The following is a 45,483-nucleotide window of genomic DNA, read 5'->3' on the forward strand; positions in this document are numbered from 1 at the left end:
AGGGTTTTGAGCTATTTTAGCTGTTTTTCTTGCACCTAACCACCTTTTTTCGGCCAGACAAGCTCTAGAGTGTGATCTTTTCCGACTTATTCAGCAAGCCCTATGTATAAGCTTTGCGTAAGTCCTGCCTAAATCAAATCCCCCTGCCTCTTGGCGGGAAAGGGGCAGGGGGTGGGGTTCAGATGGGAAGCTTGTATAAAGTCTACAGCCGTACCTGCGGCAAATTGCTGCGGGGATTGAAGGTGCGGCTCTCCCGGATTTTCTCGTAATATTCTCGTTCGTTCGGACTAAGTTCTTTCGGCGTCACAATCAGAATCTTCACCAGCTGGTCAGAACGTCCGCCTTTGGGGTTGGGCCAGCCTTTGCCGCGCAGCCGCAGAGATTGTCCCGAACGGACACCAGGGGGAACGTTGACGGTGACAGAACCATCCGGCGTCGGCACTTCCACGGGTGCCCCCAACACGGCTTCATCTGGCGTTACCGGCACTTCGCAGACCAGATTATCGCCATCAAATTGGAAGAACGAGTGAGGCAGCAGTTCCACAGTTAAGTACAAGTCACCCCGCTGCTGAGTGTATGGACTGACTGAGCCTTTGCCTTTGATGCGAATGCGACTGCCTTGTTTAGCGCCAGGGGGAATCCGAACGTCAATGGCTTCATTGCCTAAATCTAAACGCTTCTGGACGCCGTGAAAAGCCTCTGAGAGGCTGAGTTTGATGACGGCTTCTCGATCGGCGGCTCCTGGAGGCTGCTGATCGAAGCCAGAATACCCGCCAAAGTCTGTATACCCAGTGGAGCCTGTGGAAGTGCGATAAGTGGTGCGGCGTCCAGCACGACTGCCAGGGCGGGCACTGGCACCCCCTAAGCCGCCCAGTAGATCGTTGACAAATTCGTCAAAACTGCCGTACTGGCTAAAGTCAAAGCCACCAAAATCAACGTTAACTCCGCCTGGATAGGGCGATCCTTCCCCGACTTGTTTCCAGTACTGTCCGAACTGATCGTACTTTTTACGTTTTTCTGGGTCGGATAGCACTTCGTAGGCTTCGCTGACTTCCTTGAAGCGAGCTTCAGCTTCTTTGTTGCCAGGGTTCATGTCAGGGTGGTACTTTCGTGCCAGTCGCCGGTAGACTTTTTTGATTTCATCGGCACTGGCGGTTTTACTGACTCCCAGGATGGCGTAATAGTCTTTAAAATCGGTCGCAGCCATTAACCTGCCTCCTCTCGTCTAAAAATTTAGTTTAAGTTTTATTTTTTACCTTCACAGAGCTAGGGTATCAAATCAGTCAATGAATATGAGTTCGGCTTGTCCGCACCGATGCGATCGCGATTTCCGTACTTGCTGCTGAATAACGGATTAAGCGATCTAATCCATCAGCAAGGGTCGGCGGTGCTTCTACCAGTTGTCGGTGCATCTGTAAAATGACTTCTTCAGGGACTTGGCGCGATCGCAATCGATTCCTTTCCAGACATTCCTGCACTGGCGTATCTAGCCACAAGCCGGTAATCTGGGTAAAACCGCGATCGCGAGAAGTGGCGATCGCTTCTCGTCGATGTTTACGAGCCGCATTCGTAGCGTCGTAAATCGCTTGTCTTTTCTCCTCAACGGCTTGGCTTAATTGGCGCTGTACCTCGCCCCACACCAACAGCCACGACCCTTGAATCGCTTCATCCCCAAAAAGTTGTTCCCGGATAGCGTCTGTGGCAATCAGCCGATGCAGAGGGCATTCTGCTACTAGCTGTTGCGCCAGAGAAGATTTGCCGCTACCGGGCAACCCAATTAGGAGAATTAATCGAGTCATGTTTCGGTGTTGGGAAGTAAAAATGTCCGACGACTCGCATTCGCGGCTAAACAAACAAAGCCTGCTCTCGTCAGGCTTCGTTCTTCTAGCCCCAGGCTTCTAGCCTGTGGGCGTATATTTGCTGCCATCGGGATGCTCCCGAATCGCGTCTCTATTTAAAACTCTTTCCCAATTAACAATTCCCCGTACTAATTCCCATCCTAAATGATGGTTCCATCCGGAATCAAGGCATTTTTCAGTACCACAACAATGCCGCTGCGGATGTAGAAACCTTCGCTTTCGCGCTCGGCTTCTTCTATCCTGTCTTTGTTGATGATTTGCACATTGCAACCAATGTGGGCGTTTTTGTCAATGATGGCGCGGCGAATCCGGGTGCCTGAACCAATCCCCAAGGGAACTTTACCGTCTTCACAGTGAGCTTGTCGTTCGGCGAAGGGTTGGTATAAGTCGGCACCCATAACCAGGGAGTCTTCAATTAAGCAACCAGATTCAATGCGCGATCGCACTCCCAAAACTGAATGCTCAATCCGACATTCTTTCAGGATGCAGCCTTCCCCAATAATCGACTCGGTGATCTGACAATCTAATAGCTTACTGGGCGGTAAGTAACGAGCGCGAGTGTAAATTGGAGCATCCTCATCGTAGAAACTAAAAGGCGGCTGCGGTTGCCTGGTGAGAGCCAGGTTCGCTTCATAGAACGACTCCATCGTTCCAATATCTTCCCAGTAGTCATTAAATAAATAAGCTTGGACATTAAAATCCTGCGCCGAAGCCGGAATAATCTCCTTACCAAAATCGGTTCTCTCTTGGTTACTTTGCAGCAGCTGCATCAGCACCTCTTTTTTGAAGACATAAATCCCCATTGAGGCGATGTAGGGATTTTTCTTCGCTTCTTCCGGACTCAATCCCAGCGTAGTCGTATCGACTTGCATACTCCTCAGAGCATCACCTTTGGGCTTTTCGCTGAAATCGATCACCCGTCCGGTGTCATCAATTTTCATTAAGCCAAAATCGGACGCCCGTCGCTCATCCATTGGCACAACGGAGAGGGTGATATCGGCATTGGTGTCGCGGTGGCGTTGCACGAACTGGCGATAGTCCATGCGGTACAGATGATCTCCTGACAAAATCAGGTACTCATCAACGTTCCACTCATCCAACAGCCAGAGATACTGGCGGACAGCATCGGCAGTGCCTTGGAACCAGTTGGGGTTTTCTGGCGTTTGCTGGGCGGCTAGCACCTCCACAAACCCTTCTGTGAAGCCAGCAAAACTGTAGGCACGGGCGATATGGCGATTGAGGGAAGCTGAATTAAATTGCGTCAGGACGTAGATTTTGTAAATCTCTGAGTTAATGCAATTGCTGACGGGAATATCGATTAGGCGATACTTTCCTGCCAGAGGCACGGCTGGTTTAGCTCGCAGCTTGGTCAGTGGGTAAAGGCGGGTGCCAGCGCCACCTCCGAGAATGATGCTTAGAACTTTTTTCACTTCAAACCTCTCGATTGCCAGTCAACTCCCAAAACCAGTGTCGGACGGTCTGGGGCAGTTGGCAAGGGGGGGAGCGGTAATCGGTGGTAGGGGTCGTGGATAATTAGGAAAAAGTAGGGGCAGGCACAAGGCACTGCCCCTACAACTTATCTATTGCAGTGCCATTTCCATCAAAATTTTCTGGGCACTTTGTTCTCTTTCCTTCTCACTGGGGTGACGTTGAATGTAACGACCATCTGGTTGTAAATCCCAGGCTTGACGGTTATCTGCGAGCATAATGCCTAAGATTTCTTGTAAATCTTTAGAAATTTCGGGATCTTCTACTGGCGCGATCGCTTCCACCCGTCGATCCAAGTTGCGGCGCATCCAATCAGCACTGCCAAGATAAACTTCCTCGCTGCCAGCATTTTGAAAGTAAAAAATCCGCGAGTGTTCTAGAAAGCGCCCGACAACGCTAATTACCCGGATATTTTCACTCACCCCTTCCAAACCGGGTCGCAAACAGCAAATTCCGCGTATAATCAAATCGATTTTTACCCCAGCGAGGCTGGCTTCGTAAAGCGTAGCGATGATTTGGGGGTCTGTCAGGGAATTCATTTTGGCGACAATTCGACCGCTTTTGCCATGATGGCAATGTTCTATCTCGCGGCGGATCAAACTCACAAAGCGATCGCGACAATTCACTGGGGCTACCAACAGCTTGCGGTAAGACCGTTGCCGCGAATAACCCGTCAAGTAATTAAATAAATCCGTCAAATCCGCCCCCAAGTCTTCGCGGCAGCTTAACAGCCCCAAATCTGTATAAATCCGAGCTGTTTTGGGATTATAGTTACCCGTGCCGATGTGGACATACCGGCGAATCTGGTTTTCTTCGCGGCGTACCACCAAAACCACTTTGGTGTGCGTCTTTAAACCCACCAAACCATAGACCACATGAACACCCGCTTGTTCTAACTTACGTGCCCAGTTGATATTATTCTCTTCATCAAAACGGGCTTTCAGTTCCACCAGAACCGCCACCTGCTTGCCATGCTCAGCCGCTGTAATTAGCGCATTGAGAATCGGCGAGTCCCCCGATGTTCGGTAGAGGGTCATTTTAATCGCCAGCACATTTGGATCGATCGCCGCCTGGGTAATGAAGCGCTGTACCGTTCCCCCAAAAGATTGATAAGGATGGTGAACCATCAAATCTGCGGTGCGAATTACCGAGAAAATATCTTCTCCCTCATCCAGATCCGGTTCGCTCAAGCGTCGCAGGCGTGGAGGTATCCCTGGCGTCCACACAGGATCTTTCAGTTCCGGGAGTGGCAATTGCATGAAGTACATCAAATCTGCCAGCCCCAATAGCCCGTCCACCTCGTAAACATCCCGCTCCAACAGCCCCAGTTCCCGCCTCAGCATCCCTTTCACCGATTCGGGCATGGAAGCTTGAATTTCCATCCGTACCGCCGAACCACCCACCCGACGTTTACGCAGTTCTTGCTCAATCGCCAGCATCAGATCGTCGGCTTCATCCTCTTCCACCTCCAAATCTGCATTGCGGGTGATTCGGAAGGGGTGATATTCCTGAATATTCATCCCCGGAAACAGCGACTCTAGATTATGGGCAATCACCTGTTCTAGGGGCACACCCATCCAAATCAGCCGTTCATTCCGGAATCGTTCCTCTTCGAGTGCAGACGACCGACTTCCCAGCCCGGATTCTAACCGTAAGGGCAAAAATCGAGGTAAAACTTTTGGTACTTTCACCCTGGCAAACAGTTCTTCACCCGTGTCCGGGTCTTTGACCACCACAGCCAGATTCAGGCTGAGGTTGGACATATAGGGAAAAGGATGGCTGGGATCAACAGCCAAGGGGGTCAGAACTGGGAAAATTTGCTCTTCAAAATAGTTTTGCAGGTAAGCCCGCTGTTCCTGGTTCAAATCCACGTAGTCTAGAAGATGAATGCCTTGCGCGGTCATCAAGGGTCGCAATGCCTTCTCAAAGTGTTGATTCTGTTGCGTTACTAGGGGTCGTGCGGACACGCTAATCTCTTCTAGCTGGTCGCTGGGCGTCCGACCATCGGGCGTCAGCTGGCTCACCTTTGCTTCCACCTGTTGCTTAAGAGCAGCGACGCGCACCATGAAGTATTCGTCGAAGTTGGCGCTGAAAATCCCCATGAATTTCAGACGTTCTAGTAGCGGCGTCCGAGGATCGATCGCTTCATGCAAAACTCGATTGTTAAACTCCAACCAGCTGAGTTCTCGGTTGAAATAGTACTGCGGATGGTTTGGGTCAATATTATCTTGTGTGGCTGAGGTCTTTTTCGCTTTTGACATATATTCTAATGGGAGGGAGGCAGGCAGGTATTCATTGTTACTTGCAACACCAACCAGTTAATTCCATCTGAATTGAGCGCAGATTCGCGCTGATTGCTTTACCATTCATTTTCAGGACTCGCCGCACATCACCACATAGTAATGGCAACCACAGGGGGATTGCCCCTACAAAACTCTATATGTATAAGCTTTGCGTAAGTCCTGATTTTTAAAATGCGCTCATCTTAACTCTGGCTGTGTTATTAATTCATCGTATCCTGACTTAGATGACCCAAACCCTATCCACAGAAAGGCGTTAAGTATAGTGACCTCATGCAAAAGCCATAGGTTTATTCTCTCAAGGCAGGCTTCAGTTAGCGATCGCTACGCCCTTCTTTAGCCTGAGACACCAGCACTGGTCGCCAAGCCTATGCCCATCGGACGATAGCAATTCGATGAGTTTTTTCAACCAAATACCTCATCTTCCCTTTCCCGCCACCACTCACCTAGATTCATCAAATCTCGGTGAATATCTGCTAATTCTTGGACATATTCCTCTGGAGAGATCGTCGGGCGGCGTTCTTGTAGTTTCTTTAGCCGCAATTGCACTAATAGCCAAGACTTAGAGATGCTATCTGTTGCTTCGATGTATTGCGCTAGCTCTTTACTATTCATAATTTATCTGGTGGAAATTTTACCTTCTTTAAAGATACAGGCAGCCCAAGTTTACAGAGCATAAAAAAACAGCCACTACTAAAAACGTGGCTGTTTTCAAGATGATTAAATTTGACGTAGCTTAAACATCAGCAGTTATTTAAGCAGCCGTCGCTAAATTTTGGGCAACAAAGTCCCAGTTGATCAAGTGGTCAACAAAGTTCTGCATGAAGTTTGGACGGCTATTCTGGTAATCTAGATAGTAGGCGTGTTCCCAAACATCCATCGTCAGTAAGGGAGTTTGTCCGTAGGCAATCGGGTTTTCCGCGTTCGGAGACTTGATTACTTTCAGGGTGTCACCATCCTCGATCAGCCAAGCCCAGCCGCTACCGAATTGGGTGCCTCCGGCGTTTTTGAACTCTTCTTTGAATTTGTCGAGGCTACCGAAGCTAGCGTTAATCTTTTCCGCTAATTCGCCACTAGGATTGCCGCCTCCATTCGGTTTGATGCCATTCCAATAGAAGGTATGATTCCACACCTGAGCAGCGTTGTTGAATACAGCAGCTTTGTCTGAAGCTTTGTAGGTTGCCTTGATGATTTCTTCGAGCGACTTGTCGGCTAGTTCCGTGTCCTTAACCAGGTTGTTGAGAGTGTTCACGTAAGCAGCGTGATGCTTGCCGTAATGGAACTCAAGTGTCCGCGCCGACATACCAGACGGCTCTAGAGCGTCTTGAGCGTAAGGTAAAGGGGGTAGTTCAAATGCCATTGTGTTCAATCCTCTGCTAACTGCTTTCTAGCTTAAAACTAATGAAGAAGTTTTTTTCTTCTTAATGATATAAGTCTCGCCAGATCGAGGTTGCGATCGCTGGCGATATAAAACTTAACCACTGGATTGTACCTTAAAAGTCGAGAAACAGCCAAAATCAACGCTTTGTGCGAATTTCTATGCCACTTTTCACTAACTTATCTCTATTGCATCTATCCAAAGAGATAATTAATAGCGAGTCAAAGCTTTTCTCACAATTTCGATTGCCGCTGCTGGAGTATTGGCAATCAAAATATGGTTTTCAGACAAGCTTTGGAAAAAAACTTTACTTTCTGAATGATTCGTTAATAAAATCACTTTTTTATAGTTCTTCAAAGCCAGGGCAATTTCCGAAGCCGTTCCCGCACCCATGCCACAGGCAATCACAACATCAGAAGAAAGGACATTAATATTGTTTCTCCCATTTCCCATATCGGTAACAATCGCAATATCTACGGCATCAGAAACAGCGCTGGTATCGTTAGTGGGAAGAATGCCAATTGTTAAACCATTGACAGCTTTTGCACCTTTACTCGCCGCATCCATCACACCAGCATTTCTGCCACCAGTCAGCAAAACCCATCCCTCTTGGGCGATTAATTGACCGAGTTCATAAGCGTTTTCTAAGTCGGTTTCTGTGGCGTTGACTCCTGGTCCCATGACGCCAATTATGGTTTTTCTCATAAAAAACTTACAAGCTAATTTTTTATTAAACGCAAAGGTACGCAGAGGTTCGCGCTTTCGGTACGCAAAGTTATATAGTTTCACCCAACAGCAGTTTTTAAGGGGGCAAAATAAGAATTGCAAGTGTAGCATCAACAAAGTGAATTGCTATTATAAAAAGACGATCAATCGATATTTCCTCTTTGCGTACCGAAAGCGTAAACCTCTGCGTACCTTTGCGTAAAAAAAGACTAACGATTAACGAAGAGAACCAGCAATCATTCCAGCCAGTAAAATAAAGCCGATCCAAACATTTTGGCGAAAAGTTTCACCATATACTGGCGTCGGGATATCTTTTTGGCTGAGTTGAGAATATTGCCAAATCCAGGCTAAGGTTGCAAAACTCAAAGCGAACCAAAAACTTAGCTTTAGATCCATAACAATTGCCAGCCATTCAAGTAAAATAACCGTGCCGGTGAAAAAAACGCCAACAGCTTCAGCAGCATAATTGCCAAAGAACAAAGCGCTGGAATTAATGCCAATCCGCTGGTCATCTTCCCGATCTGACATGGCATAAACGGTGTCAAATCCGAGTGTCCAGAGTACCGTCGCGCCCCATAAAATCCAGGTGGGTTCTTCTAGCTTGGCAGTTACAGCACTCCAGCTAATCAGCACGCCAAAACCCCAAGCAATCGACAGCACTAGCTGAGGCACTGGAAAGATGCGCTTGGCGGTGGGGTAGAAGATAATTACGGGAACTGCCGCCACACACAACCCGAAAGTGAGGGGATTGAGGTAGAGTGCGAGAACCCCAGCGCAACTCATTGCTATCAAGGCGACGACGATGCCGGTTTTGACAGACAAAGCGCGAGAGGCGAGGGGACGCGATCGCGTTCTTTCTACTTGCGGATCGATATCCCGATCCCACAAATCATTGACAACGCACCCGGCAGCACTGGTCGCTAAAGTACCTAGTACAATCACGCCTACCAGCGGCAACGGTGGCTTTCCTCCTGCCGCCAGAAAGACCGCCCATAGTGCCGGAATCATCAATATCAGGCGTCCCGCTGGCTTATCCCATCTCAAAAGCCGGACGATCGTCAGCCAAGTGGGTTCTGTTTCTTTGGGTTCTTGCTGGGTGAGCATGGTCTAGAAAAATGAGTATCCAGAAATATCATTAATCACATCTTTATCCCCTATAGAATATCCTTATTCATCAAATCTCGGCTGGGGAAAGCAACCCTGGATACATCGAAATGGTCAATTTAGTTGCCAACGCTAAAGATAATTCTGCGGGTGTTTCCACTCCTAGTGTGGATCGAGATCGGATTCTGGCTGCGATTGACTTGGGTACCAATTCCCTGCACATGGTGGTCGTGCAAATTCAACCAAAGCTGCCTGCTTTTTCGATTATTGATCGAGAAAAAGACACGGTGAGGCTGGGCGATCGCGATAAAAAGACGGGCAATCTGACACCGGAAGCAATGGAACGAGCGATCGCAGCCCTGCGCCGCTTCCAGGGAATTGCCAACAGTCTCAACGCCGAACAGATTATCGCCGTGGCAACTAGCGCGGTAAGAGAAGCCCCCAACGGGCGAGACTTTTTAAAACAAGTAGAAACAGACTTAGGCTTGTCTGTCAACCTCATTTCCGGTCAAGAAGAAGCCCGGAGAATTTACTTAGGCGTGCTGTCGGGGATGGAATTAAACAACCATCCCCACATCATTATTGACATTGGCGGCGGTTCGACGGAGTTAATTTTAGGGGATAGTCACGAACCGCGATCGCTCAGCAGCACCAAAGTCGGTGCAGTCCGACTAACCGCAGAATTGATCGCCACCGACCCCATCAGCATCGGCGAATTTCAGTACCTACAAGCTTATGTGCGCGGACAGCTAGAACGAGCCGTCGAGGAATTGCGGGCAGTTCTCCAACCGGGGGAACAGCCGCGTTTAGTGGGAACTTCCGGGACGATTGAGACGCTGGTGACGATGCACGCGCGAGAACATCTGGGTACTAACCCCTTTTCACTGAATGGCTACCAGATGAATCTCAAAGACCTCAGAGATTTAATTAATCGCTTGCGAAGGCTTAATTATTCAGAACGCGCTACAATTCCGGGAATGTCGGAGCGGCGGTCAGAAATTATTGTTGCCGGGGCGGTTATTTTACAAGAAGCGATGACGCTGCTGGGCATTGAATCGCTAACGGTCTGCGAACGGAGTCTCCGGGAAGGAGTCATCGTCGATTGGATGCTTTCTCACGGCTTAATAGAAGACAAGCTGCGCTACCAAAGTTCTGTGCGCGAGCGTAATGTAATCAAAACCGCCCGCAAATACGGCGTTAATTTAGAATACAGTCAGCGAGTTGCAGAATTTGCCCTTAGCTTATTTGACCAAACCCAAGGTATCCTCCACCACTGGGGTTCAGAAGAACGGGAACTACTCTGGGCAGCCGCAGTTTTACACAATTGCGGACACCATATCAGTCATTCTTCCCACCACAAACACTCTTTTTACTTAATTCGCAACGGTGAACTTTTAGGCTATACGGAAGCCGAAATAGATGTGATTGCGAATTTAGCCCGTTATCACCGCAAGAGTGCGCCGAAGAAAAAGCACGATAACTATCAAAATCTGCCGACAAAAAAGCATCGGCAGATCGTTGCTCAGTTGAGTGCTTTGCTCAGATTAGCAGTTGCTCTCGATCGGAGACAAATTGGAGCAGTTCAGCAAGTGCAGTGCGAATACAACGCGGAAACTAAAGAACTTCAGCTCCACCTAAAACCAACTCAACCCGATGATGATTGCGCTTTAGAACTCTGGAGTTTAGGTTATAAAAAAGACGTTTTTGAGGCAGAATACGGCGTTAAATTACTGCCAGTTTTGAACGCTTCTGCTGTTCCAATTAGCTATAGCAGTCCTAAATAATTCGTGAATGCGAGGTTCTCGACTTCTTTTCGTGAATGCGAGATTCCCGACTTCTTTAAGAAGTCGGGAATCTAAACTCTGGCTCACCATTCAAGTAAGATTCCTGGCGCTAGTTCTCCTGAGAGCGATCGCGCTGTTCCTTAGGATAGAAGTTGGAATCAGTCGTAAAAGTTATCTTTAGAGTAAGTACCGTCTAAAAAACTTCTCTAAGAACTTTTTCACGGTAAGAAAAATAGCAATATCCCTTACCGAGTTATTATATAGCAATCCTATTTGAGTTGTGCGCGAGTATTCGCCTAAGTGTAGAGACGCGATTAATCGCGTCTCTACAGGGTTTCGCAAATCAAATAGGATTGCTATAGATAGAAAAGTATCAAGGTAGGCAGAAAGTTTTAGATTAACCTGGTCACTCTTTAAGTAAATTCAACAAAGGGGATTCTCAAAAAAATATTGATAACCTTCCCAACCATAAAAATGCCTCATAAAAACAAATTTGTAAAACTAGCTTCAAGCATTTACATAAAATTTTAGTAAGATAACCGATCGTTCAATATTTTAGCAACGCTGAAGTCTTAATTTGCGATGAAAACACTATATACACTTTTTAGCAAAGAACGGAGCGAAGTTCAGACAGAGATCGATAAGGCAACTAGCCCGGAGCAGGTCGTTAAGCTGGTTCAAAAGCGACTCGATAATATTCAGAGCAGTTACGTGGGCGAGTTAAACGTCGCTCAGGTACGTCTAGCTTCCCTATTTCTGGAGACGCTGCGCCAGTCCTTGGGGACTCTTACCGCAGCCAATGAGACGAAAGTTTCGGAGCTAGAGCCTCAGCAAAGTGTTAACCAAGCCCCAAGCTTTTCTCCCAAAAGCTTAATCTTGAAAGTGCTACAGGGACTCATCTGTATAGGTATTTTAGATTCACTATTCTCCTTGACTTCAGATGAGCCAGGAGTTTGGATGGATATCTTACTGGTGTCTCTGCTGGTTGGACTAGAAGTGGTGTCCCAAATCGACAAACGCGATCGCGCCAATCGTGCAGTCTCTCTTCAACTTGTAGAAGCGCCCCAGCCGAGCATCCGGGTCGATAGCCAAGTCTTTCTGGACAACCTTACCGATGCTCTGAACACCATTGATTTGGCAGTCGCCCGGACTGAGGAAGTGAAAAAACCGCTCGACGCTAGTGGAATAGAAGAGCTACCAGAACTGTTGAATCTGCTTCAGAGACTAATGGGTGCGTCAATTCTAGAGAAACCCCAGATGTCGCTTGAACTCACCAAACTGCTGCCACAGATTTTAATGGAGCAGGGAATTCGGGTTCAGATTTACCAAGCGAACGATACTCATCGCGATCGCGAGTATTTTGACTTCGAGCCAAGTATCGATCCTACCGCTAAAGACTATGTAACGATAACTCCCGCTTTGTTTAAAGGCGATCGCTTGCTCCGACGCGGTCGAGTTATTCAGCCAGCCTACTCCCAGGCTAGAGAGTAAGATGTCTTGTCGTCGTGGCTGTATGTAGCCGCAAAGTCTTCATTTAGACAGTATTTCCCTTTTTTCTTAGCCCCCCTTTCCAAGGGGGGTTGGGGGGATCAAAACTCTCAGCTAACAAGGGAAAATCCCCCTAGCCCTGCTTAAAAATAGGGGAATTATTCGGAAAGTTGTACATGGTTGATTAGCGGAAAGTATAACAATGCAAGTTTTAGAAACAATCGGATTCGATCTAGGGCACGGTGAAACAGCGATCGCGAAAGCAAGAGTAGAGAGTATCGAGCCTCCAGAGATGCTTGAGGTTAATAATAAGAAAATTCAAATCACAGCACTGGGTTGGCATCCCGATATCGGTTATCTAATTGGAGAACAAGCATTAATTCAAGCGGGTGTTACTCAGCTTAAAATCGCTTTTAAGCAAAAACCTCATAACGATCCAAATTACAGAGAAACACTCCGCAATTTTATAGAAACCTACTACCGCCTTTTGAAAGAAAGCAAACAGATTGAAGGTGGAGAAACCAGCCAATTTTATGTCGGCTGTCCTTCAGGATGGTCTGTTGACGAACGAGAAGAATATCAAAAGTTACTGAAGGAATCAGGTATTCCCTTACTCAGTGTTGTCCCAGAGTCGCGGGCGGCTTTCATGCAAGCCAAGGAAGCCGGGAAGCTTTCTTATGACAAACTCAAATCGTCGGTGCTAATTGTTGATATTGGCTCTTCGACTACGGATTTTACTCTGGTTAAGAGTTTGCACGAAATCCCGATAGATTTCGGAAGTAACGCTCTGGGAGCTTCCCTAATTGATAAAGCAATTTTTGCCCGGACTCTCGCCAACCACGAAGAAAAGGCGTTACTCGAACGAGTATTGGAGGCATATCCCCATCACCAAGCACGTTGCGAACTTGCTTGTCGCAAAGCTAAGGAAGATTACTTTTCTAACGAACAGGTATACAGCCATCCACAATCATTTGCACGAGGCTTTGAGTCGATCAACGAACAGATTTACTTTGTGCCTCAAGTTAATAAAGCAATTATGGATGAAATCTTGAACCACCCCTTGCCTGAATTGGGCGGCAATTGGATTCAGTCCTTCCGGGAAGCAGTGAATGAGGCGAAAGAAAGGCTCGATAAACAAGGCTTTGTACCGCAATTTTTGCTGATGACTGGGGGTGCATCTCGGATGAAATTTACGCGCCAGATTTGCGAGGAAATCTTCCCGGAACCGGAAACTCAAGTTCGTCCCGATCCAGAACCCGAACGTTGCATTGCCTTGGGTTTAGCGCGGGTAGGAAGATGGGATCTGCGTGCTGCTGCCTTTAAAGAAGAGGTCAATAAACTATTTGACTCAAAGAAGTTAAAAGAGCTGATCAAACGACATATTCCAGATTTAATCGAACTGCTGACGAATCCACTTTCAAATGGTCTGATTGAAAATGTAATTAAACCAAGTCTGAAAGACTGGCAAAACAACAAAATACGAACTTTGTCTGACCTGGAAGACTCTATGAAAAGGCAGGCGGAGCAGTGGATCGAAAGTCCTGGCGCTCGGCAAATTGTTAATACTCAATGTGCCACTTGGTTTAACAGCAAGATCCAACCCGAATTAGCTGAAGAAACCGATCCTATTTGTCAAAAGTTTCAGATACCTAGAAGTAGTTTAAGATTTGAGGAAAGTATCGACCCTGACGTGGTTAGTCCAGACCTATCAATTGGAGACACTATTCTTGCCGAGACAGTGGGGTTTATCGTCAATGTAGTGATTGGTGGAGGGACTGTCGGTAGCATCATCGCTCTAATTTTAACCGGACATTTGACCTGGCCCATCGTGTTAGTCTATGGTGCCTCGGTTCTTGCTGCCGGAGTGGAGATCACCCGCAGCAAAACGCAAGAAGCAATTAAGACAAAGGTAGATGTTCCGAGTTGGAGCCGTTCTCTTCTTTTGAGCGATAGCAAGATCGACTCTACCTGCGAGCAAATGAAACCTGAATTAGAGAAGGTTTTTAGACAACAACTAACAGAAAATCAGGAAGCTTTTGACGAACTGATTGGGAAAGTTGGACAAGAGTTAAAAAAAGCTCTAAATACCAAGGCGGAAGAGGCAGTAATTCTCATTCAGTAGGGATGCGTTAGCGAAGCTTAACGAAGTTATCGCTCTTTCCTTGCTGCTTATGGCTGATTGGATGAGTGCGATCGCTACCATATTACTGACAATCCATTGGGAAACGTCTTGTGTCAGCTAGTTCGGTACTTTGAGAGGAAACGGTTATGACAAGAGAACTAGAAGCTAACCGGCAGAGTTTGTATGAGACAGACTACCTGAAATGGATTAAAACCACTGTAGAAAAGTTACGGGTTAGAGACTACTCTAATATCGACTGGGAAAATCTAATCGAAGAAATCGAGGACATGGGACGAAGTGAGCGCAGGAGCCTAAAGAGTAATCTTATTATTGTCCTGACTCACTTACTTAAGTGGCAATATCAGCCAGAGTTTAGAAGCGGTAGCTGGAAAGGTAGCATCGTTGAGCATCGTAGACGCATTCGCGAAGCTCTAAAAGATTCTCCCAGCCTCAAGCCTTATCTTGAAGAAGTCTTTGTTGAATGTTATTCAGATGCAGTTGATCGAGCAAGCGCTGAAACTGAACTACCATTAGAGAGATTTCCGCAATTATCTCCCTACACATCCGCAGAAGTTTTGGATTCTAACTTTTTGCCAGAATAAGCGATCGCCTTCCCTTGTGACTGAAGATAGCGATCGCGCTACTCCTTCAGGCTAATTGATCTTTCCTCATTTCTGATACTTCTAATAATTAGAAGGTATTTGATATTTAACAGTACAGCGATCGCCAGCCTAGTAAAGCTTCGCCATTATAATTGATTTAAATTATACAGTTCTAGCTTATGGCATACAGTGATTTCACAACCTTAACTAAAGTTAGAGAAGCTTTTGGTTTAACCATTGAAGAATCTATCGATCTATTTACTGATCTTCCAGAAGTCTTGCCAAGTTCTTATCTCCAGACTACCTTAAATGAGAATGTTTTTTTGGCAACTGCCATCAATACAGAAAAGGCTCGTTCAGAATTAATTATTGCTCCGGTTTTATTAGAAATCAGGCGAATATTTAATTTTAAAATCGGCTTTTTCTCCGGCTCGGAGTTTAATGTCGATTTCCAAGCAGGTTTAAGCGGATATTGTGATTATATTCTTACTGCCTCAAAAGAATCCTATGAAATTCGCACTCCGGTTGTTACTTTGGCAGAGGCTAAGAATGAAAGTATTAAATCTGGCTTAGGACAGTGTATTGCCCAAATGGTTGCAGCTCAATTATTTAATCAACGGAATGGAGATGCGATCGAAAGTATCTATGGAGCCGTAACTACGGGAACGGATTGGAAATTCCTCAAGTTAACTAATAAAACAATCTGGATTGATAAGCGAGATTATTTTATCAATGAAGTGAGTCATCTTTTAGGTATTTTAATAACACCGTTTAAAGACTCACAATCACAGTAAATCTTCCTCAGATAGCTGGGCTATTTTCATCAATGCTCTCAACGTTCCAACTTTCAAATCTTGATTGCGGTGAACAGGAATTGACAGGATTTGTTCAACTTCAGGGTTTTCATAGATATGATGACTGCTAGTAATTCTTCGCAAAACCCAACCTTTTTGCTCCACAATCTTGCACAGTCGCTTCCCAGAAATAGATTTCATACAGCAATTTCGACAATTTGATCTGTTGACTCAATTGCATCACGACTGTTTGCAACATCGAGCCAACCTTCAATAGCGTCCTTTAAATTAGCTACCACCTCCTCCATCGTGTCTCCTTCAGTAATGCAACCGGGAAACGCAGGAACCTCTGCCCAATAGCCACCTTCTTCTGCTGGATGAATAATTGCTCTGATTTTCATACACATATTGAGCTAGTTGTTGAGAATATGGTAACAGGCTTCAATGTGGTAGATGAAGAGGCTCGGTAGATAAAATAAGCTTGCAAACCAAGCTACAAAGCTGAAATGGTTGCAGCCCAAATTATTTAATCAACGGAATGGAAAGGCGATCAAAAGTAGCTATGGAGCCGTAACTACGGGAACGGATTGGAAATTCCTCAAGTTGACTGATAAAACAATCTGGATTGATAAGCGAGACTATTTTATCAATGAAGTAAGTCATATTTTGGATATTTTAACAATGCCGTTTAAGATGAAACTTTCTTGTGAATAAAGATCAAGAGTTCCCTGACGGTGCAAGCTACTGCAACTAGATTATCAGAAGAACTACTGAAATATGATAGAGGCTGTTTAATACCCTCCCCCAACAGGTCTTCTGGTATTTCAATGTCGAATTCCTCTTCTAGCGCCATCACCAGCTCAATAGTATCAAGCCCATCAGCGTTCAAATCATTTGAGATATGACTATCCAAAGTCACTTCACTCTCATCTACCTCTAATTGCTCACTGACTATTTTCCGAACTTTAACAAAGATATTAGCTTGGCTCTCCTCGATTCCAAGTTCTCTCATTATTCTAGTTATTTCGTCACGCAAAGGGGCTTCTTCAGCAGCTTTTTCTTCAGCAACACGCCGAGCTTCTTCAGCCATACGCTCCTTTTCAGCAGCTAGCTGATATTTCACATCTCCAATTCGAGAATTAACTACATCTCGTAGTGTGGATAATTCAACTTTATGTCCACTCTGGCTATAAATTCTCGTGGCTAACTCCCACACAACTTGGTCACGATTAGCCTCAAGTGCTTTAAGACTTTCCTCCGTAGCTAATATGGTTTTGTCTAGGTATTTATTGGCTACCATCTTCAGCACTTTTAACTCATAACCTTTATCTACTTCACTCAATGTTTGATCTCCTGCAAATCTCTGCATCGCTTATGAAAGCGATCGCCTAACTCGAACAGACCCCAACGCGATCGCTATGGCTCGAACAAACCAAAACGCGATCGCTAGATACGCAAAAACTTGAAAGCGATCGCTAAGCAACCGCATATCCTGTATACTGCCTTACATCCGGTGGATGAAACCCCAAAACGATTTTGTCTTTAGGAATTCCCGCAGCAACCAGTTCCTTAGTTACGCCATCTTCTATATCATCTCGCTGCACCCAAATCTTATCTTCAATAATATCAAGATGAACAAGGCATCCATGAACGCGCCTTGCCGCATCCCAACCCAGAGTAACTAATAAATAGCTATCAGCTAATTCATCAAAAACTGCCTTACAAGTAAGTTCTCCATGAGCGTATGGAATTTTAGTGTACGGTTCAAGAACGCTCTTGATAATCTTTCGATATTTCTCTAGGGTATCCATCGCACAATTACCTCGGTTTGAGCTTCAAATACGATTAGGTTCAGATTTTCATCAGCAATTAAAAGTTGACCAATTGGTTCCTCAAATAGAGAATTAAACGTTGTGTCGCGAACTGCCAGATATAAAGTCCGATTTGGATTGGTTTGACGCATTACAGCTCGGTAAAGAACAAACTGACCGACTGCATTTTTCAGGTCTTCCATTTCGGAAGCACCAACAAAGCTCTTGATCTCTACTGCAATTTTGCGCTCCTCCCGTTCTGCTGCCAAGAGTTGCCGTGCGCCAAGATCGACATACATATCTTTTTTTGCCCCATCGCAGATGAAACGGATCGTGAGAAATTGTCCACCCATCTTTGACGAGTGCATTCTTCATAGCATCGTGATAGATGTCTAGAGCAGGCATAGGCAACCAATGGATAAAGCTTACAGTCCCCTATCCTAAAATTACCTTGGGTTATTGGATATTGATAGGGCTTAAATCTTGTAGATGTAGGAGAGCGATCGCCTCTCTGTACCTTAGTCCTAAAATAAGGATAAAGTTTGGTGCTTCAGATGCCAGCTCAAGGATATTTATCACAACGTTGTCAAATCGGCTCTTATCATTGTTCTCGATGGACAAACTAAATCACTATCGCAACTTAATCAAGAAAATCTTAATGGAATACTATGAGTGGGCATCTAACACTCCTAGAGATGGTGTAGAGGAATGCTTATCATTTGATGAGGTTCGAGATCATTACTTTTGGTTTCACGTTGGCTGGGATGGCAAGCTCAGAGTGCAGGGAGTAATGGTTTACCTGCGAATTCGAGATGGAAAGATTTGGGTTGAGGAGGATTGGACGAAGCAGGGAATTGTGAATGACTTGCTAGAAGCAGGGGTTCCCCATGAAGATATTGTTTTGGGATTTCAGCATCCAAGTAAGCGATCGCTGACGGAGTTTGCAACCGCTTAGCCCCCAATAGAATAGGTTCACCTTGCGATCGCCTAACTCAAACAAGACCAAGACGCGATCGCTAATTAATTTAGGTTACTCCAACAGCCAACAAAACAACTCTCCCACTGTAAGTCGCAGCTCATTAGCAAAAGATGGCACAGGAAGTTGCTGTTCTGATTCATCAAATACTTCCAAAAGCTGATTTGGAAGATAAACAAACACCGTTTGCTCCTTTGGATCGATCAGCCAACCCATTTGAGTGGCATATTTTAGACAATGCAGAATCTTTTTGGTGACTTTCGTTTGGCTTTGGTCGGGCGATAAGATTTCAATTACCCAATCAGGAGCTGCTTGAAAAACGTTAGCAATTTCGCCATTCTCATCGCGGGGAATTCTAGCCCAGGTAAATACGGACACATCTGGCACAATTGATCGTCCGCCAAAAGTACACCGCAGTTCTGAAAAAGCTCTTGCAACGCGCTGAGGCTTGACAACTGCATTGATAGCACCGGGTAGTTCTGTCTGAATTGTGCTGTGTTTCCCTTGCGGCATAGGTTTTTGGATAATTTGACCATCAATGTATTCGTTAGCGGGTTTCGTTTCTGGTAGCTTCAGAAACTCTTCCAAGATTAAGGGTTTGGATGGTGTCTGTACCATTTGCGAAAAGCCTCCTCATAACTCAGACGAACTTTGCTCTCTATTCTACGGGTCGCATCCAGCGAAGGAAGCTGGAATCAAACAACGATGTCCGGCTTGTTTATACCGAATGGTGGGGTCGCTATTGCTTAGGTATATATATACTTTTGTGAAATTAAGAAAATAGATTTCTATCTCAAGAGGAGTAAAAATGTACATCGTACAAATTGCCTCTGAATGCGCTCCTGTCATCAAAGCTGGTGGTTTGGGAGATGTAGTTTACGGGCTGAGTCGGGAGTTAGAAAAACAGGGAAATTGCGTCGAGCTTATTCTGCCTAAGTACGATTGTATGCGGTACGACCACATCTGGGGACTCCACGATGCTTACCGTGACTTGTGGGTACCTTGGTATGGCGGTAAAGTTCACTGTTCAGTTTATTGCGGCTGGGTACACGGGCGGGTGTGTTTCTTTATCGAACCCCACTCTGAAGATAATTTCTTCAATCGAGGCTGTTATTACGGGTGCAACGACGACAATATGCGGTTTGCGTTCTTCAGCAAAGCCGCTTTAGAATTTCTCCTCCAAAGCAACAAGCGACCTGATATCATTCATTGCCATGACTGGCAGACCGGCTTAGTTCCAGTCATGCTCTTCGAGAATTACAAGTATGAGATGGGTCATCAACGGGTTTGCTACACCATTCACAATTTCAAACATCAAGGGATGGGCGGTACAGAGATCCTGTGGGCAACCGGACTGAATAACGAATCTTACTACTTCACTTACGATCGCCTGCAAGATAGCTTCAACCCTTTTGCCTTGAACTTTATGAAAGGGGGGATTGTTTACGCCAACGCCGTGACTACCGTTTCGCCCCACCATGCCTGGGAAGCCCGCTGCACGGAGATCGGCTGTGGTTTAGGTCATACTTTGCATCTGCACCAGGATAAATTCACTGGGGTACTCAACGGCATTGATAATGATTTTTGGAATCCCGAAAGCGATCGCTATATACCCATTCGCTACAGCAAAGAAAACTTTGAAGAAAAAGCCAAGACTAAAAAAGCCCTCCGGGAGAGACTTCTGCTTGGCGACGTTGATAAACCTATCGTTGCCTACATCGGTCGCTTAGACGCTCAAAAAGGCGTTCATCTTGTCCATCATGCCATTTACTACGCGCTCAACAATGGGGCGCAATTTGTGTTGTTGGGTTCGGCAACAGAACCGGGAATCAATGCCCATTTCCAGTACGAAAAAGGCTTTTTGAACGATAATCCTGACGTTCATCTAGAACTTGCCTTTAATGAAGAGTTATCCCACCTGATCTATGCAGGGGCGGATATGATTATTGTCCCTAGCTACTACGAACCTTGCGGACTGACTCAGATGATTGGCTTAAAGTACGGCACGGTGCCAGTTGTGCGGGCAGTGGGTGGACTGGTGAATACTGTGTTTGACCGAGACTACGACCAAACTAAGCCTCCGGAAGAACGGAATGGCTATGTGTTCTATCACAGTGATGAGCTTGCGTTTGAGTCAGCAATGGAGCGTGCTTTTAAGCTGTGGTACAACCATCCGGAAGAGTTTCGCCAGCTTGCGCTTCAGGGTATGGAGTATGACTACTCGTGGAACGATCCCGGAGCGGAATATTTGAAGATTTACGACCAGATTCGACACAAATGAAGCTAAATTGTGGTCGCTGGAATCTGTGAAGTAAGCCTTTTGTGGTTGTGCCTCACTTTTGGGGGGCACAATCTTGCCTGACTTGGGTAAAGACAGCATTTTCTAACGAATTCTGTCAGAATTGCGATCGCGCGACAGAACTCTTGGTGAGGGTTGGAGATTTGGCAACGACGAAAGCGATCGCCGAAGATTAATTTCCACGTAAATTTTGGTAACGATAAAAGGCGTAGGTGTCAAACATGGCTCCAGCAATGCTACAGGTAAAACCGATTACCAGAAGACCTTCGATGGAACACCCGCTGCCGAAGACGGTGAGAAACTCCAAAATCAGCGCTCTGCCGCACTGACTGACTGCTTCGAGGAGGGGAATGTAACCCAGTATGGACAGACTTGCCAACACACTAGCGAACAGGAGAATCGGGGCGGTGAAGCTGAGAAAACTCGTCAGGATGAGGGAACGGAAATAGTTAGGCAAAATGTTCATGAAACCGTGGGTGTGAATGAACTGCCGAGCGTGGAATCGGGAACGATACTTTCAACCTTTATATACAATAGGAGCGATCGCGGACGCTATGCCGATCTGTCAGAAATCTTAAATAAACCTTAAAAATCTTGTTTAAAGTCCGTAAACATATCTCAGAAATTCATTCATTCTTTCTAGAGGAGTGCCGTAGGGGCAGAGTCTCCCCGCCCCTCGAATGCTGAGTTACAACACAAACAGCACAAAAGAGATTCTTGTAGCTCGCCGCTCATCAGCTATGCTTTACAAAGTTGTTGAGTCAGCAGGGCATCCTTGAGCGAGACTACTTCCGGTTCCAGCTTAGAGTTATGGGGTCAGCGATTGCTGGCGGCGATTTTGCTGGGTGGGCAGGTGGTGGTTCACCTCCTGACCAAAAAAATCCATCGGCGCAACACCCTCGACCAAATGGCAATGGTTGGTCCAGAATCGCTCTTAATTGCTCTAGTCACTGCCGGTTTTGTCGGCATGGTATTTACTATTCAGGTGGCGCGAGAATTTGTCAACTTGGGTGCGGGTAGTGCTGTGGGCGGAGTGCTGGCGCTTTCCTTATGCCGGGAACTTGGCCCCGTCCTGACTGCCGTGATTTTGGCGGGACGAGTCGGTTCGGCGTTTGCCGCTGAAATTGGCACGATGCGCGTCACCGAGCAAATTGACGCCCTCTATATGCTGAAAACCGACCCGATTGATTACCTAGTGATTCCCCGCGCGATCGCCTGCTGCTTAATGCTGCCAGTTTTAACCATTTTGTCTATCCTCACCGGCATGGCGGGGGGATTGCTAATTGCTAGAAATCTCTACGGAATTTCCCCAACTATATTTTTAGAGTCTGCCCGGAATTTCCTGCAAGTCTGGGATTTGTGTAGTGCATTAATTAAGGCATTTTGCTTTGGGGCGCTGATTGCCGTAATTGGTTGCAGTTGGGGCTTAACAACCACTGGGGGAGCAAAAGGCGTTGGACAATCGACCACCACGGCAGTCGTCACAGCTTTGCTGGCTATCTTTATTTCTAACTTTTTCTTATCGTGGTTGATGTTTCAGGGAACTGGTAGTGCCGTACTTAAAGGGGTCTGAGGCTGAAAACCTTTAAAATAAATAAAGTTGCAATCCCGATTTTAATCTCGAATCGGGATTTAGACTGCCGCCCCCTGAAAGACTATCCAAATCTCGGATGTGTAGGCTGGGCCCTTAGAACGAAACCCAGCACTGGTGCAGTTTGTTGGGTAACGCTATCGCTCTACCATTCCCTACGATTTTTCAAGAGTTTCAGGAGTTTTGGATAGTCTTTCAGCTGCCGTCCCACTTCAGCTTGTACGCCAAGAAAGTGGGTAGGTCTAGTACGATAGTTTACAATACCGGGTTTATGCCTGTGACTACTACTGCGTCTTCTTTACCATCACAAACTGTTGAACTGGCACCCAGCTACGCACTCCCTTTGGTGTTGGTGGCAGCTTCGATTGGGCTGTTATTAGTTCAACCTTGGGTGAGTTTAGCGATCGCTGCATTTGGGTTGTTCCTGCTGTTTCAGGCGGCAACAATTCGCCTGCAATTCACCGAAACAGCATTAGATGTTTATCGTTCCCAAACCTTAATTCGACGTTTTCCTTACCAAGAATGGCAAAATTGGCAGATATTCTGGACTCCAGTGCCGATTCTGTTTTACTTCAAAGAAGTCAAAAGCATTCACTTTTTGCCGGTTCTCTTCGATCCCAAAATGCTAAAAACTTGCCTGGAACAACGCTGTCCAAAAGTAAGTGCGTAGGGGCACACAGATGCGCGTCCCTACAACTGAGTCCTGAGTAGTTAGTTGTTAGTTGTTAATTGTTAGTTGTTAGATGAATTCAGACGAACCTCAAACCCAAGAACAAGAGCAAGAACAAAAGCAAGAGCAAGCGCCAGTTGTTGAAACATCGGACAATTTAGAAGAGCAAGAAGAGGAAACTGTAACTCCCGATCCAGCCTCAGACAATCTTGTAGCAACGCAAATTGTCGCCGTTGTGGAGGTATTTGATGATTCAGAAGCGGAAATTGTCGCCGTTGTTGAGGCATCAGATAATTCTGAGGAGCCAAGTGTAACTGTAGCGGTGGACAATCCCGCTGACAATGAGACAGTAAAAACGCCAGATCCCGTCTCTGTTCTAGAGCAACGAGTGGCTGATTTACAACGGCAAGAGGAGGCATTAATTCAGGAAATTGCCGCACTGCAAGCTTCTCATAACAAAATGCTGCAAGACCAGATGGCTCAAACTCAAGCGGCTTTAAGTCGCCTGGTGCAGGAGTCTTTGAACGAGCTGGAACAACGCAGACAGACACTACAAATTTCCGTAGAACAACTGGAACGACGACGGGAACGCATCCGAGAGGAAATGCGAAGAAGCTTTGCTGGCACCTCCCAAGAACTGGCAATTCGGGTGCAAGGCTTTAAAGATTATCTCGTCGGTAGCTTACAAGATTTGGTGGTAGCGGCAGAAGAATTGCAACTCCAGAAGGAACCGGAACCCGCAAAGCCAGTTCCAGCGGTGGAATCGAAGGCGGCATCGCCTGTAAACCCCAAATTTACAGAACAGAGCTTTCAATCAACTGCAAAACAAATTCGCAGTATTTTAGACCAGTACCGGACGCGACCTGACTATTATGGCCCGCCCTGGCAATTGCGTCGTACCTTTGAGCCGGTTCATGCGGAGCGAGTTGCGAACTGGTTTTTCGCGCAAGGGGGAAGAGGCGCTTTGCGGACGATGGGCAGTCGCTTGCAAAATATCCTGATTGCTTCGTCGGTCATCTCGGTATTAAGCACGCTGTATGGCGATCGCGTTCGCGCCCTGCTCCTCGCTAACTCCCCAGAACGATTAGGAGAATGGCGGCGGGGTTTACAAGACTGTCTGGGCATTTCCCGCGCTGATTTTGGTCCAGAACAAGGAATTGTTTTGTTTGAATCCCCAGAAGCGGTCGTGCAAAAGGCAGAGCGTCTCGTCAAGGAACGGCAGATGCCGCTGATTATCATTGATGAGACAGAAGAGCAGATTAATCTGTCGCTGCTGCAATTTCCCCTCTGGTTAGCTTTTGCACCCGATCCTCAGCAGATGTCCGCTGATATGAGATATTAGCGACAGACTAATTGAGCTACAAGCAAGAGGCGTTAGATGGGTCTACAGCTGGCTTTAAGTGGGGCATTGTTAATCGCAGCCTATCTCTTAGGCTCGATTCCTACGGGTTATATGGCAGGACGCTGGCTCAAAGGGATTGATATTCGAGAGCAAGGATCTGGCTCGACGGGTGCCACCAATGTTCTCAGAACCCTAGGAAAAGGGCCAGCCATCGTGGTGGTAGCGATCGATCTGTTGAAAGGAGTCGGCGCGATCGCGTTGGTTTACGCCTTGTATACCTTTGCACCAATGCCTGTCCTGCCTGCCACCTGGCAATCTTGGCTAGTCGCTGGCACCGGATTCGCTGCCACCGTCGGTCATAGTAAATCTGTCTGGCTGAACTTCACGGGTGGTAAATCAGTTGCAACTAGCCTCGGCGTTTTATTAGCCATGTCCCTACCAGTGGCGTTGGGAACGGCGGCGGTGTTTGGCGTGGTTATCGCCGTTTCTCGAATTGTCTCCCTCGGTTCCATTGCGGGCGCGATCGCGGTTTCCATTTTGATGCTAATTTTCAAGCAGCCGTTACCTTATCTAATATTTGCGAGCGCTGGCGGTATCTACGTCGTCTGGCGACACCGCAGCAACATTGAGCGTTTACTTGCCGGTACCGAACCCCAAGTAGGTCAAAAATTAGCAACAGAACCCGAACAAAGTTCCTAACGAGTAGAGATGCGTAAGCGTTCCGGTACTCAATGCCATTTCGCGTCTCTGCTCTTTTTTATGCTGCTATCTCGCCGCGTAACCAAGATTCAGCCCACCGTTTCACGATTAGCATGGTGCTAACAGCAAGTGCCATGCTAAAGAGTAGATTCTCCAGCCTAATTGCTCTCTGAGTTCCAGTTGCTAACATGACTTCCAATATTAAAGCGGGGGCTAAAATTCCTCCACAAAGCAATAAGGCATAAAAAATAACTTTTCCCCTGGTTTTAGCACGAATGAGTGCTAAAAATAAACCGAGAGGGATAAAGATTAATCCATAATACAAAATCTTGTAGATTTCTAGCTTGATACTATTAGCATCAAAAGGTAATAGCTGAAAAGTCATCACTTCGGGAATCAGTTTCAGGGCGTAGGGTTGTTTTACTCCATCTATGTAAATTTGAAGAATTGACCCTTTATAGGTGAGAAGCAGCTGATGATTGTTGGTGTCCCCAAAAACATCTGGAACATTTAGTTGATAACTTGTGGCATTTTTTCCGGTGATTGGAGTTCGCACTCGAAACACTAAATCCGATCCCTTTTGTCCAAGGGTAAAATTGCGGTTTTCATCATCTGCTGAAAGTGAAATAATTCGGGCAGGGCCATGCTGCATTATGTCCGCAGTAGCGACAACGGCACCTAGCGTAAATTGAGAAGTTGCGGCAATCTTTTGTGTCATCAAAGCTACAGAGCTTTTTGTCTCTAGCCAATGATTGGAATCGAGAGAAACACCTCTTTGATCCTGAGTGGTTGGAGAATTTTGTCGCCAAGATAAATCTGGAAGGTGCCCAGTTAAATCGGGGTAACTGCCTGTACCTGCCAACTGATATACAGCTACTAGGTATTTTTTGATTGCAGAAAATGGAATTTCCGAGGAAAATGCGGATTCTGCTTCTTGGTCTGAAACTGCTTTATTCGCGACATATAGCTCGGAAATATATCCTTTCCAAGGTCTATTTCCCGTTGGCTCATTGCCAATACTCAGCGGGAAAGTTTGATTCCAATTGCTGAGACTTCCAGAATTTTGCCAAACGAGCGTTGTTATAAAAATCAATATAATATATCCAATAAAAACAGCCGTTAACTTTTTGATTGAAAGGAAACTCTTATTGCTTCTAACAAGATTTAAGGTGGCTCCCTGGATTTTATCTTTCCCCACACGAAAGCATAAAAAGCCGATAAAAGCACCTAAAATACTGGAACCAATATCAAATAAAGAGGAACTTCGAGAAGGGATAAATAATTGCAAAACCTCAATTATAAAACTCAAACAAAAAGAAGTTAATAAGGTGAAACCAAGTATCTTTATTCCTGGAAATCTTTTTCGCTGTGTCAAACAGGAAAAGGTAAAACCAAAAGGAAAAAATAATAAAACGTTAGTGATTAAGTCGTAAAAATTTCTTAATTTAAAAAATTCTGAAGTGAGAAAGCGATAGTTTATTTTAATAGCATTCTCTTTAAAGGCGAAATCATAAGGAAAGAGTGTAACAGCTAGTATCAGCAAAAGGCTAAAAATAAAGATTCTACTCGCCCATTTTTGCCACATAAAGTATTGTTAACAAATCATTTTACTTCTGGCAGCATGAAGAGTATCTTAACGACCAAGCTCCTGAGAGCGCCGAGAAGCCGCCACCACTGCTTCAATCAAAGCCGAACGGAAACCAGCCCTTTCTAACTGGGCAATCCCAGCGATAGTTGTACCTCCAGGGCTAGTCACTCGGTCTTTGAGTTGAGCGGGATGCATTCCCGATTCGTGCAAGAGCTGGGCAGTCCCCAGAACGGTTTGTAGGGCTAACGAAGACGCGATCGCTCTTGGCAATCCAGCCGCCACCCCACCATCTGCGAGCGCTTCCACCATCAGTGCCACATAAGCCGGACCCGAACCCGAAAGTCCTGTCACCGCATCCATTAAGGATTCTGGCACCTCAACCACCTCTCCCACCGCCTGGAAGATCGCCTTTGCCTGTTCTAGGTGGCGCTTGGTGGCGTGCTGACCAAGCGCGATCGCACTCATTCCCGCCCCTACCGTCGCCGGAGTATTCGGCATCGCCCGAATCACTGGAGCCTGGGGAAAAGCCACTTCCAGTTGACTCAAAGAAACACCCGCCATAATCGAAATAACCACCGGCGGCGACTCTTGGGCAGAAATTTCCTTCGCCAAGTCTGCCGCCACCGCTGCAAACACTTGAGGTTTAATCGCCAGTAACAGCACATCCCTTGCCGCCGCCACCGCCCGATTCTCTGCCGTCACCTGGATGCCGTACTGCTGCGCCAAAAAGTCTCGCCGCTCTCTTTGCGGCTCGCTCACCAAGACTTCCTCTGGGGCATAAAGCTGCTTTTGCATCAGGCGGGATAACAGAGCTTCTCCCATTACCCCGCCACCAATCATGCCGAATTTAGTAGCCAACCTCATCTCCCGATCCCTATCAGCATGAAAAGTCCGCTGTCGGCGGTCAGTTGTTTTGAGTCTTTACGACTAACCATTGACCGCTAACAAGCGTATCGACTCAGAACTTTTACTGCGCCATCCGAGTCGGTTCGTTTGACCAAGCTGGGGAGGGAGCAGAGGGACGGGGAATCCGTACTTGCGGTTGAGGCACTTCGTGAACCACGCCAGTCTGGGTACTGACTTGAACGCAGCTTGGTGTAAACAGAAAGATACTTTCGCCGATTCGCTCTTGGTGCCCATCGATTGCATAAGTGCCACCGGCAACAAAGTCTACAGCCCGTTGCGCCTGATCTGGGTCCATAATCGTCAGGTTTAACACCACTGACTTCCGTTCGCGCAAAGCTTGAATTGCTTGGGGCATTTCTTCAAAAGAACGCGGCTCCATCACGACCACTTCCGAAATACCATTCACCGATCCGGGCATACCAATTACATTATTCATTGTTGTCCCCATTTCTACTTCTCGTGCAACAGGTGTGCTTGTCCGCGTCCGACGGCTCTGGCGACGTTCTTCTTCTGCTGTCGTCGGTTGAGGATGCTGTTCTTGATAGAGATTTTGGTACTCTTCTGCATCCGCTTCTTCGTACTCGTCATACTCGTAGTTGGCTGGCTCATTGAGACCCACGAAATCTCGTAGCTTAGAAAAAATATTATTCACAGTTCACGCTCCATCACAATTTAAGGTTAGACTCTGGGGCTGGGATCGCAGGGCACCCTTGAGGCAGCAGTCCTAGTTTAAGGAAACGACAATAACAATCATATAGTCGTGCTGGCAATATAATATCCGATGCCTGTTAATTACCCTACTCATCTATTCGGAGTAGATGTTGACTTTTGTTGGCGTAGTGGGACTTTTCAGGGTGTCCGTTCCCCAAAAAGAATTCGCCCCAAACGTACCATCGTTGCCCCAGCTTGCACGGCTAGAGGGTAATCATCCGACATTCCCATTGATAGCTGCTGCATTTGAATATTCGACCAGTTTTGCTGTCTGATTTCATCGGCTAATTTGCGGGTGCTATCAAATACTGACAGAATTTCAGAAGCATTGAGATCGAAAGGGGGAATTGTCATCAAACCTTGAATTTGCAGATTGTAGCACTCATTCAGGGCTGGTAAATCGGCAAGCAGTTCGGGAACTGTCCAACCGTACTTGTTAGGATCTGGCAGCAGTTTGACTTGGAGGCAGATGAAGGGCGGACGCGACAGCTCAAGCGCCAGTTGGTTCAATCGTTGGGCTAATTTTAAACTATCTATAGAGTGAATCCACTGAAATTGTTCTAGGGCTTTTCGAGCTTTATTACTCTGGAGGTGTCCAATCAGGTGCCAGGTGATGTCTGGTAAATCTTGCAGTTGCGCTTGTTTGAGTTCAGCTTCAGATATGCGACTTTCGCCGAAATCCCGTACTCCCGCTGCATAAGCTTCGCGCATGGCTTCAGGGGAAACCTGTTTAGTAACGGCGATGAGGCGGACAGATTCCGGCAGTTGTTGGCGAATTTGAAAAAGGCGTTGGGCGATCGCTCCAGTCATTAGACTTCACTTGAAAATAGGCACAGAAGCAAGAATTAAAAATGCTTGCATTAAACATCCTTTTTTAACTTTATAATCGCTTGCCCCTATTGAAATGTTCGCTTATGAATAGCCTGAAGCCCTTCGTAATCCTCCATTTGACCACTGCGACGGAGCATCCGCAAACGGTTTTCCACCATGAGGCGACCATCGCTACGGGTAATCGGTTCAAACTTGATGCCGCTAGGACTGGTATTCACCAAAAAGAAGAGACGCTGGGCATAAAGGGTCGTAAATAATTCCTGGCTGTCCTCAAGCAGACACACTCTGTAAAGTAAGCCAAATGTAGGGTGATTTAAATAGGTTTCGCTGCTCATTAACATCCACGCGAAGAATGTCCATCCTTAAGTGAGAGATTGGGAAAAGTCAAAGAGTGTAAGCGGCAGTGCGATCGCGCCCGCCGCTCTCTGTTGAAACCCAAGAGTTTCACTCTAGTTCAAACTATGCAGATGATAGCTTGATTCGGGCACCTCAGAGATAATGTTTGAGAATTGGCGGCGCTTTTTAGCGTAAGCAAACGAGGATGGCTGTGGCTACAGAATAATCCCCATCATGGCTGATGCTTAGCTGCCACTGACAATCTCCCCAGCCTGCTGTCTGGGCGGCAGCTGAATGGTGGAGAAACACTTGCGGCGCACCCGTGGGTAGGCGTCGAATCTCAATATCGGTGTAGCTGACTCCCCGCCACCCAGTTCCCAGTGCTTTAGCAACGGCTTCTTTTGCCGCCCAGCGCCCTGCTAGCTGGTTGATAGAAAGGCGGCTGCTATCGTCTTGAGTGTACCCGCAATCTTGTTGTTCATCTAGGGTATAGACGCGCTGCAAGAAGCGATCGCCAAAGCGTTCAACAGCTGCTTTAATCCGAGGCATATACACAATATCCGTTCCCAGCCGAATCATTCTGTTGCTAGTTGCTAATGGCGAATGGCTAATTGTTCAAAACCGTGTCTGACCACGAGCCACTCGTCAATGACACTTGACGAATGACCAAGAACTAATCACTAATAACATTAAAACTTCCCAGGGCTGCTAGCAGAGCTTGAGCTTTGTGTAGAGACTCATGCCATTCTCGCTCTGGATCGCTATCGGCAACAATTCCCGCCCCGACTTGCCCGTAAACCATCGCTACATCGGCACGATTGGGATAGAGGAGGGTGCGGATCAATATATTTAAGTCCAAGTCTCCACGCCAATCGAGAAAGCCACAGGAACCGTAGAACAAATTGCGACGCACGGGTTCGAGTTCTTCAATGATTTCCATGCAGCGGACTTTCGGGCAGCCAGTGATGGTGCCGCCGGGGAAGAAGGCGCGAATCAGGTCAACAGCGTCGTAGTTTGGGCGAATTTTGCCGATGACGTTGCTCACGAGGTGCATGACATGGCTGTAGCGCTCAATCGTGAAAAGTTCGTTGACTTCTACAGAACCCCACTCGCACACTCGCCCCAAGTCGTTCCGCTCTAAATCCACCAGCATAATGTGTTCGGCTCTTTCTTTGGCATTGGCAATCAAGTCTTGCGCCAGATGCTCGTCGAGGGCGGGCGTGGTGCCGCGCGATCGCGTTCCCGCAATCGGTCGCGTTTGCGCTTGTCGATCTTGCATCTGAACCAATCGTTCTGGAGAACAGCTGATGAGTGCCCCCCACGGCGTCTGCCAATAGCTGGCAAAGGGAGAAGGATTGATTTGGTGTAACGCCTGATAAATCGCCCAAGGATGGGCAGTGATGTGGCTTTCAAAGCGTATGGAAAGATTTGCCTGAAAGATATCTCCAGCTTGAATATACTTTTTCGCTTGCCGCACCGCATCTTCGTAATCAGTTTGGGGCGTCCAAAAATGGAAGTGAGGGGATTTGGGATTTTGGATTGAAGAATCTGCTATCCCGCACTGGGTTCGGCTCTTTTGCTCCAGCAGGCTTTGCAAGGAATCGAGTTCGGCTTCATCGCTAGCGGCTAGCCATAGCGTTTGTTTCCAGTGGTCGAGGACGGCAAATGACGCCGGTTCATACCAATAAGCAACAGGGAATGGCAGCGGGTCAGAGTTTAAATTGGGTAGCTGCTCAATCTCCCAAGCCAGGTCATAACCCAGCCATCCCAGCCAGCCGCCGGTGAAAGGCAGTTCTGAGTGCGCCCCTATCGACTCATCCTTGAAGGCAGAACGTTGCAGCAAGCGGCGCAGGAAGGGGAGGATCTCTCCGACGGGTGGAGTCCACATTGCCTGCGCTCCATCTACAAGGCGCGGGGCACCGGCACAAATGGAATATCGAGCGATCGCTCTGTTCGCTTCAGTTGAGTGTTGGAGTGGATTGTAGGGACTTTCAAGTAGCGTGGCAATTTTACCTGCGTCTAGAAACAGGGCGGCGAATACTTCTGAGCCAGTTCGATGTTGTAGAGGAAGCGATCGCCAGAACCAAGGTTTCATGAAAATTAAAAATTAAAAATTTAAAGAAAAAAATTAAGAATTTAAAGAAGGAATTAAGAATTTTCTTCATTTTTAATTTTGCATTTTTAAGGTTTTCTTGCTGCTCTAAGACTCTTCATCTTCTTCGGCAATGCTGCGTTTTGTGGCAAAGCCGTTTAGAATTATTTCGCGAATCAAGGATACCTCTTTATCTAAGCTTTCCGCATGATCTTCATATTTTGTTGCCGCTTTCTGTAAATTGTAATTTTTCATTCGCTCTGCCATTTGACGCGAAAACGTTACCTTTTCCTCCATAGCTCGAACAGCCGACCACAAAGCGTTTTCTACATTCTGAGTTTGCTCTGATAGAAAAACATTAGCAGTAAAGGAATGCCCTATATGACAGCGAAATCGGCTCGGTTCTTCTTTGCCAATTTGCCAAATGCTACCATTGCACTCAGGACAGGTGTAAGTTGTCCGCGTCCCAATCTGTTCTACGTTTTTCAAAAAATCCTTAGTGTTCATTGCCTGTTCAGCAATATTTGATTCAATTTCTATATCTTTAGTCACTGGGTATGCCTCCTCCTCTACTGCGGGAACACTTGCTAAACGCACCAAGAGGTCTGGGATTTCTGCAAGCGGAATGCAGTAATCTACCTTGACATACCGCAGTGCGCTCTTTGCCATACTTGGGTATTCTGCTTCTTTCGGGTCTTGAACGATCGCAAGTCCGCCCCGTTTCTTGACCGCCTGTAGCCCCACTGTGCCATCATCCAAGTAGCCAGTGAGAACCACACCCACAACCCTTGAACCATAAGTGCGAGCGGCTGAACGGAATAACGCATCGATTGCGGGTCTAAATCGGTTTTCTTGCGGTCCACGCACTACACGCATCACTCCGCTGTTGACTAACAGATGATGATCGGGTGGGGCGATGTAAATTCGCCCGGTTTTGATTTTCTCTCCGTCTGTCGGGTGAGACGCGGGGAGAGAGCCGACATCTTCAAGAATCTGGGGCAGAATACTCGGCTTATCTGCTGCAAGATGTTGAACAATAAAGAAGACAGTATTGATGTCAGTGGGCAGACCGCTAACGATAGTACTCAGCGCTTTGAGTCCGCCTGCCGAAGTCCCAATGACGATGATGTCGTGTCCCGGCATAGATTCTTTTTGTGACCGCTAGTTGCACTTAGTCAATTCTATCTCTGCCAGTACAAGTTACACTTCACATATAGCCAGAGCATTGCGCTTCCCGTTTCTTCTTTGCTCTATCCGCGATTTGAGAGGTTAGTTTATCCTTAAGAGCCTTATTTTGACAGACACCCTGAAGCGTGGAGCTACACATCCAAAGCCTGACGAGAGCAGGCTCGAAAATCATTGATTTTTCGCGAGTCCAAAGCAGGCGATAGCGAAGCGCTGACTTGTCAGTTCGCGCGTTTGTATAGCCCCTGGGTAAAGCCTAGGGGCAGTTGGTGCAAGATGTAAATAAACCGACCTAGAATATAAACCTGAGCTGCTAAATAATTGCAGTACCAGACTTCTTCTTATGACCTCCGCTCAACCCTTGCAAACTACATCCGAATCCACTGCTGCTGAAGCGATCGACGCGACGCAGCAAGAGATCGACGCGACGCAGCAAGAGATCGACGCGACGCAGCAAGATAATATGGATGCTCCCTTTCCCATCGTTGGAGTTGCCGCTTCTGCCGGAGGGTTGGAAGCATTTACCGAGTTACTCAGGCACTTACCCACAGATACCGGGATGGCGTTTGTGCTGATTCAGCATCTATCCCCCAATCACGAGAGTCTGTTGTGCGAGATTCTCGCCAGAACGACGCAAATGCCTGTGCAGGAGGTGCAGTCTGGGATGACTGTGGAGCCGAATCAGGTTTACGTGATTCCGCCCAACACCAAGATGGTGCTGTCTCAAGGGATGCTGCAACTGACGCCGCGAGAGAAAGTTCAAGGGAAATATATGCCGGGTGATGCCTTCTTTGTATCCTTGGCATCCGATCGCGGACACAAAGCGATCGCCGTGGTTTTATCAGGATCGGATGGAGACGGTTCGCTGGGGCTGAAGGCAATCAAGGCAGCCGGAGGCGTGACGTTTGCTCAGTGTGAAGACACAGCAAAATTCGACAGTATGCCCATTACCGCTGTCGCCACAGGGAATGTCGATTTTATTCTGCCGCCGGAAAAGATTGCCGAAGAACTGGCCAACTTCAGTCGCAATCCGCTACTGGTTTACCCACTGCCGCCGATCGCGGTTGCGGAATTGCTTGAGCCGGGAGATGCCCTGGTAACGATTTTTGCGTTATTGCGAACGGCCACTGGTGTTGATTTCAGCCACTACAAGCCCACCACGCTCGCTCGCCGAATCCAGCGACGGATGCTGTTGTACAAGCTGGAAAACTTGGAGGATTATGCTCGCTATTTGCAAGACAATCCGGCTGAAGTCAAGGCGCTCTATGAAGAAATTCTGATCCACGTCACCAGCTTTTTCCGCGACCCGGAAGCGTTTCAACTGTTGAAAAAGCAAGTCTTTCCCACGATTACGCAAAATAAGTCGGGATTTCCGATTCGGATATGGATCGCGGGATGTTCGACAGGTGAAGAGGTTTACTCAATCGCCATCTGCCTGCTGGAGTTTTTGGAGAATCAAGCAACCCAGCCGCAGATCCAGATTTTTGCAACAGATATTAGCGAAACGGCGATCGACAAAGCCAGGTCAGGCATTTATCAAGAGAATCAGATGATAGATGTCTCATCAGAACGCCGCCGCAGATACTTTAATGCCATTGAGGAGGGCGGCTACCAAATCAGTAAGGCTGTGCGCGAACTGTGTGTGTTTGCCCGCCAAGACTTGGGCAGCGATCCGCCTTTTTCCAACCTGGATCTGATTAGCTGTCGGAATGTGCTGATTTATTTGGGAGAGACGCTGCAAAAACGGATCGTGCCCATCTTCCATTACAGTCTCAACCCGACTGGCTTTCTGCTGCTTGGCACCTCAGACAGTACAGGTAAATACTCGGAATTGTTTACTTCAATTGACAAAAAGTACAAAATCTATGCCAAGAAGCTAACCACCACTCATCCAACTTTTTCTTTTGTTACCAGCAATCATGCGATCGCCAAAGGGGACCGTCAGCCGATGAAGCAGAATCCGACTGATGGCTTTGACTTACAGAAGAAGACTGACCAACTGATCTTGAATTACTATGCCCCAGTGGGTGTGGCGATCAACAACAAGATGGAGGTGCTGCAACTTCGGGGAGAAATCGATCTTTACCTAAAACTTGTATCTGGAACAGCCAATCTCAACTTATTCAATATGGTGCGAGAGGGCTTGCTGATGGAGCTACGCGCCGCCATTTATCAAGCGCAACGGCAAGAGATTCCAGTCAGAAAGAACGGGGTACGGATTGAAGAGGGCGATCGCTCCAGAATTGTCAATCTTCAGGTGATTCCGTTTAAAGCTCCGACTGCTGAAGAACGCTACTTTTTAGTTCTGTTTGAAGAAGCTCCACCTACGGTGAACAGCCTCAGCCCGATCGATCCTGAAAGCCCAGAGCCGGGAGACTTAGAGCTTGAGAATGCTGGGCTGAGGCAGGAACTCGCGGCTGTAAACCTAGAACAGGCAGCGACTCAGGAGTATCTGCAAGCGGTGATTCAAGAGCAGGAGAACATCAATCAAGACCTCAAAGTTGCCAATGAAGAAATCCTGTCGAGTAACGAGGAGTTGCAAAGCACCAATGAGGAGTTAGAAACTGCCAAAGAAGAAATTCAGGCAACCAATGAAGAACTCAACACGACAAACGAAGAACTTCGTTTTCGTAATCTTGAATTAAACCAAGTTAACAACGATTTGACGAATTTGCTTGCCAGCATCAATATTCCGATTTTGATATTGACAAACGACTTACGGATTCGGCGTTTTACGCCAATGGCGCAGAGACTGTTCAATTTCATTCCCGCCGATACCGGACGACTTCTCAGCGACATCAGAGCCAATCTCAACATTCCTGACTTAGAACCGCTGATTTTGGAGGTACTTGAATCGCTTAGCGTCAAGGAGCTAGAAGTCCAAACTAAAGAGGGGCATTGGTACAACCTCCGCATCCGTCCTTATCGCACTACAGAAAACCAGATTGACGGCGTGGTGTTAGTGTTGGTCGATATTGATGCCCTTAAACGCAGTGCAGCCACGCTAGAATCCGCCCGGAATTACGCGGAAGCAATTGTGGAGACGGTACAAGTGCCATTAATCGTGCTTGATTCTGACTTCCGGGTGAACAAAGCCAATCGATCGTTCTATGAAACGTTTCAGGTTTCGCCACCAGAAACCGCGCAATCGCCGATCTTTGAACTGGGGAATGGTCATTGGAACTTGCCCGGACTGCGATCGCTTCTAGAAAACCTTCTTGCCAACGATACCAATATTCAAAACTTTGAGGTTGAGCATTGGTTTGAGGGAATTGGACAGAAAACCATGCTGCTAAATGGTTGGAAAGTTATTCAAGAGGGCGATGCTCAAATGATTTTGCTGGCGATTGAAGACATCACCGAACGGAAGCAGTTTGAGACAGAGCGATCGCATCTCTTGACGCAGGAACAGTCAGCTCGTCAACAGGCGGAGACGGCAAATCTAGCCAAAGATGACTTCCTCTCAAACCTCTCCCATGAACTTCGTAACCCGCTCAATAGTATGCTGGGCTGGGCGCAACTTCTCCTCAAACGCCAGCGCCAGCTAGATGAAGTAACAGTCACTCGCGCCTTGGAAGCGATCGAACGGAGTGCTAAGGCGCAAGCTCAATTAATTGAGGATCTGTTGGATGTTTCACGGATTACGAGCGGGAAACTTCATCTAAACACTCGTCCAATTGATTTGGTCTCAGTAGTGAGTGCAGCCATTGAGTCTGTGCAATTGTCCGCCGAGACGAAAAATATTCAAATTGTTTCGCAGTTGAACTCGGTGACAGTTGTGGGAGATAGCGATCGCTTACAACAAGTTCTGTGGAATTTACTTACTAACGCTATTAAGTTCACGCCATCCGGTGAGCGCGTGGAAATCACGCTGGAACCTGTGCAGACTCACGCCCAGATTCGAGTCAGCGACACGGGACAAGGCATCCGAGCCGACTTGCTCCCGTATGTGTTCGATCGCTTCCGCCAAGGAGATTCCAGCAGTAGCAAAGCGAGTCAGGGACTCGGATTGGGCTTGTCGATCGTCCGTCATCTTGTGGAACTTCACGGCGGCACAGTTCAAGCAGAGAGTCCAGGCGAGGGGCAAGGAACCACAATGACCGTGAGACTGCCTCTGCAATCGATGCCACCGGAGTTTACACCGCTGAGTTATTTAGAGCCGAGCGATTTGGAAGAGCCGCTGGATGCCTTGAGTGGTGAAATTCCATCCCTTGAAGGCTTATGCGTCTTGGCTGTAGATGATGAGGCAGCTAGCCGCGACCTCATGAAGTGGATGTTGGAAGATTTGGGAGTTGAAGTGGTGGTTGTTTCCTCGACCAGGGAAGCGATCGCGGCTCTGACTGAAAACCCTACTAGATACGATGTGCTGCTAGCAGATATTGGGATGCCAGAGGAAGATGGTTACTGCTTGATTCGTCAGGTGAGAGAGCTTGACGTTGAAGCCGGAGGACAAATTCCGGCAGCGGCAACCACTGCCTACGTTAGCGAACAAGAGCGTCAAAGGGCAATCTCTGCTGGGTTCCAAATGCATCTGGCTAAACCGATTAACCCTACTCAATTGCGATTTATGATTGCGAACTTGGTTGGACGAGCTGGTAAGAGTTGAAAGCAGAGTTGAAAGCTTTGTTATATCTTGCTACCGTCGTGAGTTGCTCATAGCAATTGGCTTTTTTGGAGCTAAATTTACCAAGATTACTACATAGTTTTTCTGCACCTTCTTCCCAGCAATTTCATCTATTCCTAATCTTGATAACTGACTTAAATCGAATGGCACTGACTTAAGCTGTAGGGAATGGTTGTAGCTTGCTTCCGCGTAGCGGTACGATAGTGAAACCCAACAAATGTTTATGTGTGTTGGGTTTCGTTCCTCAACCCAACCTACTAGCGCGGCTTATACATATAGCGTTTTGTAGGGGCAATCCCTTGTGGTTGCCCTGACTATGCGGTGATGTTGCGTTCCTGTTTATGTCTGCCACAAATACGTCTATTGCCCCCCTTTTTACTAGCGAAGCGGCGCGTTAGCGCGGGGATTTGGGGGGAGCGCAAATGTGGCATCAAAATAGTGAATTGGTATTAACCCTCCCATCCCCAGATCAGCCGTGCCCCCCAGAGTACGACTAAACTCACTAGCCCCGCCCAGTCACTCTTTTTGAGACGCAACTGGTGCCACTGGACGCGATGGCGATCGGGACTGGTAAAGCCGCGAACCTTCATCGCGCTGGCAATTTGATCGGCTCGTAAGAGGAGATTTTCTAGCAACCGTTCCGCAACCATCAACCAAAGTTGCAGGCTTTTTCGGATGCCCAGTTTTTTCCAGTTAATTGCCCGTGTCCGCACGGAACGAACTAAATTCTGCACTTCTTCTAAAACCAGGGGAATAAAGCGCAGCGATAAAGTCAAGGTCAGAGCAATTTCTGTCACGGGAATTTTGAATGCCCGTAGCGGTTCCATCAAACTCTCGATCCCAGCAGTAATTTCCTCTGGAGCTGTCGTCAGCAAAAAGAGGTTAGTGCTGTAAATTAAGGTAAACAGTAAGGTACTGACGTTAATCGCTAGATCCAAGGACTTGCGAGTAATTTTGACTGGCCCTTGGTGGAACAGGACGTAGCGGTAGTTTGAAGAGTTTTGAGTAGAGACAAGGGCGATCGCGTCTGGGTTTTGAGTTGAAGCTGATTTGACAACTCCTGGCTTCAAAGTAGCGGGTTGCCCAAAAGATACATCATCGGCTGGGAGACGGCGCTGAGAGTCTGATGCAAGTCCATCGGGCGCAATTATGCTCAGGATGAAGACAAAAAAGCACAGCATCAATAGCCAACCCATTTGTTGCTTCCACACGCGCAATGGAATCGCCGCCGTCAAAGTAATGGCAATTAGCAGCACCGCCAGCGCGATGCGCCAGAGGGGATTTGCCAAAACTGGAGCGATGAGAAAGCTCATCAACCAAGCTATTTTCACCCTGGGGTCGAGGTGATGCAGCCAAGTGATTGGTTGTTCGAGGTACAGCCCTAGTGGGAGCGATCGCAGTAAATCCATAGAAAATTAAAAATTAAACATTAAAAATGCAAAAATTTTTCATTTTGCATTTTTAATTGATTAAACGCGAGTGGCTCGGTTACTACGACTGCCCGCTTCCATGTCGCGGACTTTTTTCCCTCTCCAGAATAAGCGCACTGGGGTTCCAGTAAAGCCTAACTGTTTTCGGAATTGACGTTCGATGTAGCGGCGATAGTTGTCATTGAAGCGTTTGGGTTCGTTGACAAATAGCGCGATCGCTGGGGGTTGGCTGCTCACTTGGGTGCCGTAATAAATCTTGCCCTGACGCCCTTGGCGGGTAGTTGGCGGGGAATGCCAAGAGATAGCTTCTTGTAGCACTTCATTAATTACAGCAGTCGTGACGCGGCGTTTGTGTTGTTCGGCGGCTGTATTGACCAAATCTAGAATTTTTTCCACCCGCTGACCCGTTTGAGCGCTGACAAAAATCGTTTCTGCCCAATCGATAAAGTTCAACCGTTCTTTAAAGGTGCTTTCAAACTCGTAAATGGTGTAGGAATCCTTTTCAACAGCATCCCACTTATTGATGACGATGACACAAGATCGACCTTCTTCATCAATCCGCCCAGCCAGTTTTTGGTCTTGTTCGGTGATGCCATCGACTGCATCAATGACTAATAAAACTACATCGGCGCGACGAATCGCTTTAAACGCGCGATTAATTCCAAAGAACTCCGGGCCGTATTCAACGTTTTTCTTTTTGCGAATCCCGGCGGTATCGATCAATCGGTAGGTTTTGCCGTTGCGTTCTACTACCATATCGATGGCATCGCGGGTTGTGCCAGAGATGGGGCTGACGATAGAGCGGTTTTCGCCGACAAAGGCGTTCAACAAGCTGGATTTGCCGACATTGGGGCGTCCCACAATGGCGACTTTAATTTCTTCAGTTTGGGGAATTTCTCCAGCTGGCACGATATAGGTAATCAGGGCATCGAGTAATTCGCCGGTGCCACTACCATGAATGCCAGAGACGGGGAAGGGTTCGCCCAATCCCAGTTCCCAAAACTCCATTGCTTGGGTGAGACCTTGTTCGGAGGATTCGCATTTATTGACAGCTAGCAGGACGGGCACGGGCTGTTGACGCAACCATTCAGCGATCGCTTCATCCGCTGTTGTTAACCCGCTCTGACCATCGACGACAAAGATTGCCGCACTCGCTTCCGAGAGTGCCAACATTGCCTGTTCCCGAATCAGGGGTAAAAACTCGGTGTCATCATTAAACACCAATCCGCCGGTATCGACGACGACGAACTCCCGGTCTTCCCAGAAGGCGGAACGATAGGTGCGATCGCGCGTGACTCCAGGTTCATCATGCACAATGGCGTCTTGTACACCTGCCAAGCGATTGACAAGAGTAGATTTGCCCACATTAGGGCGACCGATAATAGCGACAACAGGCAGGGACATAACCAGATATGCTCATCCGACTGGATGATGACAGCTCCAAATTTATATTGTATCCATCCTGGATAGACGTGATGTTTTCTGCGGTGACTATCCATGACACATCAGCCAAAGTTCGGAAAAGTTTCAAGAGCGATCGCTTTGGGTGCAGTGACTACTTTGACGCTTGTGCAGTTCGCTTGAATCCTCTGCCAAACCTGTAAAAGTGGAAGATTTATCCTTAGCGTCTACACCAACCACGGCATCCGAGTCAGCCCAGCCGATCGGCACGCTTACAGGGCATTCTAACTATGTGCAGGCGATCGCTATCAGTACCGATGGGCAGATTCTTGCCAGTGGCGGTGATGACAGTACCATCAAGTTATGGAATTTACCCAAAGGCATCCGCATCCGCACCCTAGAAGGGCATATAAAACCCATTCATGCCCTTGCCATTAGTCCGGATAAAAAACTCGTCGCCAGTGGCAGTTATGACGGCACCATCAAGCTTTGGCAGCTCAGTAGCGGGGCGCTCATCCACACCCTCAGCGGGGATTCAAGTTCAGTTTTATCCATTGCCATCAGTCCGGATGGCAAAACTTTAGCCAGCAGTGGTTTAGACAAGACGATCAAGCTTTGGAAGCTAAGCAGTGGGGAACTCATCCGCACCCTGACGGGGGATTTAGATGCAGTGAATTGCGTTACCTTTAGCCCGGATGGGCAAATGTTAGCCAGTGGTAGTGCCGATCGCTCCATCAAGCTATGGAATCCGCGCACGGGCATCCGCATCCGCACCCTAGAAGGACATTCTGACTGGGTGAATTCCGTCGCCTTCAGTCCCGATGGAAAACTCCTTGCCAGTGGCAGTAATGACGGCACCATCAAGTTGTGGAATCATCGCAACGGAGAACCAATCGCCACTCTGAAGGGGAATACCACCTTAATTAATTCTGTCGCTTTCAGCCCCAAGGGACAGACAATCGCCAGCGGCAGTTTGGACAATACTATTAAGTTGTGGAATCCCCGCACTGGCGAACTCAAAAGCACCCTCGCCGGAGATGACAGCCAAGTGAAATCCTTCGCCTTCAGTCCCGATGGACAAACTTTAGCGAGTGGCAGTAATGACGGCAGCATTAAGATTTGGCAGGTGCCTGCTCAAGAGTAAGGACTTTAGACGCCCGTAGAGTGGCTGTTTGTTCGCCGGAGGCCGTTTTGAAGCTAGTCAGACTCAGGAACGATTAACAACCGTTAATAAGGTGTTAGCCCTGAATCAAAAAGTCTAATCGATTTCCAGGGTTGATGAAGGAAGAGGCTCTGCCTAAGCTGGGATACGAACGCTAACAACAAAGCTGATTGTAGCAATCAACTGGAGACAATTGTACTAAGAACCCTGCTCGATTAATCGTTTAGTCACATACTTTATGACTAGCGATTTTTGAGTAAAATTGGTTGAATTCTTCTTAATCAGCGATCGCTTCAACAGAGATTCCAGAGTTTCTAGTAACTCCGACTGAGATATGGGAGGCAAATTTCCTCGCCACTCAGTCAGCGAAACCGATCCCTGCTTAATTGCTAGCCAGTACATGACTTTCTTTTCTAAGTCTGACAAGCGATTAAACTGCTGGTCTAAAAGAGCGTAAATGTCGCCAAAAACTAGATTACCTTGTTTTAAAAATTGGGAAACATTACCCTGAAACAACACTTGAATCGTCGCTGCGACTATCTTCAATAGCTGGGGATTGCCTGCATAAAACTCAATTAATGCTATCCATTCGTCTTCAGAACCAAAGAAGTCTCCTTTTGCCTTGAAGATTTCCCGTCCTTGTTGCGGTTTCAAACCACCCATCTGTAGCGATCGCACGGGTAGCTTATTGCCTTCCAAAGCTACAATTTCTCTTGGTTTTTCCCGACTTGTCAGTACCAGACAGCTTTGATGCAGTGTTTCTCCCACCCGTCTCAAAAGTTCTCCGTAACCTTCATATCCTTGGCGGTAGCAACCAGCGCGATCGCCACTTTGCAAAATTGCTTCGGCATTATCTAGAACTATCAGACAGCGAGAGGAGCGTAACCAGTTAATCAACTGCGATATTCTAGCATTTACGGTGTCTGGTAAATTTGTTTCGGAATCGTCGGATAGGAACTTCAGCAGGGTTGCCAAGATATCTTGGATGGGTGGCGCATGGTGTAGCGATCGCCAGATTACGTAATCAAATTTATCCTTAATCAATTCTGCACTGCGTATAGATAAAGCCGTTTTACCAATTCCTCCCATGCCTAATATTGCCACAATGCGACAGTGGTCTTTCACAATCCATTGCTTGAGTGTAGCTAGTTCTTCCTCTCCTCCGTAGAAAACGGAAGTATCAATTGCCTCTCCCCAATCTTGATATTTATCGTTTGATAACACTAAATTAGTCACCTTTTTATCGGGTTGTGCTAGACAATTCTTTGGTTTAAGTTCCTCAAGTATACCTGTTTTATATCCGGATTTTTCCAGTAAGTAAATCACCCGATTCCAGCTTTTGACTTTTATCAATCCTCCTGTTTTATCGCCTAGCATTTTTTCTATATATTTATAAATTCCATTAGATAAGTAAACTCTAACTGCACTGCTGCTCCGACTTTGATAGACTTGAACGGCAATTTCTGCTGGACTATAACCGCAGAGTAATCCTCGCAAAAACTTCTTTTCCACTTGGGTGAGGCTTTTGCCTTTTGCCTCTGCCAAATCTACGTATAACTTTTCCAGGTTCCAGTTATTTGCCGCTTCTGTAAATTCTACTTCTAACTTACTTAATGTAGATGCCATTTTGTTTAATTACTATAACTACCCCTAGCCAAAATTTTAGCGAATTAATGATTAAGCGTTAATAAAGTATGTATATTTTTTTAGCGAATTTACTAACGTGCGTTAAGAGACGAATAGCGGTCACTTCTGCTATTCTGAGGTTCAGTAATTTCATCTAGGAAATTTCCTCTAGACTTCATCTCAATTTCATAAATCTCGTTTGCTGAAGACAAAATTTAAACTCGCTCGTCAGGGTAATCTAGGAAATTCTTACAGTTATTTAGGCTGTTTTTCCAAACCGGATCGGCAATTCTACTGAAGTGCGATCGCGCTTTAGTTGCTTTTGCCTAACACAAGTGCGATCGCGCTTTAGTTGCTTTTAGCTTATTTGTAAAGCTTTGTAACAAAAATGGCGTTTTGCACAAAACTCGCGGCTTGAGGCTGAGAGAGAAGTGAAAGCGATCGCGCTTGAGGATGGAAGGAAGGGAGGATGCGATCGCGCTTCACTTGCCTTCCACTGAGCCGTGCATCTCTAAGTTCACTTTGTTAAGAATATTCACCAAATCTTTTATCTACAACAAGAGGACAAAGAATCATGACTACCCTTAACTTCGATGGATATAAGGTTCTCGATCAAATTATTAAAGATAGAGGACAGACTCACGTATTCTTTATTAACGGAGTTTTGGTTCCAGATTTTATATCGCAAAAAAATGCTGTTGGTGATGCTCTCAATATCAATAATTTACCAAGCTCAATGAAGCTTGACGGAGCGCAAAATCCATCTGCACTTCCGAGTATGACAGAAGTTTTAACCATTTTCGCTTCTCATATCGCCGCTGGTCTGATTGCTGGAGGAATAGGGGTAGTACCGCTAACCCTACAAGCGGTAGGTAGCGTAATAAAAAAAGCTGTTATTGGAGTTGCTATTGATACAGGTGAGGCTCTTTGGCAAATCTATACTGATGATCTTACTGTTAGTAATTGGGTAAATCAGAGTTGGACAGGCGCAGACAAAGTAGGAGATTGGCTTTCGCCGACGTCTAATGATTCTGTAATTTTTATCCCGCACTCTCAAGGAAACCTGTTTGTTGAAGATGGTTTGAGAGTTATAAATCCTGATACTAGCCGCGTTAGGATTATAAGTCTTGGCTCACCAACAGATTATTCTTCATCTGGAGGAATGGCTGATATTATACAAGGTCATATAGGTTCAGGAGCGGGGTGGTATCAGGGAGCAAATATTAAAAACATTGACGATCCAATCACTTATTTTCAAGGTCATTCAGATGGAATAGAAGCTCAAATAAAAGACAATTCTGTCACAGATATTTTGTCTGATATATTATCGTTAGCTCTTGGAGGACTTACAGGAGTTACTTTAGAAAAACTGTTTGATTTTTTACTAGAAGAGAGTTTATTAGAGGATTTGGTCAGTCCTCTTGTTCCCTACATCAAAAGTAATTTCCCAAGAGAGTATCAGCTTTTAGCTGGAATAGGAGGGACTTTAAATCAACCTTTGGAACTAGTTGATGGTCACAATCTTGAAACTCGCTACTTAAAAGACGATAACGGTTTTAAGAGTAGTTTCAAGACTTTTGCCTATCAATTACAACCCCAAGGGTACTATTTTCCCAACCCTAAGATTCAGGGTATAGGAAATATATCTGGAACAGAAGATGATGATTGGATAGAAGGTACTTCTGGCAACGACTTAATCTCTGGAAGAGGCAGAAATGATTTCTTGCGAGGTGAGCAGGGAAATGACTATTTAAGCGGGGGATCTGGCTATGATCTTCTGGATGGCGGAGATGGCAATGAGGATACCGCTGATTACTATAGTAGTCCTGGCAGGATCAAGGTTGATGCAGTCAACTATGCAGGGTTTGATGTTTACAAGATTGAGGACGGATTTGGCACTGTAGATACTGTTGGCAACGTCGAAATCATAATCGCCACCATTCATGATGACATCATGAATGGTGGCGATTATGGAGACATTTTCATAGGTGAAGGTGGTAGTGACATCCTGCACGGCAATGGTGGAAATGATCGGCTAGAAGGCGGCGATGGTGTTGACTTCCTGTACGGCGGGGCGGATACCGACGTCCTACGTGGTGATGCTGATAATGATTTCCTATTTGGCGGCGATGGCATTGACTTCTTAAACGGTGGAACTGGTGATGATTACCTTGACGGCGGCTCAGAAGGTGATTTCTTAGAGGGTGATGAAGACAATGACATCCTACATGGTAGGACGGGTGACGATACTTTAGAGGGCGGCTCGGGTAACGATCAACTATATGCTGAGGAAGACAATGATTTCCTATTTGGTGGAACAGGTGATGATTACCTTGATGGCGGTTCTGGCAATGACCATCTGTACGGTGAAGCTGATAGTGACACCCTCAAGGGTGGCACAGGCAATGACCTGTTAGATGGCGGTTCGGAAAATGACCATCTGTACGGTGAAGCTGATAGTGACACCCTCAAGGGTGGCACAGGCAATGACCTGTTAGATGGCGGTTCGGAAAATGACCATCTGTACGGTGAAGCTGATAGTGACACCCTCAAGGGTG

At 46.8% G+C, this 45,483-nt stretch carries 42 protein-coding genes and 2 pseudogenes; 17 read left to right on the forward strand and 27 right to left on the reverse strand.

The annotated features are described in order from the left end of the window. Window positions 1-202 precede the first annotated feature (202 nt). The 9 genes from ACFW2W_RS14315 to ACFW2W_RS14355 form a co-directional block, all read right to left on the reverse strand. On the reverse strand, window positions 203-1,207 hold the full coding sequence (locus ACFW2W_RS14315) for a DnaJ C-terminal domain-containing protein (RefSeq protein WP_378179099.1): 1,005 nt from the start codon (window positions 1,205-1,207) through the stop codon (window positions 203-205). Between the two features lie 76 nt (window positions 1,208-1,283). Then, window positions 1,284-1,799: an AAA family ATPase gene (locus tag ACFW2W_RS14320; protein WP_378179102.1), complete on the reverse strand. Its 516-nt coding sequence runs from the start codon at window positions 1,797-1,799 to the stop codon at window positions 1,284-1,286. Continuing rightward, window positions 1,796-1,927, reverse strand: coding sequence for a hypothetical protein (locus tag ACFW2W_RS14325; RefSeq protein WP_378179105.1), 132 nt, complete (start codon window positions 1,925-1,927; stop codon window positions 1,796-1,798). The genes ACFW2W_RS14320 and ACFW2W_RS14325 overlap by 4 nt, the downstream gene beginning before the upstream one ends. A 72-nt stretch (window positions 1,928-1,999) precedes the next feature. Continuing rightward, window positions 2,000-3,289: a glucose-1-phosphate adenylyltransferase gene (locus ACFW2W_RS14330; RefSeq protein WP_378179108.1), complete on the reverse strand. Its 1,290-nt coding sequence runs from the start codon at window positions 3,287-3,289 to the stop codon at window positions 2,000-2,002. A gap of 150 nt (window positions 3,290-3,439) precedes the next feature. Then, complete coding sequence (ppk1, locus tag ACFW2W_RS14335; protein ID WP_378179111.1) at window positions 3,440-5,608, reverse strand: polyphosphate kinase 1; 2,169 nt, start codon at window positions 5,606-5,608, stop codon at window positions 3,440-3,442. Between the two features lie 444 nt (window positions 5,609-6,052). After that, a complete protein-coding gene (locus tag ACFW2W_RS14340; protein WP_378179115.1) occupies window positions 6,053-6,262 on the reverse strand; it encodes a hypothetical protein in 210 nt (69 codons plus the stop codon). Between the two features lie 139 nt (window positions 6,263-6,401). Continuing rightward, window positions 6,402-7,007, reverse strand: coding sequence for a superoxide dismutase (locus ACFW2W_RS14345; protein WP_378179118.1), 606 nt, complete (start codon window positions 7,005-7,007; stop codon window positions 6,402-6,404). Window positions 7,008-7,235: 228 nt separating this feature from the next. Continuing rightward, on the reverse strand, window positions 7,236-7,730 hold the full coding sequence (locus ACFW2W_RS14350; protein WP_378179121.1) for a TIGR00725 family protein: 495 nt from the start codon (window positions 7,728-7,730) through the stop codon (window positions 7,236-7,238). Window positions 7,731-7,967: 237 nt separating this feature from the next. After that, complete coding sequence (locus tag ACFW2W_RS14355) at window positions 7,968-8,855, reverse strand: 4-hydroxybenzoate solanesyltransferase (RefSeq protein ID WP_378179124.1); 888 nt, start codon at window positions 8,853-8,855, stop codon at window positions 7,968-7,970. 110 nt (window positions 8,856-8,965) lie between these two features. Here ACFW2W_RS14355 and ACFW2W_RS14360 point away from each other — a divergent pair, with 110 nt between their 5' ends. The 5 genes from ACFW2W_RS14360 to ACFW2W_RS14380 all read left to right on the forward strand — a co-directional run bounded on the left by ACFW2W_RS14360 (window position 8,966) and on the right by ACFW2W_RS14380 (window position 15,645). Continuing rightward, the gene (locus tag ACFW2W_RS14360; protein ID WP_378179127.1) at window positions 8,966-10,639 is read left to right on the forward strand and encodes a Ppx/GppA phosphatase family protein; all 1,674 of its coding nucleotides are present in this window, start codon (window positions 8,966-8,968) and stop codon (window positions 10,637-10,639) included. 582 nt (window positions 10,640-11,221) lie between these two features. Then, window positions 11,222-12,130: a hypothetical protein gene (locus tag ACFW2W_RS14365; RefSeq protein WP_378179130.1), complete on the forward strand. Its 909-nt coding sequence runs from the start codon at window positions 11,222-11,224 to the stop codon at window positions 12,128-12,130. 199 nt (window positions 12,131-12,329) lie between these two features. After that, entirely contained in the window at window positions 12,330-14,249 is a 1,920-nt protein-coding gene (locus tag ACFW2W_RS14370) for an Hsp70 family protein (RefSeq protein ID WP_378179133.1), read from the forward strand. 146 nt (window positions 14,250-14,395) lie between these two features. After that, window positions 14,396-14,851 (forward strand): DUF29 domain-containing protein, encoded by a 456-nt coding sequence (locus ACFW2W_RS14375; RefSeq protein WP_378179136.1) that lies wholly within the window; start codon window positions 14,396-14,398, stop codon window positions 14,849-14,851. A gap of 179 nt (window positions 14,852-15,030) precedes the next feature. After that, the gene (locus tag ACFW2W_RS14380; protein WP_378179139.1) at window positions 15,031-15,645 is read left to right on the forward strand and encodes a hypothetical protein; all 615 of its coding nucleotides are present in this window, start codon (window positions 15,031-15,033) and stop codon (window positions 15,643-15,645) included. On the opposite strand, the gene ACFW2W_RS14385 is transcribed toward ACFW2W_RS14380, so the two are convergent. The 5 genes and pseudogenes from ACFW2W_RS14385 to ACFW2W_RS14405 all read right to left on the reverse strand — a co-directional run bounded on the left by ACFW2W_RS14385 (window position 15,637) and on the right by ACFW2W_RS14405 (window position 17,861). Next, window positions 15,637-15,846, reverse strand: coding sequence for a type II toxin-antitoxin system HicA family toxin (locus ACFW2W_RS14385; RefSeq protein WP_378179142.1), 210 nt, complete (start codon window positions 15,844-15,846; stop codon window positions 15,637-15,639). The genes ACFW2W_RS14380 and ACFW2W_RS14385 overlap by 9 nt on opposite strands. Beyond that, window positions 15,843-16,046 (reverse strand): type II toxin-antitoxin system HicB family antitoxin, encoded by a 204-nt coding sequence (locus tag ACFW2W_RS14390; RefSeq protein ID WP_378179145.1) that lies wholly within the window; start codon window positions 16,044-16,046, stop codon window positions 15,843-15,845. The genes ACFW2W_RS14385 and ACFW2W_RS14390 overlap by 4 nt, the downstream gene beginning before the upstream one ends. A gap of 287 nt (window positions 16,047-16,333) precedes the next feature. Further along, window positions 16,334-16,987, reverse strand: coding sequence for an acyl carrier protein (gene acpP / locus ACFW2W_RS14395; protein ID WP_378179148.1), 654 nt, complete (start codon window positions 16,985-16,987; stop codon window positions 16,334-16,336). 133 nt (window positions 16,988-17,120) lie between these two features. Continuing rightward, complete coding sequence (locus tag ACFW2W_RS14400; RefSeq protein WP_378179151.1) at window positions 17,121-17,456, reverse strand: XisI protein; 336 nt, start codon at window positions 17,454-17,456, stop codon at window positions 17,121-17,123. Then, window positions 17,444-17,861, reverse strand: a pseudogene (locus ACFW2W_RS14405) (element excision factor XisH family protein). The gene ACFW2W_RS14400 and the pseudogene ACFW2W_RS14405 overlap by 13 nt, the downstream one beginning before the upstream one ends. Window positions 17,862-18,069: 208 nt before the next feature. Here ACFW2W_RS14405 and ACFW2W_RS14410 point away from each other — a divergent pair. Further along, window positions 18,070-18,411, forward strand: coding sequence for a XisI protein (locus tag ACFW2W_RS14410; RefSeq protein WP_378179154.1), 342 nt, complete (start codon window positions 18,070-18,072; stop codon window positions 18,409-18,411). A gap of 75 nt (window positions 18,412-18,486) precedes the next feature. Here ACFW2W_RS14410 and ACFW2W_RS14415 read toward each other — a convergent pair whose 3' ends face one another. Further along, window positions 18,487-19,050, reverse strand: a complete 564-nt coding sequence (locus ACFW2W_RS14415; RefSeq protein WP_378179157.1) for a Uma2 family endonuclease — start codon at window positions 19,048-19,050, stop codon at window positions 18,487-18,489. Between the two features lie 190 nt (window positions 19,051-19,240). Here ACFW2W_RS14415 and glgA point away from each other — a divergent pair, with 190 nt between their 5' ends. The 7 genes from glgA (at window position 19,241) to plsY (ending at window position 25,033) form a co-directional block, all read left to right on the forward strand. Beyond that, window positions 19,241-20,713, forward strand: a complete 1,473-nt coding sequence (glgA, locus tag ACFW2W_RS14420) for a glycogen synthase GlgA (RefSeq protein ID WP_378179160.1) — start codon at window positions 19,241-19,243, stop codon at window positions 20,711-20,713. 47 nt (window positions 20,714-20,760) lie between these two features. Then, a complete protein-coding gene (locus ACFW2W_RS14425; RefSeq protein ID WP_378179163.1) occupies window positions 20,761-20,907 on the forward strand; it encodes a hypothetical protein in 147 nt (48 codons plus the stop codon). 14 nt (window positions 20,908-20,921) lie between these two features. Continuing rightward, complete coding sequence (locus tag ACFW2W_RS14430; RefSeq protein ID WP_378179166.1) at window positions 20,922-21,320, forward strand: hypothetical protein; 399 nt, start codon at window positions 20,922-20,924, stop codon at window positions 21,318-21,320. Window positions 21,321-21,506: 186 nt separating this feature from the next. Beyond that, window positions 21,507-22,304 carry an MlaE family lipid ABC transporter permease subunit gene (locus tag ACFW2W_RS14435; RefSeq protein WP_378179169.1) on the forward strand — a complete coding sequence of 266 codons (798 nt, stop codon included), beginning with the start codon at window positions 21,507-21,509 and terminating at the stop codon, window positions 22,302-22,304. A gap of 289 nt (window positions 22,305-22,593) precedes the next feature. After that, complete coding sequence (locus ACFW2W_RS14440; RefSeq protein WP_378179172.1) at window positions 22,594-22,992, forward strand: DUF3119 family protein; 399 nt, start codon at window positions 22,594-22,596, stop codon at window positions 22,990-22,992. 73 nt (window positions 22,993-23,065) lie between these two features. Beyond that, window positions 23,066-24,334 carry a DUF3086 domain-containing protein gene (locus ACFW2W_RS14445; RefSeq protein WP_378179175.1) on the forward strand — a complete coding sequence of 423 codons (1,269 nt, stop codon included), beginning with the start codon at window positions 23,066-23,068 and terminating at the stop codon, window positions 24,332-24,334. Between the two features lie 36 nt (window positions 24,335-24,370). Beyond that, window positions 24,371-25,033, forward strand: coding sequence for a glycerol-3-phosphate 1-O-acyltransferase PlsY (gene plsY / locus ACFW2W_RS14450; RefSeq protein WP_378179178.1), 663 nt, complete (start codon window positions 24,371-24,373; stop codon window positions 25,031-25,033). A gap of 58 nt (window positions 25,034-25,091) precedes the next feature. On the opposite strand, the gene ACFW2W_RS14455 is transcribed toward plsY, so the two are convergent. The 8 genes from ACFW2W_RS14455 to ACFW2W_RS14490 all read right to left on the reverse strand — a co-directional run bounded on the left by ACFW2W_RS14455 (window position 25,092) and on the right by ACFW2W_RS14490 (window position 32,640). Then, on the reverse strand, window positions 25,092-26,618 hold the full coding sequence (locus ACFW2W_RS14455; protein WP_378179180.1) for a VanZ family protein: 1,527 nt from the start codon (window positions 26,616-26,618) through the stop codon (window positions 25,092-25,094). 48 nt (window positions 26,619-26,666) lie between these two features. After that, window positions 26,667-27,479, reverse strand: a complete 813-nt coding sequence (gene proC / locus ACFW2W_RS14460; RefSeq protein ID WP_378179183.1) for a pyrroline-5-carboxylate reductase — start codon at window positions 27,477-27,479, stop codon at window positions 26,667-26,669. A gap of 109 nt (window positions 27,480-27,588) precedes the next feature. After that, entirely contained in the window at window positions 27,589-28,179 is a 591-nt protein-coding gene (locus ACFW2W_RS14465) for a cell division protein SepF (RefSeq protein ID WP_378179186.1), read from the reverse strand. 197 nt (window positions 28,180-28,376) lie between these two features. Continuing rightward, window positions 28,377-29,048, reverse strand: coding sequence for a YggS family pyridoxal phosphate-dependent enzyme (locus ACFW2W_RS14470; protein WP_378179189.1), 672 nt, complete (start codon window positions 29,046-29,048; stop codon window positions 28,377-28,379). Between the two features lie 86 nt (window positions 29,049-29,134). Then, window positions 29,135-29,404, reverse strand: coding sequence for a transcriptional coactivator PipX (gene pipX / locus ACFW2W_RS14475; protein ID WP_378179191.1), 270 nt, complete (start codon window positions 29,402-29,404; stop codon window positions 29,135-29,137). Between the two features lie 187 nt (window positions 29,405-29,591). Further along, window positions 29,592-29,984 (reverse strand): holo-ACP synthase, encoded by a 393-nt coding sequence (gene acpS, locus ACFW2W_RS14480; protein ID WP_378179194.1) that lies wholly within the window; start codon window positions 29,982-29,984, stop codon window positions 29,592-29,594. Window positions 29,985-30,078: 94 nt separating this feature from the next. Beyond that, window positions 30,079-31,500 (reverse strand): anthranilate synthase component I, encoded by a 1,422-nt coding sequence (locus ACFW2W_RS14485; RefSeq protein ID WP_378179197.1) that lies wholly within the window; start codon window positions 31,498-31,500, stop codon window positions 30,079-30,081. A 105-nt stretch (window positions 31,501-31,605) separates the two neighbouring features. Continuing rightward, a complete protein-coding gene (locus ACFW2W_RS14490) occupies window positions 31,606-32,640 on the reverse strand; it encodes a chemotaxis protein CheB (RefSeq protein WP_378179200.1) in 1,035 nt (344 codons plus the stop codon). A gap of 505 nt (window positions 32,641-33,145) precedes the next feature. Here ACFW2W_RS14490 and ACFW2W_RS14495 point away from each other — a divergent pair. Further along, window positions 33,146-37,288: a CheR family methyltransferase gene (locus tag ACFW2W_RS14495; RefSeq protein ID WP_378179494.1), complete on the forward strand. Its 4,143-nt coding sequence runs from the start codon at window positions 33,146-33,148 to the stop codon at window positions 37,286-37,288. 36 nt (window positions 37,289-37,324) lie between these two features. On the opposite strand, the pseudogene ACFW2W_RS14500 reads toward ACFW2W_RS14495, so the two are convergent. From ACFW2W_RS14500 to der, 3 genes and pseudogenes are all read right to left on the reverse strand, one after another. Beyond that, a pseudogene (locus tag ACFW2W_RS14500) lies at window positions 37,325-37,447 on the reverse strand (ISL3 family transposase); the annotation flags it as partial. Window positions 37,448-37,755: 308 nt separating this feature from the next. Continuing rightward, a complete protein-coding gene (locus ACFW2W_RS14505) occupies window positions 37,756-38,715 on the reverse strand; it encodes an energy-coupling factor transporter transmembrane component T family protein (protein ID WP_378179203.1) in 960 nt (319 codons plus the stop codon). A gap of 60 nt (window positions 38,716-38,775) precedes the next feature. Continuing rightward, window positions 38,776-40,140, reverse strand: a complete 1,365-nt coding sequence (gene der, locus ACFW2W_RS14510; protein WP_378179206.1) for a ribosome biogenesis GTPase Der — start codon at window positions 40,138-40,140, stop codon at window positions 38,776-38,778. A gap of 8 nt (window positions 40,141-40,148) precedes the next feature. Here der and ACFW2W_RS14515 point away from each other — a divergent pair, with 8 nt between their 5' ends. Together ACFW2W_RS14515 and ACFW2W_RS14520 are read left to right on the forward strand one after the other, a co-directional pair. Beyond that, window positions 40,149-40,340 (forward strand): hypothetical protein, encoded by a 192-nt coding sequence (locus ACFW2W_RS14515; RefSeq protein ID WP_378179209.1) that lies wholly within the window; start codon window positions 40,149-40,151, stop codon window positions 40,338-40,340. A gap of 2 nt (window positions 40,341-40,342) precedes the next feature. Then, window positions 40,343-41,281 carry a WD40 repeat domain-containing protein gene (locus tag ACFW2W_RS14520; protein WP_378179212.1) on the forward strand — a complete coding sequence of 313 codons (939 nt, stop codon included), beginning with the start codon at window positions 40,343-40,345 and terminating at the stop codon, window positions 41,279-41,281. Between the two features lie 216 nt (window positions 41,282-41,497). On the opposite strand, the gene ACFW2W_RS14525 is transcribed toward ACFW2W_RS14520, so the two are convergent. Beyond that, entirely contained in the window at window positions 41,498-42,925 is a 1,428-nt protein-coding gene (locus ACFW2W_RS14525) for an NB-ARC domain-containing protein (RefSeq protein WP_378179215.1), read from the reverse strand. 574 nt (window positions 42,926-43,499) lie between these two features. Between ACFW2W_RS14525 and ACFW2W_RS14530 the strand changes: the two genes are divergently transcribed. Continuing rightward, on the forward strand, window positions 43,500-45,483 hold a 1,984-nt coding region (locus ACFW2W_RS14530), incomplete at its 3' end, for a calcium-binding protein (RefSeq protein WP_378179218.1).

The sequence above is a fragment of the Coleofasciculus sp. H7-2 genome (assembly GCF_042747725.1).
Classification (GTDB): domain Bacteria; phylum Cyanobacteriota; class Cyanobacteriia; order Cyanobacteriales; family FACHB-T130; genus FACHB-T130.

What these genes read in the sequence shown, in the direction of transcription:
- glgA (WP_378179160.1), top strand. Translation starts at nt 19,241, where the DNA reads ATGTACATCGTACAAATTGCCTCTGAATGCGCTCCTGTCATCAAAGCT.
- ACFW2W_RS14370 (WP_378179133.1), top strand. Translation starts at nt 12,330, where the DNA reads ATGCAAGTTTTAGAAACAATCGGATTCGATCTAGGGCACGGTGAAACA.
- ACFW2W_RS14410 (WP_378179154.1), top strand. Translation starts at nt 18,070, where the DNA reads ATGGACAAACTAAATCACTATCGCAACTTAATCAAGAAAATCTTAATG.
- ACFW2W_RS14345 (WP_378179118.1), bottom strand. Translation starts at nt 7,007, where the DNA reads ATGGCATTTGAACTACCCCCTTTACCTTACGCTCAAGACGCTCTAGAG.
- ACFW2W_RS14350 (WP_378179121.1), bottom strand. Translation starts at nt 7,730, where the DNA reads ATGAGAAAAACCATAATTGGCGTCATGGGACCAGGAGTCAACGCCACA.
- ACFW2W_RS14315 (WP_378179099.1), bottom strand. Translation starts at nt 1,207, where the DNA reads ATGGCTGCGACCGATTTTAAAGACTATTACGCCATCCTGGGAGTCAGT.
- ACFW2W_RS14400 (WP_378179151.1), bottom strand. Translation starts at nt 17,456, where the DNA reads ATGGATACCCTAGAGAAATATCGAAAGATTATCAAGAGCGTTCTTGAA.
- ACFW2W_RS14375 (WP_378179136.1), top strand. Translation starts at nt 14,396, where the DNA reads ATGACAAGAGAACTAGAAGCTAACCGGCAGAGTTTGTATGAGACAGAC.
- ACFW2W_RS14495 (WP_378179494.1), top strand. Translation starts at nt 33,146, where the DNA reads ATGGATGCTCCCTTTCCCATCGTTGGAGTTGCCGCTTCTGCCGGAGGG.
- ACFW2W_RS14440 (WP_378179172.1), top strand. Translation starts at nt 22,594, where the DNA reads ATGCCTGTGACTACTACTGCGTCTTCTTTACCATCACAAACTGTTGAA.
- ACFW2W_RS14390 (WP_378179145.1), bottom strand. Translation starts at nt 16,046, where the DNA reads ATGAAAATCAGAGCAATTATTCATCCAGCAGAAGAAGGTGGCTATTGG.
- ACFW2W_RS14445 (WP_378179175.1), top strand. Translation starts at nt 23,066, where the DNA reads ATGAATTCAGACGAACCTCAAACCCAAGAACAAGAGCAAGAACAAAAG.
- ACFW2W_RS14320 (WP_378179102.1), bottom strand. Translation starts at nt 1,799, where the DNA reads ATGACTCGATTAATTCTCCTAATTGGGTTGCCCGGTAGCGGCAAATCT.
- ACFW2W_RS14490 (WP_378179200.1), bottom strand. Translation starts at nt 32,640, where the DNA reads ATGCCGGGACACGACATCATCGTCATTGGGACTTCGGCAGGCGGACTC.
- ACFW2W_RS14380 (WP_378179139.1), top strand. Translation starts at nt 15,031, where the DNA reads ATGGCATACAGTGATTTCACAACCTTAACTAAAGTTAGAGAAGCTTTT.
- ACFW2W_RS14325 (WP_378179105.1), bottom strand. Translation starts at nt 1,927, where the DNA reads ATGGCAGCAAATATACGCCCACAGGCTAGAAGCCTGGGGCTAGAAGAA.
- ACFW2W_RS14455 (WP_378179180.1), bottom strand. Translation starts at nt 26,618, where the DNA reads ATGTGGCAAAAATGGGCGAGTAGAATCTTTATTTTTAGCCTTTTGCTG.
- acpS (WP_378179194.1), bottom strand. Translation starts at nt 29,984, where the DNA reads ATGATTCGGCTGGGAACGGATATTGTGTATATGCCTCGGATTAAAGCA.
- ACFW2W_RS14385 (WP_378179142.1), bottom strand. Translation starts at nt 15,846, where the DNA reads ATGAAATCTATTTCTGGGAAGCGACTGTGCAAGATTGTGGAGCAAAAA.
- ACFW2W_RS14485 (WP_378179197.1), bottom strand. Translation starts at nt 31,500, where the DNA reads ATGAAACCTTGGTTCTGGCGATCGCTTCCTCTACAACATCGAACTGGC.
- ACFW2W_RS14470 (WP_378179189.1), bottom strand. Translation starts at nt 29,048, where the DNA reads ATGACTGGAGCGATCGCCCAACGCCTTTTTCAAATTCGCCAACAACTG.
- ACFW2W_RS14515 (WP_378179209.1), top strand. Translation starts at nt 40,149, where the DNA reads ATGCTCATCCGACTGGATGATGACAGCTCCAAATTTATATTGTATCCA.
- ACFW2W_RS14360 (WP_378179127.1), top strand. Translation starts at nt 8,966, where the DNA reads ATGGTCAATTTAGTTGCCAACGCTAAAGATAATTCTGCGGGTGTTTCC.
- ACFW2W_RS14365 (WP_378179130.1), top strand. Translation starts at nt 11,222, where the DNA reads ATGAAAACACTATATACACTTTTTAGCAAAGAACGGAGCGAAGTTCAG.
- ppk1 (WP_378179111.1), bottom strand. Translation starts at nt 5,608, where the DNA reads ATGTCAAAAGCGAAAAAGACCTCAGCCACACAAGATAATATTGACCCA.
- ACFW2W_RS14355 (WP_378179124.1), bottom strand. Translation starts at nt 8,855, where the DNA reads ATGCTCACCCAGCAAGAACCCAAAGAAACAGAACCCACTTGGCTGACG.
- der (WP_378179206.1), bottom strand. Translation starts at nt 40,140, where the DNA reads ATGTCCCTGCCTGTTGTCGCTATTATCGGTCGCCCTAATGTGGGCAAA.
- ACFW2W_RS14340 (WP_378179115.1), bottom strand. Translation starts at nt 6,262, where the DNA reads ATGAATAGTAAAGAGCTAGCGCAATACATCGAAGCAACAGATAGCATC.
- plsY (WP_378179178.1), top strand. Translation starts at nt 24,371, where the DNA reads ATGGGTCTACAGCTGGCTTTAAGTGGGGCATTGTTAATCGCAGCCTAT.
- ACFW2W_RS14525 (WP_378179215.1), bottom strand. Translation starts at nt 42,925, where the DNA reads ATGGCATCTACATTAAGTAAGTTAGAAGTAGAATTTACAGAAGCGGCA.
- ACFW2W_RS14505 (WP_378179203.1), bottom strand. Translation starts at nt 38,715, where the DNA reads ATGGATTTACTGCGATCGCTCCCACTAGGGCTGTACCTCGAACAACCA.
- pipX (WP_378179191.1), bottom strand. Translation starts at nt 29,404, where the DNA reads ATGAGCAGCGAAACCTATTTAAATCACCCTACATTTGGCTTACTTTAC.
- ACFW2W_RS14415 (WP_378179157.1), bottom strand. Translation starts at nt 19,050, where the DNA reads ATGGTACAGACACCATCCAAACCCTTAATCTTGGAAGAGTTTCTGAAG.